General features: G+C 62.3%; 54 protein-coding genes and 1 tRNA gene (1 of these 55 cut by a window edge). 27 read left to right on the plus strand and 28 right to left on the minus strand.

Translation table 11 applies throughout. From position 1 onward, the window contains the following. Window positions 1–61 precede the first annotated feature (61 nt). From LB519_RS25690 to LB519_RS25705, 4 genes are all read left to right on the plus strand, one after another. On the plus strand, window positions 62–841 hold the full coding sequence (locus LB519_RS25690) for an SDR family NAD(P)-dependent oxidoreductase (protein ID WP_013529934.1): 780 nt from the start codon (window positions 62–64) through the stop codon (window positions 839–841). A 63-nt stretch (window positions 842–904) separates the two neighbouring features. Beyond that, window positions 905–1,213: a putative quinol monooxygenase gene (locus LB519_RS25695; RefSeq protein WP_224621499.1), complete on the plus strand. Its 309-nt coding sequence runs from the start codon at window positions 905–907 to the stop codon at window positions 1,211–1,213. A 28-nt stretch (window positions 1,214–1,241) separates the two neighbouring features. Next, window positions 1,242–1,487 (plus strand): type II toxin-antitoxin system Phd/YefM family antitoxin, encoded by a 246-nt coding sequence (locus LB519_RS25700; protein WP_127368478.1) that lies wholly within the window; start codon window positions 1,242–1,244, stop codon window positions 1,485–1,487. 91 nt (window positions 1,488–1,578) lie between these two features. After that, window positions 1,579–2,682, plus strand: coding sequence for an AbrB family transcriptional regulator (locus tag LB519_RS25705; RefSeq protein WP_224621500.1), 1,104 nt, complete (start codon window positions 1,579–1,581; stop codon window positions 2,680–2,682). Window positions 2,683–2,689: 7 nt separating this feature from the next. Here the strand turns inward: LB519_RS25705 and LB519_RS25710 are convergent, their stop codons facing one another. Further along, window positions 2,690–3,769 carry a siderophore-interacting protein gene (locus LB519_RS25710; protein ID WP_224621501.1) on the minus strand — a complete coding sequence of 360 codons (1,080 nt, stop codon included), beginning with the start codon at window positions 3,767–3,769 and terminating at the stop codon, window positions 2,690–2,692. Between the two features lie 125 nt (window positions 3,770–3,894). Then, a complete protein-coding gene (locus tag LB519_RS25715; RefSeq protein WP_064994481.1) occupies window positions 3,895–4,779 on the minus strand; it encodes a LysR family transcriptional regulator in 885 nt (294 codons plus the stop codon). A 145-nt stretch (window positions 4,780–4,924) separates the two neighbouring features. Here LB519_RS25715 and LB519_RS25720 point away from each other — a divergent pair, with 145 nt between their 5' ends. Beyond that, on the plus strand, window positions 4,925–6,457 hold the full coding sequence (locus tag LB519_RS25720) for an MFS transporter (RefSeq protein ID WP_224621502.1): 1,533 nt from the start codon (window positions 4,925–4,927) through the stop codon (window positions 6,455–6,457). 23 nt (window positions 6,458–6,480) lie between these two features. On the opposite strand, the gene LB519_RS25725 is transcribed toward LB519_RS25720, so the two are convergent. Further along, complete coding sequence (locus tag LB519_RS25725) at window positions 6,481–7,257, minus strand: esterase family protein (protein WP_024504515.1); 777 nt, start codon at window positions 7,255–7,257, stop codon at window positions 6,481–6,483. 4 nt (window positions 7,258–7,261) lie between these two features. After that, on the minus strand, window positions 7,262–8,428 hold the full coding sequence (locus tag LB519_RS25730) for an ATP-grasp domain-containing protein (RefSeq protein WP_224621503.1): 1,167 nt from the start codon (window positions 8,426–8,428) through the stop codon (window positions 7,262–7,264). 824 nt (window positions 8,429–9,252) lie between these two features. On the opposite strand from LB519_RS25730, the gene leuA reads away from it, so the two are divergent. From leuA to LB519_RS25750, 4 genes are all read left to right on the plus strand, one after another. Continuing rightward, the gene (gene leuA / locus LB519_RS25735) at window positions 9,253–10,992 is read left to right on the plus strand and encodes a 2-isopropylmalate synthase (RefSeq protein ID WP_224621504.1); all 1,740 of its coding nucleotides are present in this window, start codon (window positions 9,253–9,255) and stop codon (window positions 10,990–10,992) included. Between the two features lie 184 nt (window positions 10,993–11,176). Then, on the plus strand, window positions 11,177–12,952 hold the full coding sequence (locus LB519_RS25740; RefSeq protein WP_027162194.1) for a tetratricopeptide repeat protein: 1,776 nt from the start codon (window positions 11,177–11,179) through the stop codon (window positions 12,950–12,952). A gap of 197 nt (window positions 12,953–13,149) precedes the next feature. Beyond that, complete coding sequence (locus tag LB519_RS25745) at window positions 13,150–13,953, plus strand: alpha/beta fold hydrolase (protein ID WP_027162195.1); 804 nt, start codon at window positions 13,150–13,152, stop codon at window positions 13,951–13,953. A gap of 113 nt (window positions 13,954–14,066) precedes the next feature. Further along, window positions 14,067–14,684, plus strand: coding sequence for a hypothetical protein (locus LB519_RS25750; RefSeq protein ID WP_224621505.1), 618 nt, complete (start codon window positions 14,067–14,069; stop codon window positions 14,682–14,684). Here the strand turns inward: LB519_RS25750 and LB519_RS25755 are convergent. Continuing rightward, a complete protein-coding gene (locus tag LB519_RS25755) occupies window positions 14,668–15,591 on the minus strand; it encodes a metallophosphoesterase family protein (protein ID WP_013529920.1) in 924 nt (307 codons plus the stop codon). The two genes, LB519_RS25750 and LB519_RS25755, sit on opposite strands and share 17 nt — an antisense overlap. A gap of 53 nt (window positions 15,592–15,644) precedes the next feature. Here LB519_RS25755 and LB519_RS25760 point away from each other — a divergent pair, with 53 nt between their 5' ends. After that, on the plus strand, window positions 15,645–16,139 hold the full coding sequence (locus tag LB519_RS25760) for an NUDIX domain-containing protein (RefSeq protein ID WP_013529919.1): 495 nt from the start codon (window positions 15,645–15,647) through the stop codon (window positions 16,137–16,139). A gap of 1 nt (window position 16,140) precedes the next feature. Here the strand turns inward: LB519_RS25760 and LB519_RS25765 are convergent, their stop codons facing one another. Next, a complete protein-coding gene (locus tag LB519_RS25765; RefSeq protein WP_013529918.1) occupies window positions 16,141–17,133 on the minus strand; it encodes a glutathione S-transferase family protein in 993 nt (330 codons plus the stop codon). Window positions 17,134–17,407: 274 nt separating this feature from the next. Here LB519_RS25765 and LB519_RS25770 point away from each other — a divergent pair, with 274 nt between their 5' ends. The 6 genes from LB519_RS25770 (at window position 17,408) to LB519_RS25795 (ending at window position 22,236) form a co-directional block, all read left to right on the plus strand. Beyond that, a complete protein-coding gene (locus LB519_RS25770) occupies window positions 17,408–17,944 on the plus strand; it encodes a GNAT family N-acetyltransferase (RefSeq protein WP_013529917.1) in 537 nt (178 codons plus the stop codon). A gap of 60 nt (window positions 17,945–18,004) precedes the next feature. Then, window positions 18,005–18,766, plus strand: a complete 762-nt coding sequence (locus LB519_RS25775) for a 3-hydroxyacyl-CoA dehydrogenase (RefSeq protein ID WP_224621506.1) — start codon at window positions 18,005–18,007, stop codon at window positions 18,764–18,766. Window positions 18,767–18,772: 6 nt separating this feature from the next. Continuing rightward, window positions 18,773–19,948, plus strand: a complete 1,176-nt coding sequence (locus tag LB519_RS25780; protein WP_224621507.1) for a CaiB/BaiF CoA transferase family protein — start codon at window positions 18,773–18,775, stop codon at window positions 19,946–19,948. Between the two features lie 31 nt (window positions 19,949–19,979). Then, window positions 19,980–20,759 carry a HugZ family protein gene (locus LB519_RS25785; protein ID WP_224621508.1) on the plus strand — a complete coding sequence of 260 codons (780 nt, stop codon included), beginning with the start codon at window positions 19,980–19,982 and terminating at the stop codon, window positions 20,757–20,759. Between the two features lie 152 nt (window positions 20,760–20,911). After that, window positions 20,912–21,256, plus strand: coding sequence for an ArsR/SmtB family transcription factor (locus LB519_RS25790; protein ID WP_013529913.1), 345 nt, complete (start codon window positions 20,912–20,914; stop codon window positions 21,254–21,256). Window positions 21,257–21,420: 164 nt separating this feature from the next. Further along, window positions 21,421–22,236 carry a TrmH family RNA methyltransferase gene (locus LB519_RS25795; protein WP_224621509.1) on the plus strand — a complete coding sequence of 272 codons (816 nt, stop codon included), beginning with the start codon at window positions 21,421–21,423 and terminating at the stop codon, window positions 22,234–22,236. Between the two features lie 91 nt (window positions 22,237–22,327). On the opposite strand, the gene LB519_RS25800 is transcribed toward LB519_RS25795, so the two are convergent. Then, window positions 22,328–23,464: a hypothetical protein gene (locus LB519_RS25800; RefSeq protein ID WP_224621510.1), complete on the minus strand. Its 1,137-nt coding sequence runs from the start codon at window positions 23,462–23,464 to the stop codon at window positions 22,328–22,330. 176 nt (window positions 23,465–23,640) lie between these two features. Continuing rightward, entirely contained in the window at window positions 23,641–24,177 is a 537-nt protein-coding gene (locus LB519_RS25805) for a DUF1134 domain-containing protein (RefSeq protein ID WP_224621527.1), read from the minus strand. Window positions 24,178–24,568: 391 nt separating this feature from the next. Between LB519_RS25805 and chpT the strand changes: the two genes are divergently transcribed. Further along, the gene (gene chpT / locus LB519_RS25810; RefSeq protein ID WP_027162205.1) at window positions 24,569–25,198 is read left to right on the plus strand and encodes a histidine phosphotransferase ChpT; all 630 of its coding nucleotides are present in this window, start codon (window positions 24,569–24,571) and stop codon (window positions 25,196–25,198) included. Window positions 25,199–25,436: 238 nt separating this feature from the next. Continuing rightward, entirely contained in the window at window positions 25,437–25,841 is a 405-nt protein-coding gene (locus LB519_RS25815) for a PleD family two-component system response regulator (protein WP_224621511.1), read from the plus strand. A gap of 104 nt (window positions 25,842–25,945) precedes the next feature. Here the strand turns inward: LB519_RS25815 and ctrA are convergent, their stop codons facing one another. Beyond that, window positions 25,946–26,641 (minus strand): response regulator transcription factor CtrA, encoded by a 696-nt coding sequence (ctrA, locus tag LB519_RS25820; protein ID WP_006203583.1) that lies wholly within the window; start codon window positions 26,639–26,641, stop codon window positions 25,946–25,948. Window positions 26,642–27,093: 452 nt separating this feature from the next. Between ctrA and LB519_RS25825 the strand changes: the two genes are divergently transcribed. Further along, window positions 27,094–27,471, plus strand: coding sequence for a flagellar export protein FliJ (locus LB519_RS25825; protein ID WP_013529907.1), 378 nt, complete (start codon window positions 27,094–27,096; stop codon window positions 27,469–27,471). Between the two features lie 96 nt (window positions 27,472–27,567). Here the strand turns inward: LB519_RS25825 and LB519_RS25830 are convergent, their stop codons facing one another. Continuing rightward, the gene (locus LB519_RS25830) at window positions 27,568–27,966 is read right to left on the minus strand and encodes a winged helix-turn-helix transcriptional regulator (RefSeq protein WP_013529906.1); all 399 of its coding nucleotides are present in this window, start codon (window positions 27,964–27,966) and stop codon (window positions 27,568–27,570) included. Between the two features lie 90 nt (window positions 27,967–28,056). Here LB519_RS25830 and LB519_RS25835 point away from each other — a divergent pair, with 90 nt between their 5' ends. Next, on the plus strand, window positions 28,057–28,983 hold the full coding sequence (locus tag LB519_RS25835; protein ID WP_224621512.1) for an NADP-dependent oxidoreductase: 927 nt from the start codon (window positions 28,057–28,059) through the stop codon (window positions 28,981–28,983). 69 nt (window positions 28,984–29,052) lie between these two features. On the opposite strand, the gene LB519_RS25840 is transcribed toward LB519_RS25835, so the two are convergent. Continuing rightward, window positions 29,053–29,328, minus strand: a complete 276-nt coding sequence (locus tag LB519_RS25840; RefSeq protein WP_013529904.1) for a DUF1153 domain-containing protein — start codon at window positions 29,326–29,328, stop codon at window positions 29,053–29,055. A gap of 289 nt (window positions 29,329–29,617) precedes the next feature. On the opposite strand from LB519_RS25840, the gene mnmA reads away from it, so the two are divergent. After that, window positions 29,618–30,808 carry a tRNA 2-thiouridine(34) synthase MnmA gene (gene mnmA, locus LB519_RS25845; RefSeq protein WP_013529903.1) on the plus strand — a complete coding sequence of 397 codons (1,191 nt, stop codon included), beginning with the start codon at window positions 29,618–29,620 and terminating at the stop codon, window positions 30,806–30,808. Window positions 30,809–30,832: 24 nt separating this feature from the next. On the opposite strand, the gene LB519_RS25850 is transcribed toward mnmA, so the two are convergent. Then, window positions 30,833–31,798: a Gfo/Idh/MocA family protein gene (locus LB519_RS25850; RefSeq protein ID WP_013529902.1), complete on the minus strand. Its 966-nt coding sequence runs from the start codon at window positions 31,796–31,798 to the stop codon at window positions 30,833–30,835. 240 nt (window positions 31,799–32,038) lie between these two features. Here LB519_RS25850 and LB519_RS25855 point away from each other — a divergent pair. Further along, window positions 32,039–32,115: transfer RNA gene (locus tag LB519_RS25855), tRNA-Met, on the plus strand. Window positions 32,116–32,296: 181 nt separating this feature from the next. Here LB519_RS25855 and fghA read toward each other — a convergent pair. The 6 genes from fghA to LB519_RS25885 all read right to left on the minus strand — a co-directional run bounded on the left by fghA (window position 32,297) and on the right by LB519_RS25885 (window position 38,831). Continuing rightward, complete coding sequence (gene fghA, locus LB519_RS25860) at window positions 32,297–33,142, minus strand: S-formylglutathione hydrolase (protein WP_224621513.1); 846 nt, start codon at window positions 33,140–33,142, stop codon at window positions 32,297–32,299. Window positions 33,143–33,354: 212 nt separating this feature from the next. Next, window positions 33,355–34,482 carry an S-(hydroxymethyl)glutathione dehydrogenase/class III alcohol dehydrogenase gene (locus tag LB519_RS25865; RefSeq protein ID WP_013529900.1) on the minus strand — a complete coding sequence of 376 codons (1,128 nt, stop codon included), beginning with the start codon at window positions 34,480–34,482 and terminating at the stop codon, window positions 33,355–33,357. Between the two features lie 58 nt (window positions 34,483–34,540). Beyond that, window positions 34,541–35,191 carry a glutathione S-transferase family protein gene (locus LB519_RS25870; protein WP_063168879.1) on the minus strand — a complete coding sequence of 217 codons (651 nt, stop codon included), beginning with the start codon at window positions 35,189–35,191 and terminating at the stop codon, window positions 34,541–34,543. A gap of 71 nt (window positions 35,192–35,262) precedes the next feature. Then, on the minus strand, window positions 35,263–37,029 hold the full coding sequence (locus tag LB519_RS25875) for a Rieske 2Fe-2S domain-containing protein (protein ID WP_024505098.1): 1,767 nt from the start codon (window positions 37,027–37,029) through the stop codon (window positions 35,263–35,265). Window positions 37,030–37,050: 21 nt separating this feature from the next. After that, on the minus strand, window positions 37,051–37,944 hold the full coding sequence (locus LB519_RS25880) for an aromatic ring-hydroxylating oxygenase subunit alpha (protein WP_224621514.1): 894 nt from the start codon (window positions 37,942–37,944) through the stop codon (window positions 37,051–37,053). A 29-nt stretch (window positions 37,945–37,973) separates the two neighbouring features. Then, complete coding sequence (locus tag LB519_RS25885; RefSeq protein ID WP_032809603.1) at window positions 37,974–38,831, minus strand: aromatic ring-hydroxylating oxygenase subunit alpha; 858 nt, start codon at window positions 38,829–38,831, stop codon at window positions 37,974–37,976. 250 nt (window positions 38,832–39,081) lie between these two features. On the opposite strand from LB519_RS25885, the gene LB519_RS25890 reads away from it, so the two are divergent. The 5 genes from LB519_RS25890 to LB519_RS25910 all read left to right on the plus strand — a co-directional run bounded on the left by LB519_RS25890 (window position 39,082) and on the right by LB519_RS25910 (window position 44,649). Continuing rightward, window positions 39,082–39,918: a GntR family transcriptional regulator gene (locus LB519_RS25890; protein ID WP_063173785.1), complete on the plus strand. Its 837-nt coding sequence runs from the start codon at window positions 39,082–39,084 to the stop codon at window positions 39,916–39,918. After that, a complete protein-coding gene (locus tag LB519_RS25895; protein WP_013529894.1) occupies window positions 39,915–41,009 on the plus strand; it encodes a BMP family ABC transporter substrate-binding protein in 1,095 nt (364 codons plus the stop codon). The genes LB519_RS25890 and LB519_RS25895 overlap by 4 nt, the downstream gene beginning before the upstream one ends. A 97-nt stretch (window positions 41,010–41,106) precedes the next feature. Then, window positions 41,107–42,654, plus strand: a complete 1,548-nt coding sequence (locus LB519_RS25900) for an ABC transporter ATP-binding protein (RefSeq protein ID WP_063172969.1) — start codon at window positions 41,107–41,109, stop codon at window positions 42,652–42,654. Then, entirely contained in the window at window positions 42,638–43,729 is a 1,092-nt protein-coding gene (locus LB519_RS25905; RefSeq protein ID WP_013529892.1) for an ABC transporter permease, read from the plus strand. The genes LB519_RS25900 and LB519_RS25905 overlap by 17 nt, the downstream gene beginning before the upstream one ends. Next, window positions 43,729–44,649, plus strand: coding sequence for an ABC transporter permease (locus tag LB519_RS25910; protein ID WP_224621516.1), 921 nt, complete (start codon window positions 43,729–43,731; stop codon window positions 44,647–44,649). The genes LB519_RS25905 and LB519_RS25910 overlap by 1 nt, the downstream gene beginning before the upstream one ends. A gap of 10 nt (window positions 44,650–44,659) precedes the next feature. On the opposite strand, the gene LB519_RS25915 is transcribed toward LB519_RS25910, so the two are convergent. The 10 genes from LB519_RS25915 to LB519_RS25960 all read right to left on the minus strand — a co-directional run. Then, on the minus strand, window positions 44,660–45,592 hold the full coding sequence (locus tag LB519_RS25915; protein WP_013529890.1) for an ABC transporter permease: 933 nt from the start codon (window positions 45,590–45,592) through the stop codon (window positions 44,660–44,662). Continuing rightward, window positions 45,585–46,661, minus strand: coding sequence for an ABC transporter permease (locus LB519_RS25920; protein ID WP_224621517.1), 1,077 nt, complete (start codon window positions 46,659–46,661; stop codon window positions 45,585–45,587). The genes LB519_RS25915 and LB519_RS25920 overlap by 8 nt, the downstream gene beginning before the upstream one ends. Next, window positions 46,658–48,181, minus strand: coding sequence for an ABC transporter ATP-binding protein (locus tag LB519_RS25925; RefSeq protein ID WP_224621518.1), 1,524 nt, complete (start codon window positions 48,179–48,181; stop codon window positions 46,658–46,660). Before LB519_RS25925 ends, LB519_RS25920 begins: the two co-directional genes overlap by 4 nt. A 32-nt stretch (window positions 48,182–48,213) precedes the next feature. Further along, the gene (locus LB519_RS25930) at window positions 48,214–49,233 is read right to left on the minus strand and encodes a BMP family protein (RefSeq protein WP_013529887.1); all 1,020 of its coding nucleotides are present in this window, start codon (window positions 49,231–49,233) and stop codon (window positions 48,214–48,216) included. Window positions 49,234–49,612: 379 nt separating this feature from the next. Further along, on the minus strand, window positions 49,613–50,503 hold the full coding sequence (locus tag LB519_RS25935) for an aromatic ring-hydroxylating oxygenase subunit alpha (RefSeq protein WP_224621519.1): 891 nt from the start codon (window positions 50,501–50,503) through the stop codon (window positions 49,613–49,615). A 237-nt stretch (window positions 50,504–50,740) separates the two neighbouring features. After that, on the minus strand, window positions 50,741–51,532 hold the full coding sequence (locus LB519_RS25940; RefSeq protein ID WP_013529886.1) for a helix-turn-helix domain-containing protein: 792 nt from the start codon (window positions 51,530–51,532) through the stop codon (window positions 50,741–50,743). 462 nt (window positions 51,533–51,994) lie between these two features. Then, window positions 51,995–53,182: a porin gene (locus LB519_RS25945; RefSeq protein ID WP_224621520.1), complete on the minus strand. Its 1,188-nt coding sequence runs from the start codon at window positions 53,180–53,182 to the stop codon at window positions 51,995–51,997. 319 nt (window positions 53,183–53,501) lie between these two features. Further along, window positions 53,502–54,776, minus strand: coding sequence for a serine hydroxymethyltransferase (glyA, locus tag LB519_RS25950; protein ID WP_024505107.1), 1,275 nt, complete (start codon window positions 54,774–54,776; stop codon window positions 53,502–53,504). A 79-nt stretch (window positions 54,777–54,855) separates the two neighbouring features. Then, the gene (locus LB519_RS25955; RefSeq protein WP_127366628.1) at window positions 54,856–55,815 is read right to left on the minus strand and encodes a 2-hydroxyacid dehydrogenase; all 960 of its coding nucleotides are present in this window, start codon (window positions 55,813–55,815) and stop codon (window positions 54,856–54,858) included. 13 nt (window positions 55,816–55,828) lie between these two features. Continuing rightward, a protein-coding gene (locus LB519_RS25960) for an aminotransferase class V-fold PLP-dependent enzyme (protein ID WP_224621521.1) crosses the window boundary here: on the minus strand, window positions 55,829–55,949 show its 3' portion. It continues 1,085 nt past the right edge of the window; only the last 121 of its 1,206 coding nucleotides appear in the window; its start codon lies beyond the right edge, outside the window — the gene reads right to left on this strand; it ends in the stop codon at window positions 55,829–55,831.

The raw sequence follows: 55,949 nt of genomic DNA on the forward strand, positions 1-55,949 counted from the left end.
GCTTGAACACCGGGGTGGCAAGGGCCTACGAAGGGCAGGCAGACATCCCGGAGGAAGAACCGTGCCAGCCACCACACTCAGCATACCCGATCTTGCCGGCAAGGCAGTGCTGGTTACCGGTGCATCGACCGGCATCGGGGCGGCGCTCGCGCTGGCCTATGCAGCGCAGAAATGCAAGGTGGCGCTGCATTATAACTCGAGCCGCGACGCCGCCGAGAAGCTCGGCCTGACGATTGCCGACAAGGGCGGCGAGGTGTTTCTCGTCCAGGGCGATTTCTCCGTTGCCGCCGATGTCGAGCGCGTCGTCGAGGACAGTGCGCAATATTTCGGCCGCCTCGACGGGCTGGTCAACAATGCCGGCGGCATGCTCGGCCGCATCCCCTATGCCGAGCAGACCGAGGCGCATTACGATGCGGTGATGGACCTCAACGCCCGTTCGGTGCTGACTGCTTCGCGCAAGGCGATCCCGTGGCTGAAGAAACAGGGCGGCTTCATCGTCAACACCTCCTCGATCGCCGCCCGCAATGGTGCCGGCGGCGGCGCCGGGCTTTACGGCTCTGCCAAGGCCTTCGTCTCCAATGTGACGCGCGGCATGGCAAAGGAGCTGATCGGCTTCGGCATCCGCGTCAACGCGGTGGCGCCCGGCACCATTCTCACCCCGTTCCACGAGCGCTATTCGACCGACGAGCAGATCAAGGGCATGGTCGCCACCATTCCGCAGGGACGCGCCGGCACGGCGCAGGATTGCGTCGGCGCCTATCTGTTCCTCTCTTCCGACCTTCTCAGCGGCTACATCACCGGCCAGGTGATCGAGGTGAATGGCGGCCAGTTGATGCCTTGAACGGCTATCGGCATACTGGCGATCTGCACGCTCTTGTCGAAAACCTCAAAGGGAGACAACGGAATGTACGGACTGATCGGCAAGATGCGGGCGTCGCGCGGCCAGCGCGCCGCGGTCATGGATCTCCTGCGCGCCAGCACCGGCGCCCTGCCGGGCTGCCTGAGCTATATCATTGCCCGCGACCCCGCCGATGCCGACGCGATCTGGGTCACCGAAGTGTGGACCGACGCCGAAAGCCACAAGGCCTCGCTGCAGCTTCCCGAAGTCCAGGCGGCGATCGCCAAGGCGCGGCCGTTCATCGCCGGCTTTGAATTCCAAGTCGAGACCCACCCCGTCGGCGGCTTCGGGCTGGCTGACAGCAAGACGGGGTGAGTTCGATGCCAATTTTGAGGAGCAATCTTTGACGCAGACAGTAAACATTCGCGATGCGAAAGCTCATCTGTCGCGCCTTGTGAGACGTGCAGCCCAAGGCGAGTCGTTTGTTATTGCCAAAGCCGGCAAGCCGTTGGCCAGAATCGTGCCGATCGAACAGCCGGCGCTGCAGGCGCGACGGGTCGGTTTTATGGCCGGCCAGTTTTCCGTCCCCGACGATTTCGACCGCACGGGTCGCAATGAGATCGAGCAACGGTTCAACGCCGGCTTGTGAGACCTGTTACTCGACACCTGGGCGGGTGAAACAATCATTTTTCTGTGAATCGCGGTTCGCATTTTTCGCCCTGCGGGTCTAAGAGCGAAACATGGATTCCTCGGCCGAGCAGCCCTCCCCGGACCTGCCCACACTCGAGCGCATGGCGCGGATGCGCAAGCTCTGGCAGTGGCTTGCCCTGCTGGTTGTTTCCTTGCTGTTTGCCGGCGCGCTGGAACTCGCCGCCCTGCCGGCGGCGCTGCTGATCGGGCCGATGCTGGCCGCCATCGTCGCCGGCACCAATGGCGCCACGGTGCGCGTGCCGCGTCTTCTGTTCGGCGCCGCCCAGGCGATCGTCGGCTGCCTCGTCGCGGCGTCGATCTCGGCCGACATCTTTCCGGTCTTCTACAAGGAATGGCCGCTGTTTCTTGGCGTCGTGGTGGCCACCGTCACAGCCTCCAGCCTGCTCGGCTGGCTGATCAGCCGCTGGCGCATCCTCCCCGGCACCACCGCCGTCTGGGGCTCGTCGCCGGGTGCGGCCACCGCCATGGTGCTGATGGCGGGTGCCTTCGGCGCCGATCAGCGGCTCGTCGCTTTCATGCAATATCTGCGCGTCATCTTCGTCTCGATGACGGCGGCACTCGTTGCCAAAATGTGGGTCGACACGTCTGAGGTCGAAATCCCCGCCATCGTCTGGTTTCCGCCGATCGATGCCCAAGCCTTCGCCGCCACCATCGGCATCGCGGTCGTAGGCGGCCTGGCGGGAAAGTTGTGCCGACTGCCCTCGCCCTTCTTCCTCGGCACCTTCATCTTCGGCACCGTCGTCCATCTCGGCTTGGGCGTGGAAATGCAATTGCCGCAATGGCTGCTGGCCGTCAGCTACGCCATGGTCGGCTGGTCGATCGGCCTGAACTTCACAAGGGCGATCCTGCGCCATGCGGCGCGCGCCTTGCCGCAGATCATCGCCTCGATCGTGGCCTTGATCGCCTTTTGCGGCGGCCTTGCCTTCATGATCAGCCATCTCCTGGGCATCGATCCGCTGACCGCCTATCTGGCGACCAGCCCCGGCGGCATGGACAGCATCGCCATCATCGCTGCAGCAGCGCAGAACGTCGACATCTCTTTCGTCATGGCCCTGCAATCAGCACGCTTCCTGATCGTGCTGCTGATCGGCCCGAGCATGGCGCGGCTGGTGGCGAGAAGCGTCAGGCAATAGGCAGCGACTAGTCCTCGCCGCCCTCGCCCATGCTGTGCGCGTCCCGGCGCCAGTAGGCCGTAACCAGGTGGCGGTCGCGCGGCAGGCCCCACTGTTTACGCACGATCTTGCGGATCTCCCGGAAATCACCGAATTCGCAACTGGCCCAGACGTATAGGCCGTCGGCAAGCGCCATCTGATTGCGCTCACGCAAGGCGGTCGACAACAGGCCCGCGGTGCCGGCCTCGCGGCCGTGCCGGTAAAGCCAGGTGATGTCGATATTATCCCCTTGCGCCAGCGCCATCCGGTCGTCCGGCCCATCGATCTCGATCAGCGCCTCAGCGCGTGTTGACGGCGGCAGATCTTCCAGAATCCTGCCTATGGCGGGAAGTGCTGTGTCGTCGCCGAGCAGAAGCAAGGTCTGCGCCACCGGAGCGTCGCCGCCACCGGGTCCGATCATGCCGATGACATCTCCCGCCCGTGCATTTTGCGCGAAGCTGGCGGCGGGCGTCTCCTGGCCGGGGTGCAGCACGAAATCGACATCGAGCCAGCCGCTTGCGGCATCCAGCGCCCGGATCGTGTAGACCCGCACGGCAAGCGCATCGTCGCCCGAAGGCCAGACAATCAAGCCATCGGCACCCATCGACGGCCAGAGCGGCTGGCGGCCAGCCGGCGGCAGCAGCAGCCGTATGTGCAGGCCGCCATGGCTAAACCGGCCGAGATCCTTACCGGCGAAGCGCAGACGCTGCATATGCGCCGAGATCCGCGTCGACGACATCACCGTGATCTCGCGGAAGAAGACCGGCATGCCGGCGTCAATGCCGTCGCCTTGCCAATGGATGCCCCTGGTCGTGCCGAGATGTTCGGCGACATGGCCGGCAACCGTCATCTTCATGTAGGACAGGCAGGTTTCGTCGGACGCCGCGACGCGGATCAGTACGCTTTCATCATCGAGCGTGGCGCTCAACGAACCATAATAGAGGCGAAGCTCCCATTGGTCGGCGACGCCGGTGTCGATCTCGAATTCGCTGTGCTCGGCGCGCAGCCGGTCCATCACCGACCTGATCGCCGCGTCGCTGATCCGGGTTTGCGCGCTCAATTGGTCCATCATTCAAGTCCTTTGCAACAGTTCGGGGCAAGCGCCGCAGCGCCACCGCGGTCAGCGGCATGCCACAGCCGCTCAAGCGCTTCCACACAAACATGACTATCACAGTCATATTATGCGATGAACGCCTAGCGCGCCGCAAGGCGATCGGGAAGGAAATCGACGAACACGCGCACCTTCGGCGACAAATGGCGGTTGGAAGGCCACAGCATCCGGAACTGGCCACGGCCGTCGACATGACCGTCGAGAACGGTACGCAGCCTGTCTTCGTGCAGCGCCTCACGCACCAGGAAATCCGGCATGCAGGCGATGCCGAGGCCGGCGATCGTGGCGCCCTTCAATGCTTCCATGTTGTTGCAGGTCAGCATCGAGCGGATCTGCGGTTCAGCGCTTCCGGTTATGAACGGCCACTCCAGCAGCCTGCCGCTGTTGAGGAAGCGGAAGTTTATGCCGAAATGCCTGATGAGATCCGCCGGCTCGCCGGGTGTGCCATGGCGCTCGAGGTAGGAGGGCGCCGCGCACAGCAGCATGCGGAAGGGCGCAACGGGTCTCGACACGAGGCGCGAATCAGGCAGCTCGCCGCTGCGGATCGCGACATCGATGCCCTCGTCGATGACGTCGACGATCCGGTCGTTGAAATCGATGTCGAGTTCGATCTCGGGATAGCGGGCCATGAACTCCGACAACACCGGCAGCAACAGATGATAGGTGACGATCGGGGTGGATATGCGCAGCCGCCCACGCGGTGTTTCCCGTGTCCGCGACAGCATCGCCTCGGCATCGTCGATGTCGTCGAGGATGCGGCGCACCCGCTCGTTGAACAGCTTGCCCTCTTCCGTCAGGCCAATGCGCCGCGTGCTGCGCTGCAGGAGCCGCACGCCGAGTTCCTGCTCGAGCCGGGCGACACTTTTGCCGACAGCGGAAGCCGAGATGCCAAGCGCCCGTCCGGCAGCGACGAAACTGCCGAATTCGGCGGTGCGGGCAAAGGCCAAGAGCCCGTTGAGACGATCCATCGTGTCATTCCATTCGAGCGTTTCAGTCCGATATACCAGGAGATATAACACTATTCTTCCTGAAATGCCGACGACCTATCTTGTCATCACGACCGGCTCCGCAATCGCGGCCCACCGGCGAGTGCTGTTTCAGATAGGAAAATCCATGACTTCCAGGACCACAACCGGCTCTGCCGAGAGATGGCTCGTGCTCTTGTCCGTGTGCCTTGCCGCGATGACGATGCCATTGACCTTCACCGGTCCGGCCGTCGCTCTGTCGCGCATCGCGGCCGATCTCGGCGGCAGTCCCATCGAGCTCAACTGGGTGACCAACGCCTTCATGCTGACCTTCGGCGCCACCCTGATGGCGTCGGGCGCCCTGGCCGACAACCACGGCCGCAAGCGCCTCTTCCTCGTCGGCCTCTCCCTCTATATCCTGGCATCACTGGGCGCGATGCTGGCGCCGGACATCATCTGGTTCGACATCTTCCGGGCCGTGCAGGGGATCGGCAGTGCGGCCGCCTTCGCTGGCGGCGCCTCGGCACTCGCCCAGGAATTCGAAGGGCCATTGCGGCTGCGCGCCTTCAGCTTCCTCGGCACCAGTTTCGGCATCGGCCTCGCCTTCGGCCCGATCGCGTCGGGCCTGCTCATCTCCGCATTCGGCTGGCGGTCGATCTTTCTTCTGGTTGCGGCACTCGCGATTGCCGCCGCCATGCTCGGCCTGCGCACCATCAGGGAATCGCGCGACCCGGATGCGACGGGCCTCGACTGGGCGGGGGCCGGCACCTTCACGATCGCGCTGGCGTCGCTGACCTATGGCGTGCTCCAGGCGCCGCAGAGCGGCTGGGCTGATCCCCTCGTCGTCACGCTTCTGGCCGCTTCTATCATCTGTTTTGTCGCCTTCGTTATTGTCGAGCGGCAAGCACAACGGCCGATGCTCGATCTCACGCTGTTTGCCTACCCCCGCTTCGTCGGCGTCCAGTTCCTGGCTGCGGCACCCGCTTACGCCTTCGTCGTCCTGCTCGTCCTGTTGCCGATCCGTTTCATCGGCATCGAAGGGATGAACGAGATCAAGGCCGGGCAATTGATGATCTGCCTCTCAGGTCCGCTGCTGATCCTGCCGATGCTCGCCGGCCAGCTGGCGCGCTGGATCGCACCTGCCACCATCTGCGGCGTCGGCCTGCTCGTCGCTGCCGCCGGGCTTGTCTGGCTGAGCCTGACACCACCGGTCGATAGTGCGCTGATGGCGCCGCTGATGCTGATCGGCGTCGGCATCGCTCTACCCTGGGGATTGATGGACGGGCTTGCGGTCAGCGTCGTGCCAAGGGAGCGCGCCGGCATGGCGGTCGGCATCTTCAACACCACCCGCGTCGCCTGCGAGGGTGTGGCGCTGGCGATCGTCATGGCGACGCTTTCCGGCTTTGCCGCCGCGCAGCTCGCCGCACAAGGAATGGCATCTTCGACGGACGCAGCGGCGGCAGCCCAGTTGCTGGTGACCGGCAATCTCGGCGAAGCAGCACAACATCTGCCCCAAGCCGGAGCCATTGTTCTGGTCCAGGCCTACGAGACGGCGTTCGACAGGCTGCTGATCGTGTTGGCGGCGATCACCGTCGTCACCGCCCTTGTCGTCTTCCTTGGCCTGCGTCGCGTATCGGCTTCGGAGCGCGAAACCGCCCTGCCGGCATGCCAGGAAGGGTAGCCGTCAGCGGACGGGCCTCGCTATCAATCCAGCCTGTGCATCAGGTCCTCATCCAGCCAACGGCCGAAGAAATAGACCAGTTGCTTGTGCCACCACGGCCAGTCGTGGCTGACATCGCCGCCCCAGTAATCGACCCAGGCGGGAATGGATTTGTCGCGCAGGATCTGTTCCAACCTGCGCGTCTCGACCAGCATCCGCTCTTCCCACGCGCCCTGCCCGCAGCAGAAGATCAGCCTGAGCGTCTTCAGCCGGGCCAGCAGTTTGGGATCGACGATGCCGGGCAGATAGTCGAGCGGCGAGTTGTAGAAGATGTCGCCCTCGAGCGCCCTGCCGAAAAAATCGCGGGCCGAATAGACGCCCGACAGCGCGATGACGCCGCTGGCGAGTTCGGGAAAGCGGAAGACGAAGTTCGAGGAGTGATAGCCGCCCATCGAACAGCCCGAGAACAGCGGCTTCAGCTTGCGCCCGCCATTGGCCTGCTCGGCCGTGGTCAGGAAGTCCGGCAGCGCTTCCTCGCGCACATAGCGGAAATAGGCCTCGTGGCGGGCAATGCGATGGGCCGCGTCGGCATGCTTGTCGAAGAAGGATTCCGAATCGACGCCGTCGACCGTGAACAGCTGGATGCGGCCGGTGTCGATGAATTCGGCCAGTGCGCCCACCCCGCCGGAATCCTCGAACTGGTAGAACCGGCCCTGCGAGGTCGGAAACACCACCACCGGCCGGCCGGCATGGCCGTAGCGCTTGTATTCCATGTCGCGGCCGAGCTGGCTCGAGAAATTCTTGTGATAGGAAATGTCCATCGCCTCACGCCTTTTCCGCGTGGATATACGCGACCGCTTCGCGCAGCGCTGCTTCGTCTTTCGAGCGCATCTGGTAGGCGTAATTTCCCATGGCGCGGCTGAAAACCTCTTCGATGGCCTGATGATGGACGATCTTGTCGCGGTGCGCGGCTAGCACGTCCTCATGGCTGTGCAAATAGTGGAGTCGTCGCTTGCGGCTGGCATAGGCGGTGAAATATTTGCCCTCGTAAGGGCCGCCGGCGGCATCCCTGACCACCATGTCGGCCCACGCCGCATAGACATCGATGTCGAACGTATAGTTGATCGCATCGGTCATCCAGGCGCCGGGCGGGCGCATGTTGACCTCCAGCGCGATGACACGGTCGTCCTTGGTCTCGAACAGCTCGATGTGGAAGAAGCGTTCACGCACGTCGAATGCTTTCAGGATCTTTCGACCGGCCTCCTCGACCGCCGGGTTGATCCTGGGAAAGCAGGTATAGCTCATGTGCCGGTCCTTGTTGACCACCTCCATGACGCTCTGGTCGTAGCGGTGGCTGGCCGCCAGCACCACCTCGCCGTCGCGGTTGACCAGCCCGTCATAGGTCACCACCAGCCCCTCGATGAACTGCTCCATGACGAAGGTCACGTCCTCGGGCTTGTCCCGGAAGAACTGGTCGAGCTCCTTGGCGTTGGAGATCTTGAAGGTATTCGATGCGCCGGAACCGCTGTCGGGCTTGACCACCACCGGATAGCCAACGCGCCGGATGAAGGTCATGGCCCCGGCGCGGTCGGAACATTTGCGCTGCGCGATGGTGTCGACGCCGCTCTTGCGGAAGAAGGCACGCATGCGGCTCTTGCGCTTCAGGTTCTTCACGAAATCGAGCTTGGTGCCGTAGATGTTGAAATCGGTGCGGATGTTGGCTTCCAGCTCCAGCCAGTGTTCGTTGAGCGATTCAAAGCGGTCGATGCGGCCCCACTTGTGGATGAAATGCCCCATTGCCCGGAACGCCGGATCATAGTCCTCCATGTCGGCGACACGGTAGTACTCGCTGAGCGCCGCCTTCAGCTTGGCATCGAGCGCGTCATAGGGCGCGTCGCCGATACCGAGCACCCTGGCCCCGGCCTTCTTCAAACGGTCGCAGAAATCCGCGCCATTGGCGGGAAAATGCGGCGAGAAGAACACGAAATTCATGGACGACCCCTCCCGGCGACTGGACATCGCAACCCGTCGCCCAAGTCTGGCGCATTTGCCGCGCCTGGGGAAGAGCACGCGCGTCGGGGTGCCGCCCGTCTCAACCAGCCGGCAGACAAATCGGACAACTCATCTGCTGCCTAATCCGGACGACTGCTTACGACACGGCCTGCCGAACTCAGCTGAACAAAGGCCTGGCGGCGGCAGTCAGTTCGGCGTGTTGGCAGCTTTTGTGCCGAAAGTTTTTTAATGATAGGAATTTTTTCTTGACTCCCTGCCCTCAGCTAAGGTACATTTTCATCCATGGTGCTGATTTGCGCCAGTGACCCGCCGCACAGGCGGGTTTTTCGTTTGACGCTTCGTCGGCCAACGCGCCGGCAAAGGCTCCGAAGCCCGTTAACCCGGATTCGTTGTCCTGCACGGCCTGCGGCCCGCTTCATCCCCAGCCTCCATTCGCTGGCGATAAAACCGGACAACTCACGTGCTACCTAATCCGGACAACTCATGTCCTTACGACACGGCCCGCGGCCCACTTGCCTCCCACAAGCCGCTCCTGTAAGAGAACCGCCATGAACACGCGCGCCAGCAACGCTTCCCGTCCGACCGGTTTTTCCGGCGAGACCGTGCGCGCGCTGGCTTCGACCCTGCTTCTTCTCGGCCTTATCGGCGATCGCCGGGTTCGCTGAAGGAGCGCCCGGCGGTCGAACCGCCGCGCAAGCGCATGCTCCTTGGCAATCACATCAAGCGAACGAAATTCTGGTAAAGGCGCCGCTCGCCATCAATCCACCTGAAGGTGGATCCATGAGCCGCCGGGAGAAACGACGATGAACCCACGAGAAGAGATCCGCTCCGATGCCGCGGTAGCCGACACGGATTCGGCCAAAGGCATGCCCGACGCGGCTCGCAAATATCAGCCCTATCCGACCGTCGGTCTCACCGATCGCACCTGGCCCTCGAAGGTTATCGACAAGGCGCCGATCTGGTGCTCGGTCGACCTGCGCGACGGAAACCAGGCGCTGATCGATCCTATGGGCCATGAGCGCAAGGCACGCATGTTCGGCCTGCTGCTCGACATGGGCTTCAAGGAGATCGAGATCGGCTTCCCGTCGGCCTCCCAGACCGATTTCGACTTTGCCCGCTGGTGCATCGAGGAGGGCAACGTACCCGCCGATGTCTCGCTGCAGGTGCTGGTGCAGTGCCGGCCGGAGCTGATCACCCGCACCTTCGAGGCGCTGAAGGGCGCCACCAACCCGATCGTCCATTTCTACAATTCGACCAGCGAATTGCAGCGTCGCGTCGTCTTCGAGAAGGACGTCGGCGGCATCAAGCGGATCGCCACCGACGCGGCCAAGATGATCACCGACATGGCGGCCAAGGCCGGCGGAGGCTTTCGTTTCGAGTATTCGCCGGAAAGCTTTACCGGCACCGAGCTGGAAGTGGCGCTGGAGATCTGCAACGCCGTCACCGAGATCGTCAGGCCGACCGCTGACAACAAGCTGATCATCAACCTGCCCTCGACGGTCGAGATGTCGACACCCAACATCTATGCCGATCGCATCGAGTGGATGTGCCGCAACCTCGACAACCGGGAGAACCTGCTGGTCTCGCTGCATCCGCACAATGACCGCGGCACCGGCATCGCCACCACCGAGCTCGGCCTGATGGCCGGCGCCGACCGTGTCGAAGGCACGCTGTTCGGCAATGGCGAGCGCACCGGCAATGTCGACATCGTCACGCTGGCGCTGAACATGTACACGCAAGGTGTCGATCCGTTGATCGACTGCTCCGACATCAACCGGATGAAGGACGTCTATGAATATTCGAACCAGTTGAAGATCCCCGAGCGCCACCCCTATGTCGGCGAACTCGTCTACACCGCCTTTTCCGGTTCGCACCAGGATGCCATCAACAAGGGCATGAAGGCGCTGAAGAAGGCCAATACGAGCCTGTGGGAAGTGCCCTATCTGCCGATCGACCCGGCCGATGTCGGACGCAGCTACGAAGCCATCATCCGCATCAATTCGCAGTCCGGCAAGGGCGGCATCGCCTATGTGCTGCAGGCCGATTACGGCCTCAATTTGCCGCGCAACCTGCAGATCGAGTTCAGCCAGGAAATCCAGGCGATCACCGATGCCGAGGGCAAGGAAGTGCCGGCCAGGCGCATCTACGAGCGCTTTCTCGAGACCTATGTCGACCAGCCCGGCGCGCGGCTGAAATTCCTCGATCACCACACCTATCCCAGCACCGAGATCAAGGGCCGGCGCGTCGTCGAGGCGGTCATCCTCGACAACGGCAAGGAACTGACGATATCGGGCACAGGCACCGGCCCGATCGACGGCTTCGTCGATGCGCTGTCACGTCATCTCGGTGTCGAGATGTCGGTGCTCGACTATTCCGAGCACTCGATGCAGCGCGGCTCGAACGCGTCGGCCATTTCCTATGTCGAGATGGAATATCCCGGCGGCAAGCTGTTCGGCGCCGGCATCAACACCAACATCGTCGCTGCCTCGCTGGAAGCAGTGATGTCCGCCGCCAACCGTATCGTCGGCAAAAAAGCCGGCTGACGCCCAACGGGAACAAAGATCGGAACCGTCCCAATCTGGTGATCGGTTCCGACCTTTCGGGCCGTTAACCACCGCGGAATTATCCGGTGGGTACGTGATCGCATAATGGGGTGTATACTTGTGTGGTGGTGCGGGACCTATATGATCGCGCCTCAACCTGTGCCGACTTCGAGAGGATCGACACTTGCAGCATGCCACGCCTGCCGCCCCCGCAGTGCGCGAGACACTGGAGCGACTGCTTGCCAGCCAAACGTTCGGCCGATCCGAACGCGCGCGCAAGCTGCTACGTTATCTTGTCGAACGTGAACAGGCCGGCGAAGCCGACAGGCTCAAGGGCTTTTCCATTGCCATGGATGTTTTCGGCAAGGACGGCGATTTCGACCCGTCCACCGATGCCGTGGTGCGGGTGCAGGCAGGCAGGCTGCGCGAGCTTCTGCAGCACTATTTCGCCAATGAGGGAATTGCCGAACCGGTCCGCATCGCCATTCCGCGCGGCGGCTATGTTCCTGCCTATGAATCGAATGCGATCCGCCTGCCGGATATTGCCGAGGCTGTTCCCGAACTCAGGCTGGACGGCGCCGCATCCGCCGATCGGTCAAACGAAGCCGGCACGGGCACGCCGGAGGCGATGTCTCTGACTTCCGTACCGACTTCGCCTGCCCCCTCGGTGGCGCGCCATCTCCGCTTTTTCTGGATGGCGATCGCGCTGGTCATCGCCATGCTGGGCGTACTGATTCTTCGCCAGGGCAGCACTGCCTTGCTGGCAGGCGGCGACATCTCGGCAACGCCGGAGACCGCTGGCGCAACCGCAAGCATCACATCGTCGGCAAGGGCTGACGCCCTGCCGCAAGTCTATATCGGACTCAAGGCTGACGGCCCCGACGCCAGCCGTGTCGCCGCATCGCTGCGCGCCGGCCTGAGTGGCTTCGATACGATCGACTTCATCGGTCGCGACACCGTCAACGATCCAGCCGACGACGCTGCGAGCTTCATATTCGACATCCTGCCCGGACCGGACGCGGGCGATATCACGATAGAACTGCAAAGCATGGCGTCCGGACGGGTGCTTCTATCGCGCAATCTCACCCCTGCCGACAGCGCACCTGCGGCGGTCGAAGACCGTATTGCCGACATGCTGAGCTCGGCACTCCCCGCCTCCGGCACCATCTACAACTATATCGAGCAGACCGGCACGCCAAACGGTCTGACGCAGTGCCTGCTGCTCAACGGCAAATATTACCTCGACCAGAACGCCAGGACCCATGAGGCGGCCTATCGTTGCCTCGAGAAGCTGGCCAATGGTGGAACCAAGTCCTCGCTCGTCTATTCGGAACTTGCTTCCCTGCATCTCGAGGCGGTGTCCGATCATTACGCCTATCCGCCCAACGCGACGATTGAAACAGCCGTCGAGTTTGCCCATCGCGGCGTGCAGATGGGTCCGACCAGCCCTTATGCGCATCGCGCCTACGGCTATGTCAGTTCGCGCCTCGGCAATACGGACGAATCAATCCGCTGGATGCGCAAGGCCTATGAACTCAACCCCTACGATCTCGGCATGGCCGCCGCTTACGGCTACGGGCTGATCTTCGCCGGACGATACGCCGAGGGAACGCCGATCCTCGATCATGCGGCGGAGACCTTCAGCGGACACCCGACATGGTGGGACTATGGGCTGTTCGTCGGTGAGCTCATGCTCGGCGACACGAACAAGGCAGTCGCGGCCAGCATGGCACTGAGAACGACGGCAACGAAATCACACTATCTGGCGGCACGGCTGATCGGCGCCAAGGCTGCCGGACAGGACCATCTGGTGAGCACGCTGCTGAAACAGTTGACCACCGAGTTCCCCAAATTTGCCGCCGATCCGCGGGCGACTTTCGTCGAGCGGAAATATCCGGCCGACCTGACCGACCGGCTGGTTCAGGCGCTGCGCGCTGCCGGGCTCGGCAGCCCGAGCTGACATCATCGACGTCCGCGCACTGGCTGCGCCGTGTCCCGATGGGTTTACTGCGCTCCGATCGCCGAATGCCGGTTGATCCCCAAGTTCTGTACACAACCGTACAAATCGCGAAAATTTTACTGGTCATCATGTCGGACTAGGAGCAATTCAGCCACGATTGGTGTCGCGCATTCTGCAATAACAAAAAATCAGCTTTCATGACCGCATCACTTTTTGCCGCCGAAGAGGGTGTTGGCTCGAAGGCCATCGTCCTGCTGCACGGTTTCGGCGGCTGCCACGATGTATGGCGCGAGGTGATTTCCGCCCTGACGCCTTCCACGCATACGCTGGCCTATGATCTGCCTGGGCATGGGATGTCGCTCGACTTTCCCGCCGCCGGTCCGGCCAGGGTGGCGGCCAAGGCCGTTCTGACCGACCTCTCGGAGCGTCGGCTGAAGCGCGTTCATCTCGTGGGCCACTCGATGGGTGGTGCCGTGGCGGCGCTGATGGCGCTGGCCGAGCCCGAAAAGATAGCCTCGCTGACGCTTCTGGCGCCGGGCGGCCTTGGCCCCGAAATCAATGGACCGCTGTTGCGCCGCTATGCCGAAGCCGCGGATCGGTCCGAGATCCGCTCCTGCCTCTCCGTGATGTCGGGACCTTCTGCCCTGCCGCTCGAACATACGGTGGACATCCTTTGGGAAATGCGCAGGCGACCCGGCCAACTCGAAAAGCTGGTCGGGATCGCGGCCGCCATGACCGTGGACGATCGGCAAGGCGTCATCCCGCACGATCGCCTCGATCGGCTGAACATGCCGGTAATGGTGGCATGGGGAACCAGTGATGCGGTGCTGCCCTTTACCCAGGCGGATGACCTGCCGGCGCATTTTCACGTGCACCACGTGCTGGAGGCGGGCCATATGCTGGCCGAGGAAGCACCCGACCTCGTTGCCGAGATCATTCGCCGCAACACCAGCCGCCGCGCCAGGCCGCACCGCCAGAAATTCGCCGCAGCAGCAAGCTGACCTTTTCGCGCACGACGACCCTCCTGAGCATCCCGACGCCGTCGATCTCGCCAGTGCATTTTGCCGGCGGCTGTGTTAACCCAGTGTTAACCAAACCCACGAGGCAGACGCCGATGAAGGAAGCAGGCGAGAAGACCATCGACCAGTCGAAGAAACTGTCCGATGCCATCCGTGATGTCAAAAATGCCTTCGCCGACCGCGACGATGTCGTCGTCGACATGCGCGAGGCGCATCGCATGCGTCTCGATCTGCTTGCCGCCGAGCTGGCGCCGGTTTTTGCCGATGTTCCGGCCGACATGGACAATTTCGACTTTGTCGTCTCGTCGGGCTTGCAGCCGCGCCTGTGGATCGACGCCATCAGCCATGTCGCCATGGGGCGCGACCGCCGCACCTATCGCTTCCTCAAGGACACCCGCATCGGCCGGGTGGTGCTTGCCGAATCCACTGAGATGAAATCGGTTGCCGATTCCGTGACGCGCTATGTCGCCGAGCGCATCGTCGAGCGTCAGAGGATGCTGGAAGGCGGCGTCGAACCCGCCGTCGCCGGCCTAAAACGTGCGTATGTGCCAGAAGCCGAACCGCCGCTGCGCGCGACGGAGCGCGGCAAACGCTGGTCGGCCCTTCTGTCTGGGCTTGGCCTAGTCGCTGCCGGCGCACTGGTCGGCCTTGTGGTGTCGGTCGCCCTGTTCTGGGACCGCATCGTGGCCATGGTTGTCAATTTGCGGCCATAGCGGCCTCGGCGCCAAGCTCCACCGTCTGCAGATCGGATGGCGGTATGGACGGCCCGGTCAGGCCGCGCCGTGTCAGCCGGATCCGCCAGTTTCCCTTTTCACCGTCGATGTCGAACAGATTATACTGCGCCGCCGGGTGCTTGCCACCCGGCGCCTGGCCGGCGGCAGCGACACCGACCGCCGGGATCCTGACGCCTCGACCGCCGATGAAGAACAGCGACGGCAGATGCGAATGGCCGTGCAGCACAAGGTCGGCGCCATGGCGGCGAATGATCTTGTTGAAGCGGGCGATGCCGAACAGCCGCTTGTGCTGCGGGACCGCGCCGCGCACCGGCGGATGATGGATCATGATGACGCGGAACAGCCCCTGTCCGGCAGTGTCCTGGAGGATTTTGCCGAGCCTATCCCCCTGGCCTTCCATGAAAAACCCATTGGCCATGAAGGGTGCCGTGGCGCGCGCCGTCGAGACGCCGATCAGCGCGACATTGCCGCGTACACGCAGATAGGGGAAGGCGTTGCGGTCGACCGGCGTGTTGACGCCGTCGCCGCTCATCCACGCCGCCCAGGACCGGCAGACCTTGTCGAAGGCGCCCGGCACATAGGCGTCGTGATTGCCCGGAACGACCGAAACATCATGCGGCGGCCCCAGCGTCTCCAGCCAGTGCCTGGCCATCTCGATCTCGCCGTCGAGCGCCAGATTGACCAGGTCGCCGGTGACGGCGAGGTGATCAGGCGTGTTCGCCTTGATGTCGGCGACGATCGTGTCAATGACCGCATCATGCATATGGCGGCGGCGGTTGCGCTGCCAGTTGACATAGCCGAGCACGCGCTTGGAGGCGAGATCGCGATAGGATACATCGGGGAGCGGCCCCAGATGGACATCGGAAATATGCGCGAGCCTGAACATACAACCTTCATAGGCGACCCGCGCGCGGCTTTCCACCCACGGTTTCGCTATCAATGACGAGCCCTGAAGATGCCTTCCGCCAGACCGGCTGGCCAGGGTTGAGGGCCAGGCTGTTCCATCTCTATTTCGTGCTGCGGAGGCCGATGACGCTTGGCGTGCGCGGCCTGATCCACGACACAGCGTCCAGATCCGTCTTCCTTATTCGCCATACTTATGTACCGGGCTGGCAGCTTCCCGGCGGCGGCGTCGAAGTCGGCGAGACGATGAACGAGGCGCTGGCCCGTGAACTGGCCGAGGAAGGCAACATCGCTCTGACCGCCCCGCCGGTGCTCAAATCGATGCATTTCAACCGCCGCTCCAGCCACCGCGACCATGTCGGCTTTTATCTGCTCGAGCATTTCAGCCAGACGGCGCCGAAGCTGCCGGACCACGAGATCGCCGAAGCCGGCTTCTTCCCGCTCGACCGCTTGCCGCAGGGCACGACGCCGGCGACGCTGCGCCGGATCGCCGAGGTTTTTGACGGCGAGCAGCCCTCGCCCTACTGGTAGATCAGGCCGCCGCTTTCTCGAAGCGCGCCCGGTCATGCCGTGCGGCATAATCGAGATCCGGTCCGACAGGCACGATCCGCGTCGGATTGATCGTCTGGTGGCTGCCGTAATAATGAGCCTTGATGTGATGCATGTTCACCGTCCCGGCCACGCCAGGGACCTGATAGAGATCGCGCAGATAGTTGGACAGGTTCGGGTAGTCGGCGATGCGGCGCAGATTGCATTTGAAATGGCCGACATAAACCGGATCGAAGCGCACCAGCGTGGTGAACAGCCGCCAGTCGGCCTCGGTGATACGACCACCGACGAGATAGCGCTGTTTTGCCAGCCGCTCCTCCAACGTATCCAGCGCCGAAAACAGCTCGCCGAAAGCCTCTTCATAGGCGCGTTGCGTGGTGGCGAAGCCGGCGCGATAGACGCCGTTGTTGATGGCGGGATAGACCAGCGCATTGATGCGGTCGATCTCGCCGCGCAACGCCTTCGGATAGAAATCGAAGCTGGCGTCGCCCCATTCATCGAAGGCTGAATTCAGCATGCGGATGATTTCGGAAGACTCGTTGGAGACGATGGTCTGCTCCTTTTTGTCCCACAGCACCGGCACAGTCACCCTGCCCGAATAGGCGGGATCGGCCTTGGCATAGATCTGGTGCAGGAAGTCGAGGCCGTAGAGCGTGTCGCCCGTGGCGCCGTCCTCAGCTACGAACGTCCAGCCGTTGGCGCCCATGAAATGATGCACCACGGACACCGATATGATGCCCTCCAGCTTCTTCAGCGCGCGAAAGATCAACGTCCGGTGGGCCCACGGACAGGCAAGCGAGACATAGAGGTGATAGCGGCCGGGCTCGGCCTTGAAACCGCGCGTCCGGCCTTCGGCAGGCGCCCCGTCAACGGTGATCCAGTCGCGCCATTGCGACTGCGCCCGCACGAACCTGCCACCATTGTCCGCCGTATCGTACCAGCGGTCCTGCCATCTTCCTTCGACCAGCAATCCCATGCGAATCTCCTTGCGTCCTGTTGGTTGATGTAGGCGCAAGGCTGCCCTGTCGAAGACGTCAGGTGCTGAACAGACCGTCACTTGGCAGAAATGACGGACAGAAACGGCCGATTGCAGCGGCGGGAAATTGATGCTAGCGGACAATCCGCATGTTCGACTTTGCTTTGATCCGGTTTGACCGACGACGAAAGGGCGCCCGCGCTTGATGAAGCGCTGACTGGCGAATGCTGCCGTTTGCAGCAACCTTTCCTCCTTGTACCGGACCGCAAAGACCATGAGCCTTGCCGACGTGAAATACCTGCCGGAAACCCCGGCGCACGACCCCGAGATCGAAGCCATCAACGACGAAGCCTTCGGGCCCGGCCGCTTTGTGCTGGCCGCCTACAAGATTCGTGAGGCCGGAGGGCACGAGCGCTCGCTGTCCTTTGTCGCCGTCAATGGCGACATCGTCGTCGCCTCGGTGCGCATGACCCGCATCGCCGCCGGTGCCGGCCGCGCATTGATGCTCGGGCCGCTCGCCGTGCGGCCGGCCTTCAAGAATCTCGGCATCGGCCGCCGGCTGGTGGCGATCGCGCTGGAGGCCGCTGCCCGGGCCGGCGCACCTGCCGTCATGCTGGTCGGTGACGAGCCCTATTACGGGCCGCTCGGTTTCAAGCGGATTCCGCGCGGCCAGATTTCGATGCCGCGCCCCGTCGACCTCGACCGGCTGCTGTCGCACGAGATCGCGCCGGGCGCGGTCGCCAGGCTCTTGGGCGAGGTCTGCCACGCCGATCAGGCCAGGGTGACCGATCCTACCGCGGCGATGGCTTGACCTTTCCCATCGATCTGGCGCCTGATCCGTCCACTGTTCCTGAGATCAAAGGATGACGTCATGAACCCGAACGGCCAGATCGCGATCGTCACCGGCGGCGGCTCCGGCCTTGGCGAGGCAACGGCGCGCGCGCTGGCCACCAAGGGAGCCCGCGTCGCCATCTTCGATGTCGGTATTGACCGCGCGGTCAAGGTCGCGGCCGAGATCGGCGGTATTGCCGTCCAATGCGACGTCAGCAGCGCCGACGGTGGGACTGCTGCCCTCGCCGACGTCGCCGCCAAGCTTGGCGAGCCGCGTATCCTGATCAATTGCGCCGGCATCGCCATCGGCGTGAAGACGATCGGCAAGGATGGTCCCCATCCGCTTGATCAGTACCGCAAGGTGATCGAGGTCAATCTGATCGGCACGTTCAACATGATCCGCCTCGTCGCCGAACGCGCGTCAAAGCTCGAGCCGCTGCCGGGCGGCGAGCGCGGCGTCATTGTCAACACCGCTTCGGTTGCCGCCTATGATGGCCAGATCGGCCAGGCCGCCTATGCGGCGTCCAAGGGCGGCGTCGTCGGCATGACGCTGCCGGTGGCGCGCGACCTTGCCCGTTCCGGCATCCGCGTCTGCACCATCGCTCCCGGCATCTTCAAGACGCCGATGATGGCCGGCATGCCGCAAGAGGTGCAGGATTCACTGGGCGCCGCCGTGCCCTTCCCGTCGCGCCTGGGCGAACCGTCCGAATATGCCGCTCTCGCCCTGCACATCATCGAGAACCAGATGCTGAACGGCGAGACCATTCGCCTCGACGGCGCCATTCGCATGGCGCCGAAATAGACGGTCATGAGCGCCGGCCTGTCCGCTGCCGCTAAAACCGGGCCGCTGACCGGGCTGAAGGTGATCGAGATGGCCGGGCTCGGCGCCGTGCCGCTGGCCGGCCTGATGCTGTCGGAGATGGGCGCGCAACTGTTGCGCATCGAACGGGCGGGGACGAGCCAGCTCCTGCCGCTGCCGGATGAGTATAACATCGACCGCCATGGCCGCGCCGTCCTGCGCCTCGACCTGAAGCGCCGTGAAGGCACCGATCTGTTGCTGCGCCTTGCCGAAAAGGCGGACATGTTGCTCGAAGGCTTTCGTCCGGGCGTCATGGAGCGGCTCGGCCTCGGCCCGGAAACGGTGCTGGCGCGTAACCCGGCGCTGATTTACGGCCGTATGACCGGCTTCGGCCAGGACGGCCCGCTCGCCGGCCGCGCCGGCCATGACATAACCTACCTCGCCTATAGCGGCGTGCTGCACGCCATCGGCCATGCCGGCGGCCGTCCCGTCCCGCCGCTCAACCTCGTTGCAGACTATGGCGGTGGCGCCATGATGCTGGTTGCCGGCGTGCTGGCCGCCCTTTTCCAACGTTCGCGCACGGGCAAGGGTGAAGTCATCGACGCCGCGATGGTCGATGGCGCCTCGATGCTGGCGGTGCCCCTGCACGCCTTGATGGCGGCCGGCTTGTGGAGCGATAAGCGTGGCGCGAGCCTGCTCGATTCCGGCGCCCCGTTCTACGACACCTATGAGACGTCGGACGGACGCCATATCGCCATCGGCTGTCTCGAGCCGCAATTCTTCGCCGAATTCGCCAGGCTGCTGCCGCTCGACGAGCGCTTTGCATCCGGCCAGTACGACAAGGCCCTGTGGCCGCCGATGCGCGCCGCCATTGCCGATCGGATCCGGCAGAAACCACGCGACGACTGGGACCGGTTGTTCGCGCAAACCGATGCCTGCGTTGCACCCGTTCTGTCGCTGCAAGAGGCAAAGCACCACCCGCACAATCGGGCACGCAATGCCTCTGTGACGGCAGGTGCATTTGAGCGCCCGGCCCCGGCCCCGCGTTTCTCGAGTTCGCAACCGACATTGGCCACTATGCCCGGCGATGAGGATCTGTTGCCGTCGACAATGCTGGCACGTTTCGGCTTTGCGAAAGCCGAGATCGACGACCTTGTCAAATCCGGCTTGCTGACCGATAACTAGAGAACAAAGATCAACTTACTGCGGTGCTGCCTTGGACGAGCCGAAGAAGGACGTGATCCGTGAGACGGACGCCGAAGCGATCCGGCTGGCGAAGACGCTTCTGCGCAGCGCCCGCTTTGGCGCCCTGGCGGTGATCGAACCGCAAACCGGCTCGCCGCTGGCCAGCAGGGTTGGCGTGGCCACCGACATCGATGGCGCACCGCTGATCCTGGTGTCGATGCTTTCGGCGCACACCGGCGCGCTGCTTGCCGACCCGCGCTGTTCCCTGTTGCTCGGCGAACCAGGCAGGGGCGACCCGCTGGCGCACCCGCGCCTGACACTGGTCTGCCAGGCGGCACGGATCGAGCGCGGATCGGCCGAACACGCCCGCACCGAGCGCCGTTACCTCAATCACAATGCCAGGGCGAAACTTTACGCCGGTCTCGGTGACTTTTCGATCTTTCGCCTCGATCCGCAACGCGCCAGCCTCAACGGCGGCTTCGGCAAGGCCTATCAGCTCGACCGATCGGATCTGCTCGCCAGCGGACCGGTCGTCGAGGAACTCGCGGCGCGCGAACAATCGGCCATCGACCACATGAACGCCGACCATCTCGACGCGATCGCCGTTTACGCACAGCATTTCGCCAAAGTATCCGGCAACGGCTGGCGTATTGCCGGATTCGATGCCGATGGCATGGATCTGGTGTCGGGCGACGATGCTTGCCGGGTCTTTTACCCGCAACCTCTGGGCGCAGCAGGTGAATTGCGGCACGTTCTGGTCGATATGGCGAGGGCGGGCCGAGCCATTGTCGACGCCGGGACTGAGACTTAATTATGCTGGATCAAAAGCAACACTTGAGATTTAGGTGAAATGCTCTACCTTTTAGTGACGCTGAATCGCCAGCGCCGATCGATAAGTGAATTTATGGAATCAGACGCCATTGCCCCCATGGCGTCGGGATGAACAGGAAGCATGGGGGATCGATGGTCTCGACAAAGCTAATCGTGAACGCCGAATCGGCGGCAGAGTTTCTCATGCTGATGGGCAATGAGAAGCGACTGTTGATCATGAGCTACCTTGCCGAAGGTGAAATGTCGGTGGGAGCCATAGCCGAGAAGGTGATGCTCAGCCAATCCGCCCTGTCCCAGCATCTCGCCAAGTTGCGGGCGCTCGACCTTGTCGACACCCGCCGCGACCGCCAGATGATTTACTACTCCTGCAAATCCGACGCCGTGCGAGAACTGCTTGTCATGCTGGACGGCATTTTCGGCAGCGGCAAGGATGACCTGTCCCAGATGGCGCACCGCTTGCGCCGTGCTGGAACCTGACCACACAGCCGCCGATCTCGCCGGCGATTCAGAGCGACATGCGCCCATTTGGGGCGCAAAAGCTGGCTGATTGTCCCGAATTGTCGCATCGTGCTTTCCAATCAAGGTGAGCGCCGGGAAGCGGTCCGGATTTTCGGGGCCGATGCGACGGTCGCGAGGAATGCATGGATCCCATTCGCATCGACGACCCGCAAGATCCGCGCGTCGCTGCCTATCTCGACATTCGCGAGCGTGACCTCGCCGGCCGGCAAGGCCGCTTCGTCGCCGAAGGCAAGGTGGTGCTCGACCTGCTGCTCACAACTGGACGCTTTGCCGCCGAATCGGCCCTCGTCCTGGAAAACCGGCTGGCGGGTCTCGACAAGATCCTGAGCAAGGCGCCCGCCGACCTCCCGGTCTATGTGGCCACCAGCGCTGTGATGGACGCAATCGCCGGATTTCACATGCATCGCGGCATCCTGGCCATGGGCCGCAAGGGAGCGCCGCAGCCGGCCGAAGCCCTGCTCGATGGCTTGCCGCCTCGTGCGCTGGTCGTGGTGCTCGTCGGCATCGCCAACCATGACAATGTGGGCTCGATCTTCCGCAACGCCGCCGCCTTTGGCGCTGACGCGGTTTTGCTGGATGCGACGTGCTGCGACCCGCTCTATCGCAAGGCGATCCGCGTTTCGGTCGGCGCCGCGCTCAAGATCCCGTTCGCATCGTTCACCGACACCGCCGGCTTCACAACGACGCTCGCCCGACGTGGCTTCGAACAATTCGCGCTCTCGCCACGCGGGAAGACCGACATCCGCGATGCGCAGCGCAGTGAGCGCCTGGCGCTCTATCTCGGCACCGAGGGCGAAGGCTTGCCGGACGACCTGCTCGCAAGCCTGCACGACGTGCGGATCACCATGGCGGAAGGCTTCGACAGCCTGAATGTCGCCGCGGCTTCAGCCATCGCGCTGCATCATTTTGCGGCTAGAGCAATTCTAGGAAAAGTGTGAAGCGGTTTCCGTCCAGAATTGCGTCAAAGCAAAGAGTTAGGGCATTTCGCCGTTTCCGTGAAACGGTGAAATGCTCTAAGGAGACCTGATCTCAGCTTGTCGCGTCAGCCTTCTGCAGCGCGCGCACGCGGTCGGCAAGACTGCGGTCACCGTTGCCGGAGCGTGCGTCCGACGGTACCGCCAATGCCATGGCGATCGGCGAACCAGGCCCCTCGAGCTTGGCCGTCAGATGGACGACCTCCGCCGCCAGCTCGTTCATCTGCTCGCGCAAGGCGGAGCTGCTGTCAGTGGCCTTGGAGGCGGCCAGTGCGGTGAGATCCGCCTTCAGCCGTTTGTTCTCGCGCGCCAGCGCCGTCAGCCTCGCCTCGAGCTGCTCACGGTCGCTGTCGAGCTTGGCGATTGCCTTGTCGAAATCATCGCTCCTCGCGACATCGCCGCCCTTGCCGACCAGCCGCAAGGCTGGCGCACTGTCCTCGGATTTCGATTTTTCGCGCATGCGTGCCAGTTCCTTTTCGCGGCGGTCGAGTTTGTCTTCTCGATCGGCAAGTGTGGCCAGCAGCCGTTCGACCTTCTTGTCGAGCTCGGCGGTCTTTTTCTTCTCGGCTTTCAGGGCGTCCCGCGCGGCCTTGCTTTCGGCCGCGATTTCCTGGCCGCGCCTGTCGGCTTCCTTGCGCTGGCCGCGCAGCATCGCAATGTCGCTGGCGAGTTTCTGCATTTCGGACTCTCGCGCCACGAGCTCGATCTGCCGGCTGCTCGAGGAAAAACTGGCGTCGTCATACATGCGCTCCAGCTTTTCCAGCTCAAGGGCGCGCTTTTCCAGCTTGCGTTCGGTTTCCTTCAGACGCTCCGAAAGCTGCTGCAACTCGCCCTCTCGCTGACGCAGCGCTTCGTTCTTCGCGCCCAGCTCGGTCAGCGCCTGGTTCTTGTCCGTCCGCTCGACCGCCAGGCCCTTCATCGCCTCGCGACCGCGATTGATCTCGACCAGTTGTTCGGCCGCCTTCTCACGCAACGCCTTGACGCTGATTTCCAGGCGGCGCGTCGTCATGGCGTATTCGGCGCGGATGCGATCCTTGTCCGCCTGGATCTCGGTCTGCGTCAGAGGGATCGAGGATTCGATGCGTTTGCGTGTAAGCGCGACCGCACGACGCCATATGGCCGGAGCCACCATGAGCGCCAGAAAGCCAGCGCAGAGAAAGCCGAGGACGAAGAACAGGACCGACTGGACCAAGTGACTACCCGTTGTGGCCGGCAAGCATCAAAAGCGCATAGATCGCTTTGACTGTGCCACGTTGACATGGCGGAAATCCAGCGTTGCGGCAAGGGTTTGCCGCAACGGTACGAGTTTAATGCATGTCGACCCAAAAGCGGTCCCGGTTTTGGACAACGACAGCCAAGGACTTCAGCCTAGAACGGATTCCAGGTGGCCCGCTCGGTAAGCTTCAGATAGCCGAGATTGACGCCGAGCCGAGCACCGACGCCGGTGCGGATCGGCACCAGGAGAACATTGTTGTTCTTCAGTACGTTGAAGCCGACGCCCGCCACCACATAGGCTGAACCGGCAACGCCGCCATAGCGGTTGTAGAGGCTGCCCACATCATCGAGATTGTAGACCAGCATCATCACCCGCGACCCCTCGCCGCCGAAATCCCAGCCGAGCGACGGGCCTTGCCAGAACACTTTGTGGTCGCCGGCATTCTTGGTGTAGAGCGTGCCTTCGCCATAGGTCAGGCCACCGATCAGCGCACCGGAGCCCTCTTCGCCCAGCAGATAGCCGTTGGGCAGGCCGTAGGAGGCAAAAATCTTCTCGATCACCGTGGCGAGTCCGCCCGATGTGGCGCCAAAAAATTTGTGACCGGAATCGACAATCTCCTGAGCGGTGTATTCCTGGGCCCGCAGGGCTGAAGTCGAGAAGACGAGAACGCCCAGGAGCGTGACCGCCATTGAGAAGACACGGAGAAAGCTCCGGTCGTAGTATCGGGAAAACATGCTTCCAATCTCCGTCAGGGAGCACCTTCGCCGACGCCTCGCACCCCGTACGGCTCTTTTAGCCGGCCGTTAAGGGTAACTGTTAGGGGCAAATTATGCCGTAATCCTTTTTCAACCATTAAGCTCCCACATGAACATGGCGGTTCGAAGGCTGTTTGGGGTCGCTCAATTGGGGTCGGCAGCCTGCGTGCACACGCCATTTGCCACAACCACAATTTGGATTTGTTGCTGCACGCACGGGCGCTGTGTATTCAGAAAGCCTGAGGAGAGAGTGCGTGATTCGTGTGGCAGGCGACGATCGATCGCCCGGCCATGAGTTGTGAGATTTTGCAGGGATTTTTCGCCGATGGCCGATCTGTTCACCCTTTCCGCACCCGATCTGGCAGCGCTTTTGTGCAGCCGGGTCTGCCACGATATCATCTCGCCGGTCGGCGCGATCAACAACGGGCTCGAATTGCTTGATGAAGGCGGCGCCGATGAGGACGCCATGAAGCTGATCCGCCAGAGCGCCCGCAACGCTTCGGCCCGCCTTCAGTTCGCCCGCATCGCCTTCGGTGCCGCCGGTTCGGCCGGCATGTTGATCGATACCGGCGATGCCGAAGCGGTCGCCATCGCCTTCCTCAAGAACGAAAAGCCGGAACTGACCTGGAACGGGCCCCGCGCGTTGCTGCCCAAGAACAAGGTCAAGCTGCTGCTCAACCTGATCCTCGTCGCCAATGCCGCCATTCCGCGCGGCGGCAAGCTTTCCGTGACGCTGGAAAACCTTGAGACCGAACCGCGTTTCGCGCTTACGTCGGCTGGCCCGATGCTGCGGGTGCCGCCGAAATTCCTCGAACTGCATTCCGGCCACAAGCCGGAGGAGCCGATCGACGCGCATTCCGTGCAGCCCTATTACACGCTGCTTCTGGCGCGCGAAGCCGGCATGACGATATCGATCCACGCGACGCCGGAAGAAATCGTGCTTTCGGCGGCCTGATGCGCAGCCGATAAAGCGAAGTATTTTTTCATTTAACGCTGTAATTCCAGCTCATCGACTTGAGATGCGTCTGGTCGTTCAGGCGGTGCCAAAGCATTCGTGAATAAAAGCAGGCACCTGCCCATCTTTGTAAAAATTTTACCTAACGCCTTTTCGGCTTCTTTACCAGATTGGCCTATGGTGCGTCCTGGATGCCCCCGACGCTACCGGACCGCCAGAAGGCAAAGAGGACCCGGAAATGAAACGCTGCATGTTCGTCGACGATTCAAGCGTTATCAGGAAGGTTGCAAAACGTATCCTGGGCGGCTCCGAAATGATTGTCATCGAGGCCGCCAGCGGACTTGACGCGCTGGAGATGTGCGCCACCGACATGCCCGACATCATCGTCGTCGATGGCGCCTTGCCCGACGTACCGGCGGTCGATCTCATCCGTCGCGTCCGCGCCATGGAGAGCCCGATAAGGCCGCAGATCCTGATTTCCCTGGTCGAGCTCGATATTGCTTCGATCATGCGGGCCAAGCGAGCCGGCGCCCAGGGCTATCTCTTGAAGCCGTTCAACCGCCCGCAGCTGCTCGAGCGCTTTCGCACCTTGAAGAGCGCACCTGATTCGGCATCCTTGAGCAACTCCAGAAAAAGTGCGTGACGGTCTTCTGCTCGGAAGCCCAAAAGCAGACCGTTACCAGCCCATCATGCAAAAACCCGGCCGAAGCCGGGTTTTTTATTGAAAAGATTCGAACGATTCGTCGCTCAGGCGCTGACGCGAATGTCTTCCGGTTCGCGCAGCACATAGCCGCGACCCCAGACCGTTTCGATGTAGTTCTGACCGCCCGATGCCGCGTCGAGCTTTTTGCGCAGCTTGCAGATGAAGACGTCGATGATTTTCAGCTCAGGCTCGTCCATGCCGCCATAGAGGTGGTTGAGGAACATTTCCTTGGTCAACGTGGTGCCCTTGCGTAGCGAGAGCAACTCCAGCATCTGGTATTCCTTGCCGGTCAGGTGCACGCGCTGGCCGCCCACTTCGACTGTCTTGGCATCGAGGTTGACCACCAGGTCGCCGGTGGTGATGACCGACTGGGCGTGGCCCTTGGAACGCCGCACGATGGCATGAATGCGGGCAACCAGCTCGTCCTTGTGGAATGGCTTGGTCATGTAGTCGTCTGCGCCGAAGCCGAGGCCGCGCACCTTGTCCTCGATGCCGGCCATGCCGGAGAGGATGAGAATAGGTGTTTTGACCTTGGAAAGGCGAAGCGTTCTCAAGACCTCGTAGCCTGACATGTCAGGCAGGTTGAGGTCGAGAAGAATGATATCGTAGTCGTAGAGCTTGCCTAGATCGACGCCCTCTTCACCGAGATCGGTCGTGTAGACGTTGAAACTTTCCGATTTCAGCATCAGTTCGATGCTTTGTGCGGTTGCACTGTCATCTTCTATCAGCAGAACACGCATTTTATTCCCCTTTTCTGCTGCCGGACCATTTCACGACCCGTCCGGACCCGGAGCAGTGGTTGCCTTGTGCAGAGGCTGCCATTGAATGGTTAACAAATCCTAATTTCCCGTCCATGACGGTACCAGATTTTTTAACCTCTTTCTACACCCTCTTGAATCTAATAACGAATCTCAGAACCAAATTCCTAATGCAACACATTAACAACCTGGACTAAGCGACTCCAGGGACTCATCGACGTCGCTTCCGCATCGGGGGCCGGAATTTTTACCCGGCCTTAAGTCCTGACCCGTATGATTAACAATGCCCGTAAACGAATGGTTACCGCCGGCAAAAAACTTTAGGGTTTTGTTTCCCATAGTTGGGGGAAAGCCGGTGGACACGGGTGCGGCCTGGGCGTTTCCAGGTGGTTTGGACGATAAGTGCGGGTGTGCGTTTCCGGGAGTACCGAATCATGAAGTCACGTGAAAACCTCGTTCGGCTGAAACAGTTTCAGGTGAATGAGAAGCGGCGGCAGCTGCTGCAGCTCGACATGATGATCGCCGAGTTCGAACGCATGGCCGTCGAGCTGGAGCTTCAGATTACCGCCGAGGAAAAGAAGGCCGGCATCACCGACATCAACCATTTCGCCTATCCGACCTTCGCCAAGGCGGCTCGCCTGCGCCGCGACAATCTCAGGAATTCCCAAAGCGACCTCGCCCAGCAGCGAAGCGCCGCCGAATCATTACTCGGCGAAGCTGAAGCGGAGCTTTCCAAAGCGGAAATGCTGGAATCGCGCGACACGAAGATCCGCGAAGCCGAAGTCGGTGGCCGCAGCGCCATGATCGGCTAAAACCCTGCCCTTGGCGACGTCAACGCTCGCCATCGGACTGGCGCATTGTCGCGGCTTGCGGCCCGGCGGAATACGCCCAGAAGAATGAAAACCGCCCTACGCGGCCCAATCCCCTTCATTCTCGGCAATTGCCCTTGCACGGGCATCCTTGATATCCGGCGCATGCTGCTCCGCCCATGACCTGATCTGGGTAAGCAGTCCCGCCAGGTTCTGACCGAGCTCGGTCAATTCATATTCGACGCGCGGCGGAATGACCGGAAAGATCTCGCGCCGTACCAATCCGTCGCGCTCGAGCACGCGCAGCGTCTGGGTCAGCATCTTCGGCGTGATGCCGTCAAGCTTCCGGGCAAGCTCGCCATTGCGCAGCCGGCCTTTGCGCAGCGCGCAAACCACCAGATAGACCCATTTGCTGGCCAGCATCTCCAGCACCGTGTGCGAAGGACACGTTCGCCGGAACGCGTCATAGCCGAAACCGCAATCATCTTCACTATCCATGAGGTGCGTATGTATCAGAAAGGTACATACTGGACAAGGGACTATTACTATCCAAATGATAGTGGCATCAACCGAGCAGGAGATATCTCAATGCGTGCCGCTATCCAGAATTCCGTCGGCGGACCCGACGTCCTTGTCATCGCCGATCAGCCCGATCCCACGCCAGAGGCCGGCGAAGTGCTGGTCGGTGTCAAGGCCGCGGGCATCAATCCGGTCGATGGCGCCGTCCGTGCCGGCTACTACCCCTTGCTCGGCGAGCCGCCCTTCATCCTGGGTTGGGATATCTCGGGAACTGTCGAAGCACTCGGCGCCGGCGTCACCGGCTTCAAGATCGGCGACGAGGTGTTCGGGATGCCGCGCTTTCCCAAGCAGGCCGCCGCCTATGCCGAGTTGGTTGCCGTACCTGCCGATCAAATCACACTGAAGCCGAAGGGCGCGGGCCACCTCGAGGCAGGCGCCTTGCCGCTGGCCGGCCTCACCGCCTGGCAAGGGCTTGTTCGCCACGGCGGGCTGAAATCGGGGCAGCGCGTATTGGTGCATGCGGGAGCCGGCGGCGTCGGTCATCTGGCGGTGCAGATCGCCAAGGCGCGCGGCGCCTACGTCGTCGCCACGGCCAGCCCGGGCAAGCTCGATTTCGTCCGCAACCTCGGCGCCGACGAGGTCATCGACTACACCAAGGGCGATTTCACCGAACATGTTCGCGACATCGATCTGGTGCTGGATCCAATGGGCGGCGACCACGCCCAACGCTCACTGAAGGTGCTCAAACGTGGCGGCGTGCTGGTGTCATTGCTCGATGTCAGCGACGACACCAGGGCGCAGGCCAGTGCGCGCGATATTCGGGTCGAGCGTATGTCGGTCGTGCCCGACAGGGAGGGCCTGCTGGAACTGGCTCGGTTGATCGATGCCCACAAGCTCACCGTCCATGTGGCGAAGAGCTTCCCACTGGACCAGGCTGGGGCCGCTCACGCCTTCCTTGCCACCAAGCCGATCGGCAAGGTTGTGCTGTCGCTCTGAGCGGAACGGTGACCGTGAAAAACAGAAGGGCGCGGGGTTAGCCGCGCCCTTCATCTAAATTCGCAATGGTCAGTGCCGGTATTGCTGGATGCGTGTCGTGCGCAGCCCGGCAAGGCCGTATTCGTCGATCGACGCCTGCCAGGACAGGAATTCCTCGGTGGTGAGCTTGTAGCGTTGGCATGCCTCGTCCAGGCTCAAAAGCCCGCCGCGCACGGCCGCAACCACTTCCGCCTTACGCCGGATAACCCAGCGACGTGTATTGGTCGGCGGCAGATCGGCAATCGTAAGAGGGCTGCCGTCAGGCCCGATAACATATTTGACTCTCGGTCTAACCAGATCGGTCATCGTACTCTCTACAAAAAACTCAAAGACCCAATCCCCGCCACGTTACCGCCACAGCTTTAAAAATTGCCTAAGCAGACCCTAATGACTAGGTAAGGATCATGAACGCCGCGTTAGTCTTTTCGCCGGCATTTGAAACATCTGCCCGCAAACCCTGATTTGCCGGGGGAAAATGCATCCATTGGCGAAGATCGGCCACAAACGGTGAATCGCCCTGCACGCTGGCGCGCCGGTAAAGCTTGACCTATATTCTCGACATTGGCATTGAGGCGCCGCGCAGAACGAAAGCATCATGAACAGTCTCGATCTTCCCGGACGTCCCGAAAACACCCGCATCGTCGTCGCCATGTCCGGCGGTGTCGATTCATCGGTCGTCGCCGGCCTGCTGAAACGCGAGGGCTACGACGTCGTCGGCGTCACCTTGCAGCTCTACGACCACGGCGCGGCGACGCACCGGGCCGGCTCATGCTGCGCGGGGCAGGACATCGACGATGCCCGCCGTGTCTCCGAGACGCTCGGCATCCCCCATTATGTGCTCGACTACGAGGAACGCTTCCGCAAGGCGGTCATCGATCCCTTCGCCGAAAGCTACGTCGCCGGCGAGACGCCGATCCCGTGCGTTTCCTGCAACCAGACGGTGAAGTTCGCCGACCTCCTGGCCACCGCCAAGGAGCTCGGCGCCGACGCGCTGGCCACCGGCCACTACATCCGTTCCGGCGCCAATGGCGCCCAGCGCGCGCTCTACCGTCCGGTCGACGCCGACCGTGACCAGAGCTATTTCCTGTTCGCCACCACGCAGGCGCAGATCGATTATCTGCGCTTTCCCCTCGGCGGCCTGTCGAAGCCTCAGGTTCGCGCCATCGCCGAGGAGATGGGGCTGGCGGTTGCCGCCAAGCAGGACAGCCAGGACATCTGCTTCGTGCCGCAGGGCAAGTATTCCGACATCATCGCCAAGCTGAAGCCAACTGCGGCCAATCCGGGCGACATCGTCCACATCGACGGTCGCGTGCTCGGCCGCCATGAGGGCATCCTGCGCTACACGATCGGCCAGCGCCGTGGCATCGGCATCGCTTCCGGCGAGCCGCTTTACGTCGTCCATCTCGATGCCGACCGGGCTCGCGTCGTGGTTGGCCCGCGCGAGGCGCTGGAGACGCACAAGATCTATCTACGCAATATGAACTGGCTGGGCGACGGACCGCTCACAGACGTCCCTGCCGGCGGCCTGGAACTGTTCGCCAAGGTCCGCTCGACGCGGCCGCCGCGCCCGGCCGTGCTGCATCATCGTGCCGGTGCCACATGGGTGGAGCTGGTAGACGGCGAGTCCGGCATCGCGCCGGGCCAGGCCTGCGTGCTCTACTCCGATGACGGCAACGAGGCCCGCGTGTTCGGCGGCGGCTTCATCGAGCGTTCGGAGCGTGGCGCCGAGGCCGAGGCCATGCTGACCCGGCTTGCCGCCCGGCCGGCCCAGATTCCCGCGGAATAAGTTTCCTGCCGAATAATCCGCGCTTCAGGAATTCGACTTGGTGTGGGTGACCGTGCCGGCGGTCAGGATGCGCAGCACCCGGATCGCTTCCTCGCCGCTGGTACGCGGTTCGGCACGCGTCTCGATGCACTGGATGAAATGCTCCAGCTCGCGCGTCAGCGGCATGCCCTGGGCAACCGCGACATAGGACGGCTCATTGGTGGTGAAGGCCCATTGGCCGCTGTCCTGCCACACCGCGTGGCGGTAGACGGCCAGCTTGCGTTCCCATGGCTCGACGTCGTCGAACACCGCCATTGCCTTGGTGCCGACCACGGTCAGCCGCCGCTCGCGATAGGGATTGAGACGCGAGGTGAAGAGATGGCTGCGCAGGCCGTTGGGGAAGCGCATGTGCAGATGCGCGAAGTCGCTGAGATTGTCGAGCAGGGCGGCCCCCTCGCCGCGCACCTCGATCGGCTCTGTGCCGGTGATCGCCAGGATCATCGACAGATCGTGCGGCGCCAGGTCCCACAGCGCGTCGTTCTCTGTGTGGAACTTGCCGAGGCCGAGCCGGTGAGAGTGGATATAGCGGACCTCCCCGAGTTCGCCCTTGTCGATCAGCCCCTTCAGCGTCTCGAAGGCGGGGTGGAACCGCAGGACATGGCCGACCATGAAGACGCGGCCATTATCCTTGGCCGCCTGCACCGCACGCTCGGCATCCGCCACCGTCAGCGCGATCGGCTTTTCCACCAGCACGTCCTTGCCGTTCTCGACGGCACGTACCGCAAGGTCGGCATGGAATTGCGGCGGCAGCGCCATGACGATGGCGTCGATATCGTCGCGGACGAACAGCTGGTCCGGCTCGATCGCCAGGCAGTCCTGCTCGCTGGCAAAGCCTTCCGCGCGGGCCCGGTTGGTATCGGAGACCGCGTGCAGCGCGCCGAGCGCCTTGAGAGTGCGGATGTGGTTGCTGCCCCAGTATCCGCAACCGAGGACTGCTATGCGCGGCTTCATCTGTTTCAAACTCTAAAAACTCGTGGCCGAGACATAGCGACGTGCCCCTTCGAACTCAACCCCGGCGGCGACAACCAAATGTCGCCGCGGCAAAGCTTTTCGATAATGACGATAAGCCGGCAAGCCGGTTGCTTCGAAGCTTGACAGGCTCGCCCTCCCAACCTTATATCCGCGCGACCTTGGCGAACGCCCCCGACATGCCTTTCGATTTGAGGCGGATTTCGGGTCTTTCGCCGCCCTGGCGGGGTAGCTCAGTTGGTTAGAGCACGGGAATCATAATCCTGGGGTCGGGGGTTCAAGTCCCTCTCCCGCTACCAAAATCCAGTTAAACCATTGAAATGGCTAAAAATTTATACGCGTTGGTAGCGCTTCCGGTTGAAATTGTTCAATAATTTCAATGCGGCGCCATCGTGTTCCTCGCCCCGGTAGAGACGAGAAAGAGTAACGCGTTCCTCGCTTGGACGAGGATTAATCCGATTGCATCGCTCGGACCTCGACCTATGCAAGCCGTTCCGCATGCCATCTCAAATGGTCGTCCATGAATGTCGAAATGAAGAAATACGAATGGTCGTATCCGTCTTGCATGCGCAACGTCAGCGGAATGCCGGCTTTGGCGCAGGCCGCCTCCAAAAGCCAGGGTCTCAGCCCGTCATTCAGGAACCCGTCCGATGTTCCCTGATCGACGAGAAATTCCGGGAAGCGGCGCCCGTCTTCAACAAGCGAAGTAGCGTCGTAGGCCCGCCACGAGGCCTCATCCGTGCCGAGATATTTTTCGAAAGCCGGCCTTGACCAGCCGGCAGCGCTTGGCTGCACGATCGGCGCAAATGCCGAGCAACTCCTGAACCGCTGCGGGTTTTTCAAAGCAATCGTCAGCGCGCCGTGTCCGCCCATCGAATGGCCCGTTATGGCTTGGCGCGACATGTCTGCCGGAAAATTAGCGGCGATCAGCGTGGATAGTTCCTCGACGAGGTAGGAATACATCCGGTAGTTCTTCGCATAAGGCTCCTGCGTTGCATCAAGATAAAAGCCGGCGCCGCCGCCAAACTGCCAATTGTCCTTGTCATCAGGGATGTCGGCGCCGCGCGGACTGGTGTCTGGACAGACGACGATCAGGCCAAGTTCGGCGGCCATGCGCCTGTATTCGCCTTTGTCCATGACATTTTGATGGGTGCAGGTCAGTCCCGACAAATACCACACCACGGGGCAAGGCGTTTCCCGGGCCTGTGGAGGCACGAAAACGGCAAATGTCATGTCGCAGCAGCAACTCGTCGACAGGTGCGAATAGATGCCCTGCACTCCGCCATGGGATTTTGCCTGGGAGATGGTCTTCATGGGTTCCGGCATATTCCCTCTCCACGGATTTCAAACGCCAATGGGCCGGTGTCTACGGCATCGACCATGATCGCGGCAACCCGGGCGGATCAGGTGGGGTCGAACCGACCGGCGGCGCGGACATCCGGAATGTCAGTCGCGCCGCCGGCCTAACGCCCGATGTCGGGGAGGCACGGTATTTTGGGAACACAGAGCCTTCGACGCGGGCGTGTCGTGTGAGCCGGTCAGTAAACCACGACGCTGCGAATGCTCTCCCCGGCATGCATGAGATCGAAACCCTTGTTGATGTCCTCGAGCTTGAGCGTGTGGGTGATCATAGGGTCGATTTGGATCTTGCCGTCCATGTACCAGTCGACGATCTTCGGCACATCGGTGCGGCCGCGCGCGCCGCCGAAGGCGGTGCCCATCCAGGTGCGGCCGGTGACCAGCTGGAACGGCCTGGTCGAGATCTCCTGGCCGGCGCCGGCAACGCCGATGACCACCGACTTGCCCCAGCCGCGATGCGAGGCTTCCAGCGCCTGACGCATCACCTTGGTGCTGCCCGTGCAGTCGAATGTGTAGTCGGCGCCGCCGATCTGGTCGGCGCCACGCTTGGTCATGTTGACGAGGTAGGGCACGACATCGCCGTCGATCTCCTTCGGATTGACGAAATGCGTCATGCCGAAGCGCTCGCCCCACTCCTTCTTGTCGTTGTTCAAATCGACGCCGATGATCATGTCGGCGCCGGCAAGTTTCAGGCCCTGGATGACGTTGAGGCCGATGCCGCCGAGGCCGAAGACGACCGCGGTGGCGCCGATCTCGACCTTGGCGGTGTTGATCACGGCACCGATGCCGGTGGTGACGCCGCAGCCGATGTAGCAGATCTTGTCGAAGGGCGCGTCGGGGTTGACCTTGGCCAGTGCGATCTCGGGCAGCACGGTGAAGTTGGAGAAGGTCGAGCAGCCCATATAGTGAAAGATCTTGTCCTTGCCGATCGAGAAGCGCGACGAACCATCGGGCATCAGGCCCTGGCCCTGCGTGGCGCGGATCGCCGTGCAGAGGTTCGTCTTTCTCGACAGGCAGGACGGGCACTGGCGGCATTCGGGCGTATAGAGCGGGATGACGTGGTCGCCCTTCTTGAGCGAGGTGACACCCTTGCCGACATCGACCACCACGCCGGCGCCTTCATGGCCGAGGATGGCCGGAAACAGACCTTCCGGATCGGCGCCCGACAGTGTGAATTCGTCGGTGTGGCAAATGCCTGTCGCCTTGATCTCGACCAGCACTTCGCCCTCGCGCGGGCCCTCGAGGTCGACCTCCATGATCTCCAGCGGCTTTCCGGCGGCGACAGCGACAGCGGCGCGGGTTTTCATTCTTTTTCTCTCCCAAATCTCTATTTTGCCGGGCCAGAACGCGGCGCTTATGATCAGACTATGCGGCGATCTTGCCGGGGCCGGCGGGAAACACACCCGACATGACGGTGAAGCCCTTGATGCGCTTGACACGGTCGCACCAGCGCCGAATAGCCGGATAGTCCTGGCGCGGAACACCGCCTTCCTCCGACAGGATGATGTAAGGAAAACAGGCGATGTCGGCGATGGTCGGGTGACTGGCCGAACAGATCCAGTTGCGGCCCTGCTGTTCGCCGAACCACAGATGCTCGTCGAGGATACGGAAAAGGCGATGCGCGCCGGCACGCGCGGCGTCGATATCGAAGTCATAAAACAGCGCATCGTGCAGGCGGGCGGCCGACGCCGTCGAAGTGATACCGTCTGCAAAGGCCAGCCACTGGCTGATCTCGCCCAGCAGAGCGGGATTGTCCCGCGGATACCAGGTGCCCGACGGATCGTATTTCGAGGCGAGATAGACAAGGATCGCTTGGGCATCGCGCAAGATCAGCTCTTCATCCTCGATGACCGGCAGCTGGCCAAGCGGATTGAGTTTCAGGAACCATTCCGACTTGTGTTCGCGGCCGGGGTAGAAGTCGACCGGCACGGTCTTGTAGTCGATGCCGAGAAAACTCATCAGCAGCCGCAGCTTGTAGCAATTGCCCGACAGTTCGTAGTCGTAAAGCGTGATCATCGGCGGCTCCTAAAGCAATTCCAGGAAACGTGTGTAACGGTTTTCCGTCCGGAATTGCGTAAAACAAACAGTTAGATGTCCAGCACGAGGCGTGCCGATTTGGCGCGCGAAACGCAGGTCATGATCTTGGTTCCGGCCTTCCTCTCGGCATCGTTGAGGTAGACGTCCTGATGGTCCGGTTCGCCCTCGATCACCGTCGCCACGCAAGTGCCGCAGGCGCCTTGCTCGCAAGACGACGGAACATCGATGCCGCTTTCGCGCATGACCTGCATGATCGTCTTGCCCGCCGGCACCTGAAGCGTGACGCAGGAGCGCGCCAGCGCGACCTCGAAGCTCGAACTGTCGTCGATCTTGTTGGTGTTCTTGAAGTACTCGAAATGGACGGCGCTATCCGGCCAGCCCTGCTCGGCCGCGATCTTGCGCGCGGCTTCCAGCATCGGTCCCGGGCCGCAGATGTAGAGATGCATGCCATTGCGATAACCGGCGAGCAGTTGTCGAAGCTCGGCGCCGGTCGCGTCGGGCGAGAGGCCGAGATGCGGCTTCAGCGCATCGCCGAGATGCTTCAGCCGATCGGCAAAGGCGAGGTGTTCCTCGCCTTGCGCGAAATAATGCAGCTCGTGCGCAAGCTCCTGGTTCTTCAGCGCCTGCGCCATGGCGAGCAGCGGCGTGATGCCGATGCCGCCTGCGACGAACAGCGTCTTGATCGCATCGCGGCGCAGCGGGAAGTTGTTGCGTGGCTCGGAAATCGCCAGCACGTCGCCCTCTCGCACCGTCTCATGCATGCATTTCGAGCCACCCTTGGAGTCCCGTTCCAGCTTGACGCCGATGGTGAAGCTGTCGGTTTCACCGGGACCGTTGGTGATCGAATACTGCCTGATCTCGCCATTGGGCATGTGGACGTCGATATGGGCTCCAGGCTGGAACGTCGGCAGGATGCCCTTGATCGGACGAAGCTCGAAGCCTGCGATCCCGTCAGCGGTCTGCCATTTTCTGGCCACGCTGACACGCAGCGCAGCCTTGCGGCCATGCGTGGTCACCTCAGGCATTTCGGCGAGTTCGGCCGAGACCCGTTCGTAGACCGGCTCGAGCGGCGCCGGCGCCGGCGCGTTCGCCACGTCGCGCTCGACCTCGTCGCGCAGCTTGGAAAGCCGCTCATTGTGGTGACGCAGAATGGCAATGCGCGCGGCGCCCTCGGCCTCCTGATCGAGCACGCCGCGGATCACCGAACGGTTGGAATCGACCGGCTGCACGAAGAAAACGCCCTGCGTCTCGGCGCCGCTGGCTCGCGAGCGAAGCGCCACAGCGAAATCCTGGGCGGCTTCGACGAGAATGTCGGCGCCCTCGCCATCGATCGCTCCGTTGGGTTGAAAGCGATAGGCTCTCAGCCTCTCGACGACCTTGTCGGCCGGCGCGTTGACCGCGATGCCGCGCAAGGCGACGAGCTTGCCTTCGGCGAGGCCGGCAATCTCAGGCACCTCCCCGCGCGGCTCTTCCGAGGACCAGACCAAGCCATAACGTTCGACCGCCGGAAACGTGCGGTTGGTGATGGTGCGGGCGGGTGCATCGGCCGGATGAGCCGGGATATAGGTGCAGCCAGCGGTGCGGTTCGAATAACGCCAGCCGTGATACTGGCATTTCAGTTCGCGCCCGTCATTGATGCCGATCGACAGCCTGACGCCGCGATGCAGGCAGCGGTTCTCCCAGATGTTGACGTAACCGTCATCGGCCCGCCACACGGCGAATTCCCGGCCCAGCAACTGGCCGTGGAAAACGTGGCGAAACGGCAAATCATGGGCAGCGGCGATCGGATGCCACCGGCTTCTGGCTTCTTCCAACATCAATCGTCTCCAAAATGTCTGTCAGGCTGCAGCCGGGATGACCCCGTAGGTCACGCCCTTCTGGCTGAGCCAGCGCCGGTAGGCGATGGCCGACTTGTCAGCGCGGATCGGCGTCTCGGCGCGCGGATCGAGCGGCAGGCGCTTCGGCACCTGGTTTTCCAGGATCGGCTTGTCCTGGCCGAAGATCGTCTGCTGGAAACGCTTGATCACCTTGTCTTCATTGTCTTCGTCGAGCACGCAAAGCAGCATGTGGGCGCGCACATGCTCCTGGTCGACCGGCTGCAGGAAGACGGCGATGACATCGCGCCGGGTCTCGTCGACCGGGCTCGATTTATAGAGCACCGAGCAATAGGGATGCGGCACGCGATAGACGTAGTCGACGTCGGCGCCGCCATCGGACGCCGTCGACGCCATCGGCTGGAAGAAGCGGCAGCGCGTGGCCAGGATCTCGTCGCGATCGACGGAGATCTCGACGTCGTATTCCTTGACTTCGGTATGCGGCTCGACGCCGAGTATGTCGGTATGCACATAGGGGAAGTGGCCCATGTCGAGAAAGTTCTCGATGGCGCGCGGCGCCGAGACGTTGACGCCGAACGTTGCCGCATTGAGCTTGCGGCGGTCCGGCTCTTGATATTCGGGGATCGGGAACAGCTCGGCCGGCGGCGACCCGAGCGAGGTCCAGACATAGCCATAGGCGCTTATTGCAGGCAGCCTGTCGGCGGGTGGAATATGGTCAGCCCTTTGCACATCGGAACGCGAGCGCCAGACGACGGGCTCGCCATCCGCGTCCACCGCAAAGCTGAGGCGCTCCTCGAGCAGAACGGTCTCCTGGACGGCGCCGGGAGCAGCTTCCGCGATGGCGCCCACGGGATGCCAGAGATTGAGGATCACGGGATCAGCGCATTTCGTCATCATGTTATCCCTTCAAATACCCTCGGACGTCATCAGATCTGTGCCGGTATCGCACCATAGGTGACCGCCCTGTCACGCAGCCAGCGCCGATAGGAAACCGAGACGGCATCGGCGCGGATCGGCGTCTCGGCGCGCGGATCGAGCGGCAGGCGCTTGGGGACCTGGTTTTCCAGGATCGGCTTGTCCTGCGCGAAGATCAATTGCATGAAACTGCGCACCGTCGCCGCGTCCATGCCCTCCTTGAGGTAGCAGAGATAGGGATGCGCGACGCAGTTCTCCTCGTCGACCGGCTGCACGAACAGCGTGATGACATCCAGCCTCCCCTTCTGGATCGGATTGCTCTTGTAGAGCGCCACCGTATAGGGCCGGATCACCTTGTAGATGTACTCGACGACGAACCCTTCCTTCGCGGTCGGCGACGCGATGGGCTGGTAGAATTTGCATTCGGTCGCCAGCACCTCGTCCTGGGGCGTGATTTCCACCTTGTAAGGCACGACCTCGGTATGCGGCTCCTCGCCGAGCCAGCCTGTGTGGATGAAGGGGAAATGCCCCATGTCGAGAAAATTCTCGACGGCGCGAAGGCCCGACACCTTGACCGCGATCGAGCCGCCGCTGACCAGATGTCGATCCGCCTCGTTGGCCTCGGGGATGTAGATGATGTCGCGCCAGGGTTTGTCCAGACAGGTCCAGACGAAGCCATAGCGCTCGGCGCTCTTCAACACGTCGCCGGTATCGTTGCGAACGACTTCGATCTTGTTTGAATGTTTTCGAACGACGAGATCGACCCCAAGCAGACGGGTCGAAAAGGGCACATCCTGGCTGAGCGATTCCTGGTCGGCGACGATATGCCAGTCGTTCAGAAGCTCGCGGTCGACGCAACGGGTTGCCATCGGCATCCCTCCCAACTCGGCTAGCCCTTCACCACGAACCTAGCCTGACCTTTCGCAATGACGAAATCACAAGATTGGATACCAATCAATGATTTTTTGTCAGCCAAAATCATTTTTTGTGTTGACAGACTATGATGATTGAATTCCGATATGGAAAACCTGAACCTGGGATATGGCACATCCCGAAGCGTCATGTCTTCATCATGGAAAGCCTGCTGATCATGTCGTCGCAAAGGCGGAGAACCGTGCCTTGAGCAGCCGCTCCCAGACGATCGCGGACACGCTGACCCGCGCCATCATCGACCATCGGCTGGTGCCCGGCTGCAAGCTCGGCGAGCGCGAGCTTGCCGAGATATTCGATGTCAGCCGCATCGTGGTGCGTCAGGCCCTGATACGGCTCGCCGATGACGGGCTGGCGCAGATCGAGCGCAACCGCGGCGCCTTCGTCGCCAGGCCAAGCATGCAGGAGGCAATGGAGATTTACGACGCGCTGACCCTTGTCGAACAGGGGGTGGCGGCCCAGCTCAGCGATCGCCTTGGCCCCGCCGGATGGGCCGAGCTGCGCCAGCATGTCGAACGCCAGCGCCAGGCAGTCGCCGCCGGCAACGATGCGCTGGCCGACGTGCTCGGCCAGGAATTCCACACGGTGTTCGTGCGCCTTAGCCGCAACAAGGTGATGCAGGAAATCCATGCCCAGCTCGTGCGCCGCACGACGCTGCTGCGCTCGCTCATTTCAGCCGATTTCGACTATTGCAATCTGCTCGACGATCATTCGAGGGTCGTCGACCTCCTGGAAAAGGGCCGCCTGAAACAGGCCATGGACCTGATCGACACGCATCACCGCACCGTGGTGCGCGGCTACATCATGGATCGCGAGGTGTTTCCGGAGATGACGCCTGCCGAAGCGCTCGCACCCTATCTCGACGGCAAGGCCGACGGAGCAACGATATCGGCTGGATTGAGGCAGGCAAAACCATCCGGGAATGGCGACGGCGCGGCGCACGCGCACGTCCATCTCCCTAACAAAGACCGGGCATCGACAAGCCGGGCATCAACCAAAAAAACCAACAGAGGGTTACCGACATGAACGACCTGACAAGACGCGGATTCCTGAAATACAGCGGTGCGCTGGGTGCTGCGCTCGGTGCTGGAGGGCTGAGCACGGTCGCCAAGGCTCAAGAGGTGCTCAAGATCGGCGTCGTCTACGTCTCGCCGATCGCCGAAATCGGCTGGACCAAGCAGCACAGCCTTGGCGTCGAGGCGATCAAAGCCGCGTTCGGCGACAAGGCCGAACTCACCGTCATCGACAACATCTTCATGCCGCAGGATGCGGAGCGCATTTTCCGCGAGCTGGCCAGCGCCGGCAACAAACTGATCTTCGGCACCAGCTTTTCGCACGGAACGCCCATGCAGAAAGTGGCGCCGCGGTTCCCCAAGGTGGCTTTCGAACATTGCTCCGGCATCGTCCACCTTGCCAATCTGGGTACCTTTGAAGCCAAATATTACGAGGGCACTTTCGTCGCCGGCGCGGCGGGCGGCTACATGTCGAAATCCGGCAAGATTGGTTTCATCGGCGGCTTTCCAATTCCGGATATCGTCGGCCCGGCCAACGCGCTGCTGCTCGGTGCGCAAAGCGTCAATCCGAACGCCACTTGCAACGCCATCTTCCTCAATTCCTGGTTCGATCCGGGCAAAGAGAAGGAGGCCGCCAAGACGCTGCTTTCGCAAGGCTGCGATGTCATCTGCTCGATGACCGACACGGCGACGGGCGTCCAGGTCGCGGGTGAAGGCGGCGCCTGGTCGATAGGCTACGCCAGCGACATGGCCAAGTTCGCTTCGGGCAAACAGCTGACGTCCTTTGTCCTCGACTGGACCAGCGACTATGTCGGCGCCGCCAAGGCCGTCGCCGCCGGCACCTGGAAGCCGGAAGTGCGCTGGGATGGACTGGCGGCGGGCGTCGTGAAGATGGCGCCCTACAATGACGGCATACCGGCCGACACCAAGGCCAAGCTGAAGCAGCTCGAGGCCGACATCGGCAGCGGCAAGGTGCACCCCTATGGCGGCGAGTTGAAGGACCAGGCCGGCAACCTCAAGGTCGCTGCAGGCTCCGTCCTGGCCGATGACGATGTTCGCGGCATGAACTGGTTCGTCAAAGGCATGATCGGCAAGCTGAGCTGAATGCCATCAAAGAACCAGGGAGGCGCCGAGACCGACCTTCGGCGTCTCCCTGCCTGGTTCCCGTCCAACCTCGCTTCACGCCACGGCAGGACCCGCCATGCATCCGCGTCTAGAACTGCGCAACATCTGCAAGCGCTATCCCGGCGTCGTCGCCAATGACGACGTCTCGCTGTCTATCCAGCCCGGCGAAATCCACGCCGTGCTGGGCGAAAACGGCGCCGGCAAATCGACCCTGATGAAGATCATCTATGGCGCGGCGCAGGCCGATTCCGGCGAGATCTTCTGCGACGGCAATCCGATCGCGGCGCACAACCCGGCGACGTCGCGCGCGCTCGGCATCGAGATGGTCTACCAGCACTTCGCGCTGTTCGAATCCGTTTCAGTGGTCGAGAACATTGCGCTCTCGGCAAGCAGCGCCTTCGATCTGCCCTCGCTTGCCGCCAAGATCCGCGAGCTTTCGCTTCGCTACGGTATGCCGATCGATCCGCATCGCCAGGTGCATGACCTCTCTGTCGGCGAGCGGCAGCGCGTCGAGATCGTGCGCTGCCTGCTGCAGGCGCCCAAGCTTCTTATCCTCGACGAGCCGACTTCCGTGCTGACGCCACAGGCGGTGGTCAAGCTGTTCGAGACGCTTCGACAACTCGCCGCTGAAGGCTGCAGCATCGTCTACATCAGCCACAAGCTCGACGAGGTGCAGGAGCTCTGTGACACCGCAACCGTGCTGCGCAACGGCAAGGTCACCGGCACCGCTCGGCCGAAAGAGACGACCTCGCTCGAGCTCGCCCGCATGATGGTCGGCTCGAAGCTGCCGGAAATGCATGTCAGCCCGCCGACCCCGAGCGAGAAGCCAGTGCTCGAGGTCAACAACCTTTCGGTCAAGGCAAGAGACCATTTCGGCGTGGATCTGAAGGACGTCTCCTTCAACGTTCATGGCGGGGAAATCGTCGGCCTGGCGGGAGTGTCCGGAAACGGCCAGGCGGAGCTTATCGCCTTGCTCAGCGGCGAACGCACGCATCACAACAACGACGCGATCAGGATTTGCGGTACCGCTGCCGCTCGCCTTCGTGCCGACGAGCGCCGCAAGCTCGGTCTCGCCTTCGTTCCCGAGGAACGGCTGGGCCGTGGCGCGGTACCGTCGCATACGCTGTGGGAGAACGCGGTTCTGACCGCCCATCGCTTCGGCACCGTCCGCAACGGCCTGGTCGACCGGCGCAAAGCCAGCGCCTTCGCAGCTGGCATCATCGACAGGTTCAAGGTCAAGGCCAACGGTCCGGCTTCGACGGCACAGAGCCTGTCGGGCGGCAATCTGCAGAAATTCATCGTCGGCCGTGAGATCGCGCTCGAGCCGAAGCTTCTGCTTGTCTCCCAGCCGACCTGGGGCGTCGATGTCGGCGCCAGCGCCTTCATCCGCCAGACCATCGTCGACCTCAGCCGCGCCGGCGCGGCGGTGCTCGTCGTCTCCGAAGAACTCGACGAGCTGTTCGAGATTTGTGACCGGCTTCTGGTGATCTGCCAGGGGCGCGTGTCACCGCCGCTGGTACGCAAGACGACCGACCGCGAAGAGGTCGGGCTGCTGATGACCGGTCGAACGATGAGCACGGATCAAATGGCAATTGGGAGTGGCGACGTTGCGCTTCAGGATTGAACAAAGGCCGGAGCCTTCGGCAACAATGCGCGTCGCGGCGCCGGTGCTGGCGTCGGTTTTGACGCTGGTCGTCGGCTCGATCTTTTTTGCCTCGCTCGGACACGATCCGCTGCCGACGCTCTACGCCTTCTTTGTCGAGCCGTTGAATTCCCTCAACGGTTTGTCGGAATGGCTGCTCAAGGCTTCGCCGCTGATCCTCATTGCGTGTGGGCTGGCTATCGGCTTCCGCGCCAATGTCTGGAACATCGGCGCCGAGGGCCAGTTCACCATGGGCGCGATTGCGGCGAGCGGCGTCGGTCTTTTCTGGCCGAACCCGGACAGCGTGCTGCTGTTGCCGTTGATGTTCGTTGCCGGCATGGGCGCCGGCATGGCATGGGCGGCGATCCCTGCCTTCCTGCGCGCCCGCATGAACACCAACGAGATCCTGGTCACGCTGATGATGACCTACATCGCGACGCTGTTCCTGTCCTATCTCGTGCATGGACCGTGGCGCGATCCGGCCGGTTTCAACTACCCGCAGACGGCACTTCTGCCGACAGCCGCCCTGTTCGAATCCTTCGACCCGGCCTATCGGCTCAACCCTTCGATCTTCATCACCGTCGTCGCCGTGTTCGTGATGTGGCTGTTCACTGACCGCAGCTTCCTTGGCTACAAGATGTCGGTGAGCGGAGCGGCACCGCTTGCCGCCCGCTATGCCGGCTTTCGCGAATCTGCCGCCGTCTGGATCGGGCTGATGGCGGGTGGTGCGGCCGCCGGCATCGCCGGCATGGCGGAAGCCGCCGGGCCGCTCGGCCAGCTCTCGCCGCAGATTTCGCCCGGCTACGGTTTCGCGGCCATCATCGTCGCCTTCATCGGCCGGCTGAACGCCTTCGGCATCGTGCTTGGCGGGCTGTTGATGTCGCTGCTTTTCCTCGGCGGCGAAGGCGTGCAGATGACGCTGGGCCTGCCCTCGGCGCTGACGCGCATCTTCCAGGGCATCCTTCTGTTCTTCCTGCTCGCCGCCGACTTCTTCATTTTTTATCGCATCCGCCTGATACGGCCGGCCCGAGACACGCACGCGCTGGAGACAGCCTGATGGATTTGATCATCGCCATCTTCACCGGCACCGTCATCGCCGCCACGCCGCTGATATTCGCTGCCCTCGGTGAACTCGTGGTGGAGAAGTCCGGCGTGCTCAACCTTGGCATCGAAGGCATGATGCTGATGGGCGCGGCATTGGCTTTCTGGGCCGTCACAGCGGGCTATCCAATGCCGGTTGCGATCCTTGCTGGCGCCCTGGCAGGTGCCGCCGCCTCGCTGCTGTTCGGCGTTCTGGCACTGACCTTCCTCACCAATCAGTATGCGGCCGGACTGGCGCTGGCCATCTTCGGTTCCGGCGTGTCGGCCTTCCTTGGCCGCGGCTTCGGCAGCGAGCCTATCGAGGCGCTGCACGGCATCAACGTCTCTGTTCTGTCCGATCTGCCGCTGATCGGTCCGTTGCTCTTCCGCTTCGATCCGATGGTCTACCTAGCTCTGGTGATGTTCGCTGCCATCAGCTGGTTTCTCTACCGCACGAAGGCCGGGCTGATCTTGCGAACGATCGGCGAGTCACCGCAGACATCGCATGCGATCGGCTATCCCGTGATCAGGATCCGCTACATGGCCGTGTTGTTTGGCGGGGCGATGGCTGGCCTGGCGGGCGCCTATCTGTCCGTCGCCTACACACCGCTCTGGGTCGAGAACATGACTGCCGGCAAAGGCTGGATCGCACTGGCGCTGGTGGTTTTCGCCACATGGCGCCCGCTGCGCATCCTGCTTGGCGCCTGGCTGTTCGGCGGCATGACGATCCTCCAGCTGCAGGGACAGGCGCTCGGACTGGAAGTGCCGTCCGAACTGCTCTCGGCCCTGCCCTATCTCGCGACAATCATCGTTCTGGTGCTGATCTCGCGAAACCGGCAAATGCTGGCGCTGCACTTCCCGGCTTCGCTAGCAAAGCCTTTCCGTCCGGCGGGTTGAGCAGCAGGGTCTATTCCCTGTTGTAGGGAATGCCGAGCGCCACGGGCTGATGGGTGCGCGACCGCAGGCCCGCAAGCAGCACAAGTGACGCCACATAGGGCAAGACGAGGAACAACTGGTGGGGGACAGGAATCCCCACCACTTGCGCATGGATGCCCAACGCCTCCAGAAACGCGAAGATGAAGATCGCTCCAACGATCCGGAACGGCATCCAGTTGCCGGCGATGATCGCGACCACGACCAGCCAGCCGCGGCCGGCAATGAGATCGGGAACGAACTTGTCCGAATAGCCAAGCATCAGGAAGGCGCCGCCGAAGCCGGACATCATGCTGCCGAACATGATCGCGAGGCACTGCCTGAGGCCGACGTGCAGGCCCTTGACGTCAAGCGCCTTCGGATTTTCGCCGACACAGCGCACCTCAAGGCCGTATTTCGTTCGGTAGAGAAAAAACCAGACGAGGATGGGCACCAGGAAGCTGACATAGGTCAGCAGGCGTTGGGAAAACAGCACCGGCCCCAGGATCGGAATATCCGACAGATAGGGGATCGGAACCTGGTCGAAGCCGATGAAGGTCGGCGCCTCGCGACCGCCAATATAGGCCTGGAACCAGAACAGCGTCACGCCCGATGCCAGGAGATTAAGGGCAAGGCCGGCTACGAATTGCTCGGCCTTCAAAACAATCGTGACGAACGACATGATCAGGCTGCTCGCGGCGCAGGCCAGGATGGCTATCGCCAGAGCCAGCCAAGGCGATCCGGTTGTTGAGGCAACCATGTAGGCGACAATGGCGCCAATCAGCATGGTGCCTTCGACAGCGATGTTCCAGATGCCCGCGCGCTGCGTGACGAGTTCGCCCATTGCCGAAAAAAGCAATGGCGTGGCAATGCGGACCATCGCCGCCAGGAGGCTTATCAGAAGCGGGCCCTGCAGCAGCTCAAGCATGGACTTCCCTCCTCACGATCTGAAGGCGCGTTGCGACGGCGGCACTGAGAAAGAACAAAAGCACCAGCCCTTCCATCGCCGACACCAGGCCTGCCGGCGTGCCACTCTTCAGCCGCATGTAGATCGTGCCGCTTTCCAGCGCGCCGAAGAACAGGGCGGCGATCATCACGCCGCTCGGGCGCAGTCCTCCCACCATGGCAACGACGATCCCCGAACTGCCGATGCCAAGCAGCGTCTCGGCACGCAGCCGGTGCGAGACACCGAAAAGCTCGCCGGCGCCAGCCAGTCCCGCCAGGGCCCCCGACATCAGCATGACGGTCAGCAGAAGCCGGCGCACATTGGTGCCGCGAAACGTCAGCGCGGTCGGGTTTGAGCCGAACGCGCGGATTTCGTAGCCCAGCGACGTCTTGTCGAGCAGCACCGCTGCGAATGCCGAGGCGGCGAGAGCGAACAGGAAGCCGACATGCAGCTTTCCCGCCCCAACGGACAAGAGGATCGGCCACTCCAGACTTGGATCGATGGGCGGCGACTGGTGATAGGATACGGTCACGCCTGTCGCCATCCAGGGGCCGCCATCGAGAAGGTAGGCGAGCAGGTACATGACGACGTAATTCAGCATCACCGTCGAAATGATCTCGCTGGTGCCGAACCTGGCTTTCAGTGCGCCGGCCAACAGGCCGAGCACGCCGCCGCCCGCCATTCCGGCCAGCGCGAGTGTGCAGACGGCCAGCCAGCCTGGCAATGGCGCTATCCAGAAACTCACCCAATAGGCGGCCATCGCGCCGGCGAACACCTGCCCCTCCTGGCCGATGTTCCAGATCTTGGCCCTGAATGCGAACACCGTGCCCAGCCCGACAAGCAACAGCGGGGTTGCCTTCGCCAGCGAACCGAGCAATGCGCCTTGGCTGCCGAATGCACCGACGATCAGGGCCGTGAAGGCCCTTGCAGGATCGCCGCCGGAAAGCCTCAGCAAAACAGCGGAAGCCAGGAGAGCACCTGATATCGCCGCCGAATAGCAGACGACGTTCCATCCCAGGCTGCTGCCCGAGCGTCGTTGAAATGAAATCATTGAATTCCCTGCGTAAGCTGGCTGGCATCGCCTGCCATCATCATTCCAAGTTCGAGGAGGCTGGTCTCCTCGGGTCGCACGATGCCCATGATCCGGCCCTTGAACATGACCGCTATGCGATCGCAAAGGCGCAGCAGGTCTTCGAGTTCCTCTGAGGCGAGCAGGATCGCAAAGCCGGCGGCCCGCTTTTCCAGGATTTTCTCGTAGACGAATTCGGAGGCCGCAACGTCGAGCCCTCGCGTCGGCTGGTTGGCCAGCAACAGCCGCCGCGCATGCTGGAACTCGCGGGCAAGAATGACACGCTGCGCATTGCCCCCCGACAGTCGCTCCACCGGGAGGTCCGCCGAGGCGGTCGCGACCTTGTATTCGTCGATCTTGCGCCTCGCCAACTCAGCCAGTTTGCGGCGATCGAGGAACGGACCGCGACAATATTCCGGCGATCGCTGCCAGCCGAGGACAAGGTTTTCGGCGGTTCCGAACTCCGGGATCAACCCTTCGAGGAAACGATCGTCCGGAATGAAACCCACGCCGCTGTCGAGAATCTGGCGAGACGTCGGCGCGGTGACCGGGCTTCCTTCCAGCGAGAAACCGCCCGATTGAAGCGCGCGGACTCCCATCAATACCTCGAACAGTTCCTTCTGGCCGTTGCCGGCAACGCCAGCCAGCCCGAGAACCTCGTTGGCGGCGACGGTAAACGTCACGTCCTTGAGGACATCCTCGCCCCATTCGCCAACCGCCGACACCTTTTCGACCGAGAGGATTTCTCCCGCCGGCGTGACGGAATTGTCCCTGACGTTTTTCGTCACCTTGTGCCCGACCATGAGGGCGGTAATCGCCTCGGCTGTCGTATTGGCGGTGTCCACCGTAGCGACGACCTTGCCTTTGCGCAGGATGGTGACCCTGTCGGATTGCATCACCTCGCGCAGCTTGTGACTGATCAGGACAATCGACAATCCACGCTTGCGCATCCCATCAAGGATGACGAAGAGCTGGTCGGATTGCTGCGGCGTCAGGACCGCCGTCGGTTCGTCCAGGATCAGCAGCTCGGCACCGAAATAGAGCGCTTTGAGGATTTCCACCCATTGCTGTTCACCGACCGACAATTGCCAGAGTTCGCGATCGAGGTCGATGTCGATGCCGCAGTCCCTGCAGAGGCCGAGAACCCTGCGGCGGGCATCGGCCTTCCTCAGCAGCAACCCGACATCGGCACTGCCGACGATGATGTTTTCGAGCACGGTGAAGTTCGACACCAGCACGAAATGCTGGTGAACCATGCCGATGCCTAACCGCAAGGCATCGGCGGGAGAGTTCAATTCCACCACCTCGCCCTTGAAGCGTATCTCGCCGCTATCGGCTTTGTAGTAGCCGTAGAGGCAGGACGACAGCGTCGACTTGCCTGCCCCGTTTTCACCGAAAAGGCAGTGGATCTCACCCTTGCGGATATCGAGATTAACCCCGTCATTGGCAATGACGCTGCCAAATCGCTTGGTAAGGTTCTGAACGTTCAGCAGGTCTTCCATTGGGTCGCACCGGGCTGCCTGGTTGATGTGTCTTACTTCACCTCGGCGGTGTTGAGCGGAACGACAAACTTGCCGGAAAGAATCTCCTGCCGCTTGGCAGATATTTCGCCCTTCACCGCCTGCGGGATCTTGCCGTCGAAATCATGATAGGGTGCGATGTCGGTGCCGCCTTCGGCCATCGAAAACCATTTCGGTTCGGCGTTGCCATTGAATTGCGCACCGGCCTTGTGTTTCAGCCATTCGCCGATGATCCAGTTGAGATCGGGTTTCCAGCTGATGATGGCGCTGGACGCAATGGCGTCGGGCGCGACCTTGCTCTGGTCGTTGATGTTGGCGAAGCACATGATCTTGTGCTCCTGGCAGGGTTTGAAATTGTCGGTCAGCATGAAAACGACGTCGGCGCCGGCCGCGATCTGCACATTGGCATGCTCAGCCGCCAGCGCATTGTCGGACCACGAGCCGATGAACGAAAGCCGATGCTGGATGTCCGGCCTGATCGACTTTGCACCCTCGAAGAACGCATTGATCTGGTCGTTGACGTCATTGGCTGGAAAGGTGCCGACGATGCCAACCATGCCTGTCTTGGTGGTATGGCCAGCCAGCATCCCAAGCAGGTAGGAAGGCTCATGCAGCCGCTTGTAGATCCAGTATTGATTTGGCCCGGCTGGGTGATTGCCGGAGCCGGTGACAACAAACATCAGGTCGGGGAACTCGACACTCAGCTTCTGGACCTGGTCCGAATAGGTGCCATGGCCCCAGATGATGTCGTATTCACCACTCTCTGCGTAGAAACGCATGGCGTTCTCAGCATCGTCTCCGTACAGCGGATCGGTATGTTCCCATGCAATCTCCAGCCCCTCGGGCCTTTCCTGTTTCAGTTGCTCAAGCGCGTCGAGCAGCGTCCGGTCCCAGCCGACGTCAGGCAGGTCCTGCAGGATAACAGCCAGTTTCAGCGTCTTTGGGACATCCGCGAATGAGCGTACAAGCCCCGACAGAAGCAGGGCGCCCGCCGTGCCCAGGATTGCCGTGCGTCGCGTAATGGTATTCGTCATCGCTTGATCCTCTCATTCCAGTCCGAGAACTGTCCAATGCCGCCCTGTCGTCATCCGGATGTTCTTGTCTTTTCCGGTTGCCTACTTGGAGGCGGCGATCGCCTGGACAACGTCCCCATGGCGTTGTTGGCAGCCGGTCTTCGGGCTTAGGTCCGAAACTTCCACGGCGAAGGTCGGCTAACAATGGCTGCGATTTCTTTCGCGCATATCCACAATTAATCATGTCCGAAAATGCGCCCATGACTAGAGCATAGTGCCGAAAAGTGTGAAGCGGTTTTCACGGACAAACGGAAACCGTTTGTCCAGACATCATGCTCTATCTCTTTGATCTAGAGGCGGATTCCGATTTCAGGTCGATTCGACCTGAAATCATCCGGCTCTAGTGTGCGCCGATACCGTTGCCGGCCACGACGCCATAACGCAGGCCCCTTTCGCGCAGCCAGCGGCGGTAGGCGGCCGACGCGGCGTCGGCGCGGATCGGCACCTCGGAATGGGGATCCAGCGGCAGCCTCTTCGGAACCTGATTCTCCAGGATCGGCTTGTCCTGACCCAGGATGGTCTGATGAAATCGCCTCAGCGTCGCGAGGTCGCGGATCTCATCCAGCAAGCAGATGACGATATGGACGAGCACCCAGTCCTCTTCGACCGGCTGTCCGAACAGCGCGATGACGTCGCGTCGGTTGCGTTGCCGAGACCCCGTCTTGTAAAGGACGGCGCAGAACGGGTGCGGCACCCGGTAGATGTATTCCGTATCGGCCCCTGTCGTCGAACCCGCATTCGCCTGCGGCTGGTAGAACTCGCAATCGGTGACCATTATTTCGGGTGGCTCGGCCGAAACCTGCACTTTGTAACGCTTGACCTCGGTGTGCGGCTCCTCGCCGAGAATGCCGGTGTGGACGAATGGGAAATGCCCCATGTCGAGAAAGTTCTCGACGGCCCTGGGCGCCGATACGTTTACCCTTACGACGCCCTGGATGATGTGGCGGCGATCGGCTTCGGAAAATTCCGGAATCTCGAACAGGTCGCGCTCCGGCGTGCCGAGCGTCGTCCAGACATAGCCGAACCGCTCGATGACAGGTAGCTCTGTTTGGGCAGCTTCGACGGTAGCGTGGCCTTGCCAGACGGCGGCCTTGCCCTCGCGCCGGCCAACGGCAATCGGCTCACCGAGCAGGACCGTCCTCACCGCCCGATCGATCGGCAAGTCCTCGACACAGGCGACGACATGCCAGTCGTTGAGCGCAACGGGATCGAGATGAGAGAAATTGCTCATGGTGCTGTCCAGCCTGGAATGTCTGTTGTCGGTGAACGGATCTGGCCAAGGCGCGACCGGCAACCAGGTTGCAAGACATCGGTCCGTTGCCTGACGCCGGATCAACCCTGATTGCCCGACAATTCATTTGTGCCTGGAAAACCGCCATGTCCGCTCTTGAGGAAAGCATATCGCCAGTTCACCCGCCGGTTCTGGAGGCAATGCTTGCCTCGTCACCCGGAGGCACGTGGGCAACCATCAGGCGTTGCGCTTCTGCTCTCTGAGCTCGGTCGGTGAACAGTCGAACGCCAGCTTGACCTGCCGCGAGAAATGATAGGGGTTCTTGTAGCCGACCTGGTAGGCGATCTCGCTGATCGACAGTCCTGTCCGCTGCAGCAGATGCGTGCCGTAATCGAGGCGGCAACGCCACAGATATTTGGCCGGCGTCATGCCGAGATGTTTCTTGAACGCCGAGACCAGATATTGCGGGCTGACGCGCACCTGCTGCGCCACCCGCTCGATCGACAGATCGGCGGCAAAGTTCTCTTCGAGGAAACGGCGTGCCTGCAGGATCGTCTGCGGGATCGGCCGCTCCGCCTCGATCACCTCGGCCTCGTAGATGAAGGCGTGGAGCAAGGCGTTGGTCAGCGACTCGCGAACACCACTGCGGCCGCCACGCTCGCCGAGGCCAAGATCAACACCCAACTGCATGAGGGTGTGGACCATCGGCGAGGCGACGATGAACGGCGCGAACTTCTCGCGCTCCTTGTACAGCCACGCCGCGTTCTGCGGCCGGCCATCGCACCAGCTGACATGGGTCAGCGTTTCCGGCGCCACCGACGTCATGTAGCGATCACGCGTGAGCGACAGAGCACATTGTCCTGCCTCCAGTTGCAGGACGCTGTCATCCGCCTCGAGCGTCAGGGATCCGACGTGGACAAGCATGAAGGCCAGATAGTCGCCACCGATCGGCCCGTAGTCGCCGCCATTCTCATAGGTTAGTTCGCCGAAGGTGTTCTCGCGGCTAAGGTCGATCGGTGGCAGGCGCATATCGGCTTCCCCCTGTCAGACTGCCGGTGCCATGCAAATGAAGTCGATCCGCGTTCCGGCTGCGTCTCCAATTGTCGAAGCTATGGCCTCGTGACGCAAGATACCGCCAATCAACCTGCTCATGGCGGCAGACCGATGCTTCCACGCGCACAGGCCCAGGCTAGCCGAGGCGATCCGCCAGGCGATCTCCAGAGAGGCCGCCCTTGAACGCTCGCTGGTCAACGGCTTGTCGAGATCGACGTCGAGCCGCGCTGGCCAGTCGTCGTCACTCGGGTGGGATCACACTGGTGGACATAGCCGGAATGAAGGGCGCCTTGGTCAAAGGCGCCCTTCGCATCGGCGGCGCGCTTCGGTCCTGGAGGTACGGACTCAAGCATTTTGAGAGGAGCCACCCGATGAGCTCACTGGGCCGGCTTGCCCAGCGAGCATTCGTATATCTCGGCGAAGTGCTACAACAATCCGCTAGAAGTCGCGCTGGAAGCGGAGGAGGCCGCCGACGCTATTCTCTTTCGTAGCGCCGACCCAGTTACGGTTGTCAATCTGGCCAAACTTGCCATCGTGGTTATAGTCAACTTCGGCCGTGACCGTGAAGCCGGGGACGACATCGTAGGCAACGTTTGCCGCGACACCGTAATTCTTGTCATCGTCAGCGGAAACCTGGAGATTGAACGAGGTCTTCTCGTTGAACTTGTAGGTGCCGCCTCCCCAGACTGCCCAGTTGCCGCCCCACTGCTTATAGAAGTTGCGGTCGATGTTCTTGTCGGTGCCGTAGCCGGCCATCAAGAACAGAGACAGAGCGCTCGAAGCGTTCACGTCCAAGCGAACCTTGCCGGCATATTCTTCGAAGGTGCTGTCATAAGCAGCGACGCCCGTGATCGCGCCCCAGCCCTGCGTGTACTTCACGCCGCCGACGACATGCGGGACATAGCTGTCGATCGTGTCGTAACCCGAACTGATGTACGTGAAAGGCGGGACGCCGGTCGGGCCAGCGCTGCCGCTACCTTCTTCGAGGGAAACCACGCCCGACAAACCGTTGCCGAGGTCGAAGTAGTATTGGACGACGTTGCTGTCGAAGCCGCCATAGGGGACGATCGTGTCGTTGATGACGTTGCCGGCGTAACCGATGAAGGTGTCGAAGGCCGGGTCGTCCTTACCGACGCGCAGACCACCGAGCTGGATCCAGGCGAAGTTCAGCGTAATGCCCGTGTTGCGGGCCTGCCAGTTGTTGCGGCTGTCGTTGGTCGTGGCCTGGTTGGCATAGTCGCCGAAGCTGTTGCCGAAGTTGAAGCGGGTCTCGGTGTAGGTCTTCAACGTGCCGAGTTCGGTTTCCTGGCCGGTCCAGGTCTTCAGGTTGAAGCGGGCATTCTTCCAGTAGGTCGAGTGGTCGTCTTCGCCCATGCTGTCAGGAACGTGATTGACGCCATCGAACGAACCGGCATCACCCACGCCGACGTCGTAGCGGACATAGCCGCCGATGCGCAGGCAGGTTTCGGTGCCGGGGATGTAGAAGTAACCAGCGCCGTAGACGTCGCAGATCTTGACGTATTCAGCGGGTTCCGGCTCGGCGGCGACGACGGCGTCGGCGGCGCGCGCACCGGAAACTGCGATCAGAGCCGCAGCTGAGCCGAAAAGAAGGCTCTTGATGTTCATTTTCCTCTCCATTCAAAAGATCAAAAAAAGCCAGGGTATCTTTCGAGGCTGGCAACCCGCTCCCCGGAAAACGCCGCACCCATGGATCCAAGCTCCTCCTGCCGTCCGCAGCCGAAGGCGCCACTTCCGTCAATCGACGGAAATTGCTTGCAAAATGGCTCGAACGACAAACTTGGCGGTGGATGTATGCGGTGATTTCGCGATGACGTTAGGACAGGCGCAACTCGTCACGAATGGCGCTGCTACGCAAAACCATATCTGTGGCTAATGCCCTGTCCGCGGCAGCCATGTATCTGCCTGTGGCGCGCTCCCCGGACGGTCAACCGGGTCTGGGCTCGTAGATCGGGAATGCCTCGCAAAGCTCCTCGACCGACCGCCGAGCCGCCTTCTCCTGTTCGGCGCCCCATTGCGTTCCGACCGCATCCAGCACGTCGGCTATGAGATTGCCGACACGGGCAAACTCGCCCTCGCCGAAACCGCGCGTGGTGGCGGCCGGTGTACCCAGCCGTATACCGGAGGTGACGGCAGGCGGCGCCGGATCGAAAGGAATGCCGTTCTTGTTGCAGGTCAGCCCTGCCCTGCCCAACGCCTCCTCCGCGTCCTTGCCGGACAGGCCCTTGCCGCGCAGGTCGACCAGCAGCAGATGCGTATCGGTTCCGCCGGAGACAATGTCGAATCCGCGCTCGCCAAGCGTCGCGGCCAGCTTTCTGGCATTCGCCACCATCTGCCGGGCATAGGTCTTGAACCCGTCCTCCAAGGCTTCACCCAGGGCAACGGCCTTGGCAGCAATGACATGCATCAGCGGGCCTCCCTGCAGGCCAGGGAACACCGCCGAATTCAGCTTCTTGGCGATGTCCTGGTTGTTGGTCAGGATCATGCCGCCGCGCGGGCCGCGCAGCGTCTTGTGCGTCGTGGTGGTGACGATATCGGCGACCTCCACCGGGTTGGGATGCACGCCGCCGGCGACCAGGCCGGCGAAATGCGCCATGTCGACCATCATCAGCGCGCCGACGGCATCGGCGATCGCCCGGATGCGCTTGAAGTCGATGATGCGCGGATAGGCCGATCCACCCGCGATAATCAGCTTTGGCCGTGTTTCCCGCGCCTTGGCCTCCAGCTCCTCATAGTCGATAAGGCAGTCGCTCTGGCGCACGCCGTATTGCACGGCGTTGAACCACTTTCCCGACAGTGTCGGCCGGGCACCGTGCGTCAGATGCCCGCCGGCGGCGAGCGACAGACCCATGAAGGTGTCGCTCGGCTTCAGCATGGCGAGCATCACCGCGCCATTGGCCTGGGCGCCGGAATGCGGCTGCACATTGGCGTGCGCCGCGCCAAACAGCCGGCAGGCCCTGTCGATGGCAGCCGCTTCGGCCAGATCGACATATTGGCAGCCGCCGTAGTAGCGGTGCCCCGGATAGCCCTCGGCATATTTGTTGGTCATCACCGAGCCTTGTGCCTCCAGCACAGCCGGCGAAACGATATTTTCGGATGCGATCAGCTCGATTTCGGACCGCTGCCGGCCCATCTCGCGTGCAATCGCATCGGCGACCACCGCATCCTGGAGCTTGAGGTTCCTCTGGAAAAAGCCGGTCATTCTGCTCGTCTCCTGGCGGCAAAAGGCGGACACGGTTTTCGGCGTCGCCATTGCCTGGTGTTGGAATTGAAACGGGGAGCTAGTTCACCGCGTCAGGCGGGGTGCGGCCTTCGAAGAAGGCCGACAGATTGTCGATCACCCGCATGCCCATTGCGATGCGCGTTTCGCTGGTGGCGCTACCCAGATGGGGCAGCAGCACGACATCTTCACGCTCCGTCAAGGCGCGCGGCACAGACGGCTCCGTCTCGAACACGTCGAGCCCGGCACCAGTAATCCGACGCTCACGCAGCGCCTGGACCAGTGCGTCCTCATCCACCACATCGCCACGCGCCGTGTTGATCAGGAAGGCTGATTTCTTCATGCGGGCAAGACGACGTTCGTTGATGAGGCGGGTGTTTTCGCCACCGCCCGGACAATGCAGCGACACGAAATCCGAGGCCGCCAGCACCTCGTCCACAGTCGCCAGCTGCCGCGCCGGCATGCCGGGGTGGGGAACCGGCTGGCTGTCGAAGAAGACGACCTCCATGCCGAAGCCGAAGTGACAGCGCCTGGCCATGGCCTGGCCGATCCTTCCCATGCCGATGATGCCGACGGTCTTGCCGCTGACCTGGGTGCCGCAGAGATGCGTCGGCCGCCAGCCGGTCCATTTGCCGGAGCGCAGCTCGCGCTCGCCCTCTCCGGCACGGCGCGCGCACATCAAAAGCAGCGTCATGGCGAGATCGGCGGTGGCATCGGTCAACACGGCGGGCGTGTTGGTGACGATCAGCCCTGCTGCGCTGGCGGCGGCAATGTCGATGTGGTTGAAGCCGACACCGAAATTGCCAAGTATTCTTGTCCTGACTCCGCCTGCAAAGAGATTCGCGCCAAGCCGATCGGTTACGGTCGGCAGCACGGCATCGGCAAGCAGCAGGGCCTGGCGAAGCTCTTGTTGCTCATAGGGCCGATCGGCTTCATTCAGCGTGACATCGAAATGGTCGCCAAGGCGCTGTTCGACCTCATGCGGCCAGCGCCGGGTAACGATTACCTTCGGTTTGCTCATGGCTACGATCCTCTCAAGCCGCGCGTTCGTGCCGCGGCTGCAAGGTCCGGCCGATCTCGGCGCGGTACCATTCCTGCGCAGCGGCAACACCGGAGCCGGCCTCGATTCGGGCTCCGGCGTCGCGTAACGACATT

This window comes from Mesorhizobium sp. AD1-1, assembly GCF_020164655.1.
GTDB classification, from domain to species: domain Bacteria; phylum Pseudomonadota; class Alphaproteobacteria; order Rhizobiales; family Rhizobiaceae; genus Mesorhizobium; species Mesorhizobium ciceri.

What these genes read in the sequence shown, in the direction of transcription:
- LB519_RS25695 (WP_224621499.1), top strand. Translation starts at nt 905, where the DNA reads ATGTACGGACTGATCGGCAAGATGCGGGCGTCGCGCGGCCAGCGCGCC.
- LB519_RS25705 (WP_224621500.1), top strand. Translation starts at nt 1,579, where the DNA reads ATGGATTCCTCGGCCGAGCAGCCCTCCCCGGACCTGCCCACACTCGAG.
- LB519_RS25710 (WP_224621501.1), bottom strand. Translation starts at nt 3,769, where the DNA reads ATGGACCAATTGAGCGCGCAAACCCGGATCAGCGACGCGGCGATCAGG.
- LB519_RS25715 (WP_064994481.1), bottom strand. Translation starts at nt 4,779, where the DNA reads ATGGATCGTCTCAACGGGCTCTTGGCCTTTGCCCGCACCGCCGAATTC.
- LB519_RS25720 (WP_224621502.1), top strand. Translation starts at nt 4,925, where the DNA reads ATGACTTCCAGGACCACAACCGGCTCTGCCGAGAGATGGCTCGTGCTC.
- LB519_RS25725 (WP_024504515.1), bottom strand. Translation starts at nt 7,257, where the DNA reads ATGGACATTTCCTATCACAAGAATTTCTCGAGCCAGCTCGGCCGCGAC.
- LB519_RS25730 (WP_224621503.1), bottom strand. Translation starts at nt 8,428, where the DNA reads ATGAATTTCGTGTTCTTCTCGCCGCATTTTCCCGCCAATGGCGCGGAT.
- leuA (WP_224621504.1), top strand. Translation starts at nt 9,253, where the DNA reads ATGAACCCACGAGAAGAGATCCGCTCCGATGCCGCGGTAGCCGACACG.
- LB519_RS25745 (WP_027162195.1), top strand. Translation starts at nt 13,150, where the DNA reads ATGACCGCATCACTTTTTGCCGCCGAAGAGGGTGTTGGCTCGAAGGCC.
- LB519_RS25750 (WP_224621505.1), top strand. Translation starts at nt 14,067, where the DNA reads ATGAAGGAAGCAGGCGAGAAGACCATCGACCAGTCGAAGAAACTGTCC.
- LB519_RS25755 (WP_013529920.1), bottom strand. Translation starts at nt 15,591, where the DNA reads ATGTTCAGGCTCGCGCATATTTCCGATGTCCATCTGGGGCCGCTCCCC.
- LB519_RS25760 (WP_013529919.1), top strand. Translation starts at nt 15,645, where the DNA reads ATGACGAGCCCTGAAGATGCCTTCCGCCAGACCGGCTGGCCAGGGTTG.
- LB519_RS25765 (WP_013529918.1), bottom strand. Translation starts at nt 17,133, where the DNA reads ATGGGATTGCTGGTCGAAGGAAGATGGCAGGACCGCTGGTACGATACG.
- LB519_RS25770 (WP_013529917.1), top strand. Translation starts at nt 17,408, where the DNA reads ATGAGCCTTGCCGACGTGAAATACCTGCCGGAAACCCCGGCGCACGAC.
- LB519_RS25775 (WP_224621506.1), top strand. Translation starts at nt 18,005, where the DNA reads ATGAACCCGAACGGCCAGATCGCGATCGTCACCGGCGGCGGCTCCGGC.
- LB519_RS25780 (WP_224621507.1), top strand. Translation starts at nt 18,773, where the DNA reads ATGAGCGCCGGCCTGTCCGCTGCCGCTAAAACCGGGCCGCTGACCGGG.
- LB519_RS25790 (WP_013529913.1), top strand. Translation starts at nt 20,912, where the DNA reads ATGGTCTCGACAAAGCTAATCGTGAACGCCGAATCGGCGGCAGAGTTT.
- LB519_RS25795 (WP_224621509.1), top strand. Translation starts at nt 21,421, where the DNA reads ATGGATCCCATTCGCATCGACGACCCGCAAGATCCGCGCGTCGCTGCC.
- LB519_RS25805 (WP_224621527.1), bottom strand. Translation starts at nt 24,177, where the DNA reads ATGGCGGTCACGCTCCTGGGCGTTCTCGTCTTCTCGACTTCAGCCCTG.
- chpT (WP_027162205.1), top strand. Translation starts at nt 24,569, where the DNA reads ATGGCCGATCTGTTCACCCTTTCCGCACCCGATCTGGCAGCGCTTTTG.
- LB519_RS25815 (WP_224621511.1), top strand. Translation starts at nt 25,437, where the DNA reads ATGAAACGCTGCATGTTCGTCGACGATTCAAGCGTTATCAGGAAGGTT.
- ctrA (WP_006203583.1), bottom strand. Translation starts at nt 26,641, where the DNA reads ATGCGTGTTCTGCTGATAGAAGATGACAGTGCAACCGCACAAAGCATC.
- LB519_RS25825 (WP_013529907.1), top strand. Translation starts at nt 27,094, where the DNA reads ATGAAGTCACGTGAAAACCTCGTTCGGCTGAAACAGTTTCAGGTGAAT.
- LB519_RS25830 (WP_013529906.1), bottom strand. Translation starts at nt 27,966, where the DNA reads ATGGATAGTGAAGATGATTGCGGTTTCGGCTATGACGCGTTCCGGCGA.
- LB519_RS25835 (WP_224621512.1), top strand. Translation starts at nt 28,057, where the DNA reads ATGCGTGCCGCTATCCAGAATTCCGTCGGCGGACCCGACGTCCTTGTC.
- LB519_RS25840 (WP_013529904.1), bottom strand. Translation starts at nt 29,328, where the DNA reads ATGACCGATCTGGTTAGACCGAGAGTCAAATATGTTATCGGGCCTGAC.
- mnmA (WP_013529903.1), top strand. Translation starts at nt 29,618, where the DNA reads ATGAACAGTCTCGATCTTCCCGGACGTCCCGAAAACACCCGCATCGTC.
- LB519_RS25850 (WP_013529902.1), bottom strand. Translation starts at nt 31,798, where the DNA reads ATGAAGCCGCGCATAGCAGTCCTCGGTTGCGGATACTGGGGCAGCAAC.
- fghA (WP_224621513.1), bottom strand. Translation starts at nt 33,142, where the DNA reads ATGCCGGAACCCATGAAGACCATCTCCCAGGCAAAATCCCATGGCGGA.
- LB519_RS25865 (WP_013529900.1), bottom strand. Translation starts at nt 34,482, where the DNA reads ATGAAAACCCGCGCCGCTGTCGCTGTCGCCGCCGGAAAGCCGCTGGAG.
- LB519_RS25870 (WP_063168879.1), bottom strand. Translation starts at nt 35,191, where the DNA reads ATGATCACGCTTTACGACTACGAACTGTCGGGCAATTGCTACAAGCTG.
- LB519_RS25875 (WP_024505098.1), bottom strand. Translation starts at nt 37,029, where the DNA reads ATGTTGGAAGAAGCCAGAAGCCGGTGGCATCCGATCGCCGCTGCCCAT.
- LB519_RS25880 (WP_224621514.1), bottom strand. Translation starts at nt 37,944, where the DNA reads ATGATGACGAAATGCGCTGATCCCGTGATCCTCAATCTCTGGCATCCC.
- LB519_RS25885 (WP_032809603.1), bottom strand. Translation starts at nt 38,831, where the DNA reads ATGGCAACCCGTTGCGTCGACCGCGAGCTTCTGAACGACTGGCATATC.
- LB519_RS25895 (WP_013529894.1), top strand. Translation starts at nt 39,915, where the DNA reads ATGAACGACCTGACAAGACGCGGATTCCTGAAATACAGCGGTGCGCTG.
- LB519_RS25900 (WP_063172969.1), top strand. Translation starts at nt 41,107, where the DNA reads ATGCATCCGCGTCTAGAACTGCGCAACATCTGCAAGCGCTATCCCGGC.
- LB519_RS25910 (WP_224621516.1), top strand. Translation starts at nt 43,729, where the DNA reads ATGGATTTGATCATCGCCATCTTCACCGGCACCGTCATCGCCGCCACG.
- LB519_RS25915 (WP_013529890.1), bottom strand. Translation starts at nt 45,592, where the DNA reads ATGCTTGAGCTGCTGCAGGGCCCGCTTCTGATAAGCCTCCTGGCGGCG.
- LB519_RS25920 (WP_224621517.1), bottom strand. Translation starts at nt 46,661, where the DNA reads ATGATTTCATTTCAACGACGCTCGGGCAGCAGCCTGGGATGGAACGTC.
- LB519_RS25925 (WP_224621518.1), bottom strand. Translation starts at nt 48,181, where the DNA reads ATGGAAGACCTGCTGAACGTTCAGAACCTTACCAAGCGATTTGGCAGC.
- LB519_RS25930 (WP_013529887.1), bottom strand. Translation starts at nt 49,233, where the DNA reads ATGACGAATACCATTACGCGACGCACGGCAATCCTGGGCACGGCGGGC.
- LB519_RS25935 (WP_224621519.1), bottom strand. Translation starts at nt 50,503, where the DNA reads ATGAGCAATTTCTCTCATCTCGATCCCGTTGCGCTCAACGACTGGCAT.
- LB519_RS25940 (WP_013529886.1), bottom strand. Translation starts at nt 51,532, where the DNA reads ATGCGCCTGCCACCGATCGACCTTAGCCGCGAGAACACCTTCGGCGAA.
- LB519_RS25945 (WP_224621520.1), bottom strand. Translation starts at nt 53,182, where the DNA reads ATGAACATCAAGAGCCTTCTTTTCGGCTCAGCTGCGGCTCTGATCGCA.
- glyA (WP_024505107.1), bottom strand. Translation starts at nt 54,776, where the DNA reads ATGACCGGCTTTTTCCAGAGGAACCTCAAGCTCCAGGATGCGGTGGTC.
- LB519_RS25955 (WP_127366628.1), bottom strand. Translation starts at nt 55,815, where the DNA reads ATGAGCAAACCGAAGGTAATCGTTACCCGGCGCTGGCCGCATGAGGTC.